Raw genomic sequence first — 50,371 nt, forward strand, 5'->3', positions numbered from 1 at the left:
CATCATGATATTAAAGATATTGTTGCTGATATCAGTGATTCTGATGGTATCTTATTTGGTTCGCCTACAATAGTTAGTGAATTATTAGAACCTATCAGAGATGTGCTATCAAAATTAAACCCAGTTATACACGGTGGTAAAGTAGCAGCGGCTTTCGGATCCTATGGATGGAGTGGAGAAGCTGTTCCAAGAATAGAAACAAGATTAGAAGAACTTAAGATGAAAACTTATGGACCAGGATTAAAAATAAACTTCAAACCTTCAGAAGAAGACTTACAAAAGGCTTTTGAATTTGGAGTTGGTTTTGGAGAAACGGTCCTAGAAAAAAAAAAATCTGAATACATCCCCAACGATAAACCAACACTAGAAAAAATTGAAGACCCATCAGGTGAATTAAAGCTTTGGAAATGCGTTATATGCGGTGAAATATTCGAAAGTGAACTACCTCTTGAAATTTGTCCGGTGTGTGGTGCTGGAAGTGACCAGTTTGTAGAAGTTGAAAGAGAAACTGCTACATCTGTTGAAGAAAATAATGATAAATATGTTATTATAGGTAATGGTGCAGCTGGCTTCTACGCAGCTAAGTCAATAAGAGAAAACAATAAAAAAGGTGAGATTACAATTGTATCTAAAGAGGATGTAAGATCTTATTTTAGACCTCAATTATCAGATTTAATTACTAAGGATATTCCTGAAGACAAGTTCTATATAGCTCCTGAAAAGTGGTATGAAGAAAATTCTATAAAGCAACTACTTGGAGTTACAGTTACAGATATAATATCAAATGATAAAGTTATCAAGTTGGATAATGGCGAAGCTTTAAGTTATGACAAGCTAATACTTGCTAATGGAAGTTACAACTTTATTCCACCTACAGCACTTATATCGCCAAATGGAGAAAAACTATCTGAGTTAAATTCATTTAACTATTCTAAAATTAATGGAGTGTATACAATTAAGGATGTTAATGACACTTATGAAGTTAAGAATGCTTTAAAAGACTCTAAAAAGGTAATAGTTATCGGCGGTGGTTTATTAGGCTTAGAAGCAGCTTATGAAATAGCTAGAAAAGATACTAAGGTTACTGTAGTAGAATTTTTACCAAGATTGCTTCCTAGACAGTTGGATGAAGATGGTTCTAAGTTATTTAAAAATATAATTGATAAATCTGAAGTGGATGTTATTTTAGGTGAGTGTTGCAAAGAAATTATAGTTGAAAATAATACTGTGACTGGAATTAAGCTAGCAAGCGGAAAAATCATGAATTGTGACTTGCTCTTATTCTCAGTAGGTATAAGACCACATAGTGAATTAGCGAAGCTCGCAGGAGTAGATATCAACAGAGGTATCTTAGTTAATGATAATATGGAAACAAATATACCTTCGATTTATGCTTGTGGTGACGTTGCAGAACTTAATGGTATAGTATATGGCACTTGGCCCGCTGCCATCGAAATGGGCAAAGTAGCTGGAACTAATGCAGTTTCTAACTGTAAATCATTCAATAAATTTGTTTCATCAGTTATGTTTAATGCTTTAGGAGCTCATATCTTCTCTGCTGGTTCAATAGATTTTGCAGATGAATCACTTGAAGAAGTTGCTAACAATGTTCCTGAAGATCAATATAGTAAATTATTTTTTAAAGATGATAAACTTGTCGCTGGTATACTTATCGGTGGACTAGGAAAAGCAACTAAAATCCTAAGTGGAATAAGCAAAGGATTATCAAAAGCTGAAGCTTTATCCTCAGGTTTAATTTCTTAAATATAGTTGAACCACTTCATAATTGCTTTATTTGTGAAAATAGAAAGGTAAAGATTTTTTTAATCTTTACCTTTCTAACTTTTAATTGTTATCTTCATTTACTAGTTCATCATCGCTGTCTATATTTTTACGATGCCCAACAAATCTAAAGTCTTCAGCCACTACTTCTGCTATGTATTTTTTATTTCCATCTTTATCTTCATAGCTTCCTGTTCTTAGTCTTCCACTTAGACTTATTATACTTCCTTTTTTCATATATTTACAAACAACTTCAGCTTTCCTTCCCCAAAGGGTAACAGGAATTAAATCAGATTTTCTTTCCCCGTCTGAAGATTTAAAGTTTCTTTCTACAGCAATGATAAATTTAGTATATATTTTCTCGCTGTCTTCAACTATTCTTAGTTCAGGGTCTCTTATTAATCTTCCTAATAAAACAATTTTATTCATATTTTAACCTCCTGAAAATTCATATTGTAAATTCTAACCATTCAGGAGATTTTTATACACATTTAATTAATCACTTAAAATAATTCTTTTTTACCTTTATTGCTCTGCAAGAACTGCATTTATTTCTCCACCTAATAATAATATTAATGAAGTTATAAACAACCAGGTCATAAGTATAAACATCGCTCCAAGACTACCGTAAAATCTTGAATAATTATTAAAATTATTAACATAGTAGGAGAATAAATATGATACTAATAGCCACCCAACAGTACTCACCACTGCTCCCGGAAGAACTTCAGACCATCCTAGTTTTCTATTAGGAGTAAAATGATATAATGATGCAAATACTAATATCATCATAGATATTAAGAACATGAATCTGACCATATCCCACATAAATTTTATGGTTTCATCGAATGGAAATCTAGCCATCAAAAATTGACCAATCAAATCTCCAAATACCATAAGAAATAATGTTATAACTATCATTAGTGCAAACACTATTGTGCATAAAATAGCTATAGAGGTAACCTTAAAATAGGATCTACTCTCCTTTACCTCATATGCCTTATTTAAACCCTTTATAACTCCACTAAACCCAGAAGAAGATGTCCATAATGCAAGCAACAAACTTATCCATAACAAGTTTTTCTGCTGAACTTCAACTACTTCTATTACAGTAGATTTTATTAGATTAAACGCACTTACTGGTAAAACTAAACTCAAGCTTGATAAAATTTGCTCGCTTTTTAAGCTGCTCATCCCTACAATTGTCATTATAAACATCAAGAATGGAAAAAATGAAAGTATTAAGTTATATGCTAGCTGAGAAGCTAATGCAAAGATATCATCATTCATTACTTTTTTAATAAGTGTTTTTAAAATATCAGTCAAACAACCTTTTTTCACTAAACAATCTTTATTCATTAGACCACCTTTATTAATGCTCGTAATAATAATATATTGTGCTAATGTCTATTATTATTACCTATAAATTTTAAATTATATATGGCAATTTATATAACATACTATGAATCATCTTATAGTATTAAACATTACAAAGCCGAAAATTTAAGCAGCACCTTTATATAATAAAAAAGATACTGCCTTCTTTTAGATACTCTGTGCTTTCTTAAAAAATTTACTTATAAAAGCTTTTAGAACTTTATCTTTTGTTATATATAGAAGCACTAAATAATAAAGTACATTAACTGTTACTGCAATAAAAAATACAGGAACAACTCTATTTGTTATCATCCTTATACCTAAAGTTATAGGAATAAACATCAAAGAGTATATGAGATATTTAAGCTTCTCTAATTTAAATAAATTCAACTTTACCTTAAGAACAAATATTGAATACGTTAGTTCCATACTAATTAATAAGAAATTAGCTAATGCCGTTGTATAAATAGCGGTAACTGCTGAAAATATGCCAAGTTTAATTAGAGTTATATTAAATATTAAATTCATTATACCTGCTGCTAATATGAATAACACAAGTCTTCTTTCTCTTCTTTTTACATAAAGTATTTGATTAGTAAATACAGACTCAAATGCTGAAGTTATCATGAACAAAGCAAACCCTTGTAATACAGGAATAGTATCAACATACTTTGCTCCACCATAAATAAGCACAATTTCCCTTGCTACAACAAATATGCCCACTGCAGCTGGAAAGATAAACGCAAATAGATTTTCACAAACCTTATTTAAGAGATTATGATAGCCTTCTTGATCATCTTTTGCAATAATATTTGCCAATCTCGGTATTGTTACATACACAACTGATAATATTAAAGTATTCACCATAGATGTTATATATGAAGATAAGGTATAGTATGCTACAGATTTATCATTAACATAATTTCCAAGCATAACTCTATCTAGCTGTATATAGAGCATATTAGCATTTCCCATTATTAAAGACATTAATAGATATTTTATATGTATATTTAGCTTTATTCCTTTAAAGTCAAATCCTATTTTTCTCTTTATATAAATAAAACTTACAAAATAATTTAAAAGAGTATATGCATTTATTATTAACGTATATATAATATAATCTTTTTCCGTTCTAACAAAAGCAAAAAGGCAAATAAGATATAAGATCCTGACTATTATTGTTTTTATAGCTATGAAATCATAATTCTCTAAAGCTTCATTTGCCCATTCAATATAAAATACATTTGCAAATATATTTATAGAATACAACATTAATACAGGATACTTTATAGTTCCTCCATACTCCATATTAGTAAATATAATAAATATGCTTAAAACTATTATATTTGCTATAACTCCTATAACGAATAAACTAGTAAATACCGTCTTAAGCTTATTTTTATCATTTCTTATTCTGCTCATTTCTCTTAGGCCATATTGATAAATTCCAAAGGTCGCAAAAATATAGAAATAATTATATATAGCATCTGCGTGATTGATCATTCCCATATGATCATCACCTATTACTCTATAAGCATAAGGTCCGATTATTAATGGCACAATTATATTAAAAGTACTTAATAACACTTTAAAAATTACATTTCTTGTTATAGATTTATTCTTTTCCATTAGCTTAACCTTCCGTAATTAAAAGTAAAAATTTATTCTATACAACAAGTAATTATATTTTATTGTTATACTATTGTCCATTAATAAAGTGTTACATTTATGAATAAATTAATACTTATAGCACTATGTTGAAATCTCTGTACCAACATCATGCCCTTGTAATTTAAAATTTTTCTATTTTATTTATGCAATAGTAAGTAGTATAATTTACTTGTTATGTAACTATTTATTTGTACATGTTCAAAAATCATCAAAGCATGCTATTTTCAGAACTATTACGGGTTCTAGTGATACAAGTAAAAATATAACTTTATTAGATTTAGAGAGGATGAATTGTATGATAAATACTATAGAAAATCAATTTTTAAAAATAAGCAGCACAACTCATGGTGGCGAACTTCACAGCATATTATCAAAAATAGATGGTACAGAATTTCTTTGGAATGGTGATGAGACTTTTTGGAAATATCACGCTCCAATTCTGTTCCCTATTGTAGGAAAAGTAAATAACAATGAGTACTCAGTAGACGGAATTAAATATACACTGCCTCAACATGGGCTTGCTAGAGTAAAGGACTTTGAACTAATAGAAAAAAACGGAAATTCATTTACATATGAATTAAAATATTCTGAAGAAACTTTAAATGTATTTCCTTTCAAATTTTCACTTAAAATCATATATTCTTTATTTGAGAACACTTTAAATATTAATTATGTGGTAACAAATGTTGATTCTAAAGATATGTTCTTCTCAATAGGTGCGCATCCTGCTTTTATGTGTCCTTTATTAGACAATGAAACAATGGATGACTATTATTTTGAATTTAGTGAAAATGAAACATCTTCTTTAATGCCACTAAATACTAATGGATTTTTTAAGAGAGAACAAGTCCCATTTTTAGAAAACGAGAAAATCATTCCTTTATCCAAAGAATTATTTAAGAATGACGCATTGGTTCTAAAAAACTTAAATTCTGAAATAATTTCCTTAAAGTCTAAAAATCATTCTAAATCACTAGATTTTAATTTTTCAGAATTTCCTTATCTAGGACTTTGGTCAAAGCCAACAGGTGCACCTTTTGTTTGTATTGAACCATGGCTTGGACACTCTGACTTTGAAGACTTTACAGGAGATTTTTCACAAAAAGAAGGAATTTTAATGCTTGAAGAAAATGAAACCTTCTCTTGCAAGTATTCAATAAAATTTAATGTTTAATATATAATAATAAATGGGTACACCACTATAAAAAGGTGTACCCATTTATCATTTAACTTCCGTATTCCAAAATTTTTGTAGCTGAGCTTTTAATGAATTTTTATCATTTATAACATAATATTTACTTACCCATTCCCTTGGCATCAAAGTCATATATTTATTTGTAGCAAACCTATCATCAATAAGTAAGACTGCGCCTATATCGTCTTCTGTTCTAATAACTCTTCCCGCAGCTTGAAGAACCTTATTCATACCAGGATAAGTATAAGAATAATCATAACCTGTGTCATTATCATCGAAAAAGTTTCTTATTAATTCTCTTTCAGTGCACAATTGAGGAAGTCCAACACCAATAATTACTGCACCAATAAGCCTGTCATTTGTTAAATCTATTCCTTCGGAAAATATCCCGCCTATTACACAAAAAGCTATCATAGTGTTTTGAGGATTGTTGCTAAATCTATTAAGAAACTCTTCTCTTTCATCTTCATTCATTTCCCCACTCTGTAGTAGAGTATATAAATTTGGATATGCTTTTGTAAATTCTTCATAAACATTAATCATAAATGAGTATGATGGTAAAAACACCATATAATTACCTACTTTTGAACTTGTAAAATTATATATATAATCAACTATAGCTTTTATATTCTTTTCTCTATGCTTATATCTTGTAGACAGTTTAACTATATTTAGACTCATGTTTTCTCTATCAAAGGGTGAGGCTAGTCTAAGCTTATAACTGTGTTCATTACCTCCTAGTATATCAATAAAGTAATTTAATGGTGTCAATGTGGCCGAAAAAATTATTCTGCTACTTGCCCTCTCCATTGAATTTATCATTTTATTTCTAGGATAAATGCAAAATAACTTTAATATAACTCTTTTATTTGAGCAATCTACATAGCTTATATAACCATCATCATAACTTTCTCCTATATTTATAAAAGAATTTAATTGAAAGTACAATTCCAATATGTTCTCGTAACCTTCAGTACCTCTACTCTTAATTAGATACTCATCACATTCTTTTAGAAAATTTCTTATTAATTGATATATTTCTTTAGGATTTTCATCTAGCACCAAATGATCTTCCTGTATTTCTTCCGTTCTTCTTCTCAGTTCAATCATAAAAGTATTTAATGCGTTAAGACTTTTATGCATTCCAGGCAATTTACCCTTGGCTATTTTCTTGCACTCCATTACTTTACTTTTGTCTATCTCAGCTGAAAACATTTCTCTTGCACGTTCTACTAGATTATGTGCCTCATCAATTAAAAAAATATATTTTTCACTTATATCTTCAAAAAATCTTCTTAAATACACCTTAGGATCAAAAGCATAATTATAATCACAAATTATAGCATCACACCAAAATGTTAAATCTAAAGAGAATTCAAAAGGGCATAACTGGTGTTTCATTGCATATTGTTCGATTGCATTCCTTGTTAGGGAATCTTCCTTTGCTATTATATCTAACGTAGCCTCATTTACTTTATCATAGTAGTTCTCCGCATACTTGCAGTCTTCTGGATTACATGCTGCTCCTTTGTTAAAACATATTTTATCTTTTGCAGTAATTGTGATTGATTTGCAACTTAAACCCTTTTCTCTTAATCTTTGAAATCCCTCTTCTGCAACTGTACGAGTTATCGTTTTAGCAGTAAGATAAAAAATTCTATCTCCATGCCCTTCCGCTAATGCTTTTACTGCTGGAAATATAGTTGATATTGTTTTCCCTATACCTGTAGGAGCCTGAACAAACAGGGTATCTTCCTGTTTTATTGTGTTATATGCAGCAACCGCAAGTTCTCTTTGACCTTTTCTATAGGTACTGAAAGGAAAAGTAACTTCATAAATGGAATTGTTTCTTTTCTCCTTCCATTCAATCTCCCTCTCTGCCCATAGACAATATCTTTCTACTACACTCATAACAAAACTTTGAAGCTCATATTCACTAAAACTTTTTCTTATGGATTTAACTTCATTTGTACTCAATTGATAATAGCTAAGTTGAATATCAATTTTATCAAGCTTTTTGTCAATCAAATAGAAATACGCATAAAATTTAGCCTGTGCCCAATGAAGTGGATTATAATCTTCGTCTATAATAGTTAAATTGCTATTAGTGCTTTTTATTTCTTCAATAATGCTAGTATCGCCATCCTTAATTATCCCATCAGCTCTTCCTTCAATAATGATATCGAATTTATCAAATTGAAACTTATGTTTCATATAGACTTCTTTTTGATAATCTGAAAGTTCCTTTTCATTTTGCTTTTGAAGTTTCTGATGAGCTTTAATACCTTCTTGAGCCCTGGACTTACTCATAAATCTATTATCTATACTTCCTGTTCTAAGTATAAATTCTACTATATTCCTAACTGATATTTTAATATCCTTTTTTTCCATATATTCATCCTTTTTCTCAACGATGCAACTTTAGTGGTATAATAAAAACACGATAAGTTAATTATAGAATAACAAATGTGTATGTCAAAGGGAGATTTTTCAACATGAATTTAAGTCTTTTAAAAAGATATGTCCCTGTTCTATTTGTAGTTATATGCGGTCTTTTTGTTGGGGTATATCTATCTTTCATATATGATAATCAAAATGCAAGTGCTACAATAATTAAAGTTAGGTCTTTTTCACTAAAACAACACTCTCCATTTAACTCCAAAGTCTCATATAATGGATTAGTGCACGTGGTTGATTATGATACTTCTATTGTAATTGATCTTAGATATGCTACTGATAATAACTTCACTAAAAAAAAGGTTTATCCAAAAGATATATGCCTTCTACAAAAAGGTACTCTTGATAAGCTCATTGCGGCAAATAATGAGTTTAAGACTCTTGGATATAGAATAAAAATATGGGACGCATACCGCCCACCAGAAGTACAACAGTATTTTTGGAGCATAGTTCATGATACCCGCTTTATTGCAAGTCCTTATGCAAATTGGTCTAGACACAATAGGGGAGCTGCGGTTGATATCACATTGGTTGATGAAAATGGAAAAGAAATAGAAATGCCTACTGGTTTTGATGAGTTTAGCACCAATGCGTATAGAAACAGTACTTCGATGAGCGTGACTGCTAGAAATAATATGAATTTACTTACTTCCATCATGGAGAAACACGGTTTTAATCCAATACAAACTGAATGGTGGCACTACGATGATAAAGATGCAGATAATTATCCAGTTGTAAATTTATCTTTAAGTGATATACAATAATAAAAAATTCGCTAAAGCAATCTTCTTTAGCGAATTTTTTTGCGCATCTGCCTTTTCTGAACGTAGTGAAGAAATTCTGGCAGGCGACATAATTTTTATTTTTTACTGTTTACCCTAAATGGCTGTTCTAAGCTCTTGAAATTACTAGGTTTAGCTAGCAAAATTTTTATACTTTCTTTAACAGTAAAAAATTTATTCAGCATGATATTCATTTACTAATTTTTGAACTAACTTTTTAATTACACTTGCCTGCGCTATAAGGGACATCACCATAAAGAATATTCTTATTCTTTCTTCATCAGATGAAGCGAGTTTCAAGTTTTTCACGAAATCTTCTATCTTCTCTTCATTTAACAACGGTGCTTTCAAAAAGTCATTGAAAGTATCTGTTTGAACCTCAGAAAATACTTTATAAGCATCTTCCCATGATATTATGTCATCAGTTCTATCATTTATCTCATTAAACGCTAGTCTAAATACTTTCTTTATTTCCTCTGTTGTTAGTAATGGCCTCATATAGCTTAGAAGCATCAATTGAGCAAGGTGTAATTTTGTATAGCCTCTCTTTTTTCCATCCTCTGGTTTCGTTATTACTTCACTTTTTATATAGTTTTGAACAATATTGTTTGTGTATTTATCATCTATAAACTTATCATTTAAATAATCAATAACTTGCGATAAAAATAAATCATATTTCGGTAACTCATCATAAGAAACCATACTGTTCTTTGACATTTCTTCTGCTAATTCTATTACATAGCTTAAATCGAAACTCTTGTCGTCCATAATAACACCTCTAAATATAATCAATTTACTTTATCTTTTAATAATATTATATAGTACATATAAACCTATTACAAGTTAATTCCACCTATTTATTTTGCCTATTTGGGATACTTCACTCTATCAACTTTTGACAAAATATATTAATAAAATCTCTTCCATATATATTAACATAGCTACAACAAATTACTACAATAAAAACTACTTGAGATTTAGGATTAAATTGTTTCATCTTTAGTAAAATATTTAATTATTGTATTTTTCCACACTAATCCACAGTTATTCACAGGTTATAAACAGTATATGTTGATAACTTAACACAACATATTGTGTCTGTATTCAAAATGTAATTTTTTTTGCACATTATCCACAATTCACATGTGGATAACCTGTTTATTACATGTGGAAATACTGCTAAAATAATTTATTCTTCAACAAATTATTTCATTTTAATGCCTTTAAAATATTACATTATTTTTACAGCTCAATTATTTTTTGCATTTATTAATTATTTGCCTTGCTAATAACTTGTTAATTTTATAATATTATTGGCTTATTTTCCATATAAATATAAACAATTTTTATTTTTTTTACATATACTATTGATATAGCAATATAAATATCTATCACAAATAGATTAATTTCGACAATACTAATCTACTATTCCAACAAATTACTTTTTTTATTTACCAAATTTAATTTTTAATAAATGCTCATTTTTTTCAATAATTTGCTATTAATTTCTTTAAAAATATTAATTTAATTATTTATTATTGAAGATATAGTAAATTTATTGAGGAATTATGTATTTTTAATGAAAATTAGCAGTATTGACTTTTCAAAAAAATGGTAGTATATTATGGATATAAGTTTACTAAATAAAACTTTTGTAAAAAACTTAAAAATATTATCAATTAATATTGACTTTATATTACATTTTTGCTAGTATTATAATATAATTTGTCGAAAGATGTAGGATATGAGGAGGAAACAAAAAATGAAATCAACAGGTGTAGTTAGAAGAGTAGATGAGTTAGGAAGAATAGTTATTCCTATAGAATTAAGAAGAACTTTAGACATAGCAGAAAAAGATGCTCTAGAAATATATGTAGATGGTGAACAAATAATTTTAAAGAAATATGAACCAGCTTGTATATTCTGCGGAGACGCAAGAGATGTTATAAACTACAGAGGAAAGAATATCTGTAAGAGCTGCTTAGTAGAACTTAAAAACGATAACAAATAATTATATAGTTTTAATTTTTACTTTAAATAAGCGCTTCAACTCCCCTTGAAGCGCTTATTTTCTTTGTTTCATATGAAAACATATAATTTAAAACCCATGTGATTTAACTATCTTATTTGATTTATTAACATTTTACTGTACAAAAAAACTTAAAAATTCTCACGCTACATATTGGTAGAATACTTATAAACCTCTGATTTAGGAAGTTTTCGTTCCTTTGCCACCATTTTGATCGCTTCTTTCTTTTCCATACCATTACTTATATTTCTCAAGATATGTTCTTCAATGCTTAAATCTTCCCATGTTGCTTTCTTTTCATTTTCAATATCTTCTTTAGATTTACCTTCTAAAACCAATACAAATTCACCCTTAGGCTGTTTATTTGAAAAGTATGAAATGGCTTCGCTAATAGTAACTCGCACAATTTCTTCATGAAGTTTAGTTAGTTCTCTACATATAGCTATTCTTCTATTACCAAACACTTCTTTCAAAAAGTCTAATGTATTTAAAAGTCTATGAGGTGCTTCATAGAATATTATAGTTTCACTTCTATCCTTAAGAGTATTAACTACTTCCATCCTATCCTTGTTCTCTCTAGGTAAAAATCCTCTAAACATAAACTTAGTAGTATCAAAACCCGAATAAACCAATGCAGTAGTAGTTGCAGTAGCTCCAGGCAACACTTCAAATTGTATGTTTTCTTCAATGCACCTTTTCACTAGTATTTCACCAGGGTCTGATATCCCAGGCGTACCAGCATCTGATACAATAGCAACAGATCTTCCCGAATTAATTATACCTATTATATCTTCGCTTTTACCATACTCATTATGTTTATGGTAACTTATTAGAGTTTTTTTAATCTCATAATGATTAAGAAGTTTTAAAGTTTGCCTAGTATCTTCTGCCGCTATTATATCCACTGTTTTAAGAACTTCTAAAGCTCTCAAGGTTATATCCTTTAAATTCCCTATTGGTGTAGGAACTAAATAAAGCTTTGTCATACTTATTACCTTCTTCCATAGATTTTTTCTATTTCATCACTGTACTGTCCATTGTCATTATATACATAAAGAGGGGCTTCCCATTTCATAAACTTTCCACCATCTCTCTGACCTTCTACTAGAACTATATTTGGTTCCCTTGTTGTATTAGGATGAACCATCCTCACTCTTTTAGGCTCAATTCTATACTTTCTCATCAAACAAAATATATCAGCAAGACGTTCCGGTCTATGTACCATGTAAAGTCGACCATTATCCTTAAGGAGAACTCTCGCTGCACTTATTACATCCTCTAAGGTACATAATATTTCATGCCTTGCAATAGCCGTTTTATCACTTGGATTAATTATTCCTGAACTAGCTAATTTATAAGGTGGATTTACAGTAACCACATCTGCTTTTTTTATGCTTTTCAAAAGTTGTAAGTTTGTTAAATCTCCACATATAAAATCCATCTTGTCTTCAAGTTCATTTATCTTAATACTTCTGTTTGCCATCTCTACCATTTCTTCTTGAATCTCAAGTCCAGTTATACTTGAAGCCTTAGTTTTTCCAGCCAATATAAATGGTACTATTCCTGTACCTGTGCACATGTCTATAACTCTGCTATTATTTTTTACATTAGCAAAATTGGCTAATAGAACTGCATCTACGCCAAACCTAAAACCATCTTTTTTTTGTATTAAGTGTATTCCACCTAACTGCAAATCATCAATACTTTCATCTTTATTTATAATCTTCTTTATTTCATCTCTATTTATATCTAACATTTTGTTCCTCTCTCTTTTTGATTTGATAGATATATATATCTACAATATATCATTGCCATCTAATACATTTATATATTATACCTAACAATAACAAATATTTAAACAAATCATTTTATCATAATTCATTCACATAGTAGATATATTTTGCATATCTATATATTGGCAAAAATAAAAAAGTCACTGAAGCGACCTTCTTCAGTGAGTTTTTTAACGCATCTACCTTTCCGAATACATGTGAGGAAAATTTGGAAGGCGACATAAATTTTATTTTTTTACTGTTTACCCTAAATAACTGTTCTAAGCTCTTGAAATCGCTAGGTTTAGCTAGCAAAAAATTTTATACTTTCCTTAACAGTAAAAAATCCAATGAAGTCTTATTGACCTCATTGGATAAACAATTTACTAACTATGCTCTCATTTTTAAATAATTATTGCACTCTTCTTGATGCAACATAACCATAGATAGGTCCTACTTTTACATCTTCACCAGTTCTAGGTGCATGAATCATTTGACCACCACCTACATATATACCAACATGTTCTGGTCTTGATGAAGTTCCTCTTGTAAATACCAAATCACCTGGTTGTAAATCTGCGTAAGACACTGCAGAACCAACATTTATTTGATCATATGTTGTTCTTGGAAGGCTAACTCCAAACTTTCTAAATACATAACTAGTGAAACCTGAACAGTCAAAAGAACTCGGTCCAGTAGCCCCCCATGCATAAGGAGTACCTAAGTACTTATAAGCTTCTGATAAAACTGAAGAAGATGAAGCCGGTACAGCTCCTCCTCTACTGTATACTGGAGTTGTAACTGTAGTTCTACTCTTTACTGTAGCTTTAGCCTGTTCGATATAATTTACTATCTCACTATCTAAGTCAGAACTTACTACAGTTTTTCTCACTTGTCTTAACATATCTATAGCAGAATTCAAGTCTGAAGTTGAACTTGAAGCATTTTGTATTATAGATACTGGATATTGTATAAGCACGCCCTCAGATTGTTTTAAATCTTGAGCAACTTTCTTTTGTTGTTCCTGTAAATCTGCAACCATTTTAAGCTGATCACTCTTCTTAGCATTTAATTCATCTAACTGCTTTTGAGTACTTTCATTTAATTTGGCTAATTGATCATTTTTTGTTTTTAAATCATTTACCTTATCATCAAGCTTTTGCTTTTGATCCTTTAAGTCGCTTATGATTTGTTTATCTAAACTCATAAGCTTTCCAACAGCTTCCATTTTGCTGACGAAATCACTAAAATCTCTTGAACTTAGAATTACTGCTAAATAACTTTCCTGTCCTCCAGTTTTGTATATAGCTCTCATTCTTTCTCCAAAGACTTCTTCTTTGGCATCAAGATCTGCTCTAGCCTTATCAATCTCATCTTCAGTGTTTTTAATTTGCTTTTCTGCGCTCTTAATTTCATTTTTATTTTTATCAATCTGTATTACTAACGGTTGGATTTGGTCATCTAATGCATCTATCTTATCAGTCAAATCACTAATCTTATTTTTCACATCGGAGTATTTGTCTCTACTATCTTGTATTTGTTGCTTTTGACTATCAGTAAGTGGCTCCGCATGTGCCTGTACACCAATCCCAAATACCAAACTGAATACGATTAACGTTGATATTGCTCTCTTATTCATGCGTATTCTCAGTTTACACATATTATCAGAAATACTATAACACATGAAAACTGCTCCCCCCCTATCATTGTTTTATACTAAAATTATAACATTAAACACTTTTCGATAACAATATAAATATTTACCAATTTGTTACCTTTTATGTTTTGTTAACAATTTGTTAATCCTTTTAATTCCTAAAACTGCTATATAACTGGGCAAATTGTATATCCAGACTAAAATTATAATTTTTAGTTAACACTTATAATATAGTTGTTTATAAGGGTATTTTTTATACATACCTTTTACTGGATAAAACACCAATCAATATTTACGTATAATTTGGCAACATAATTGGAACTTTAAAAACATTAGAGAATTTTTTTCATTATAATCCACTTTATATAAATTAATGCTATTTATTTGGTAATAGACATATTTGATTCACTTTATATACCTGATGATTATTAAATTCTTGAAATAGTTAGTCCAATAGTATTAAAATAGTGTTATGCGTAAAATCAAATAACATTAGTGCAAATGCATTAAGGAGGAATTTATTTTGTATAGATTTAAGGAAGTAAACCCTTCTCAGATAAATGAGTTTAATTCCATTAATAAAAAAGGGCATATATTTCAAACATCATATTGGGCTAGTATAAAAAAAGAATGGTCTCCAAAATTTATTGGAGGTTTTGACGAAGATGATAACTTAGTTTTATGTGCTACTATGCTTCTAAGAAAAGCACCATATGTAAATGCTTATATGGGCTACATGCCTAGAAGCTTTACCTGTGATTATAAAAATAAAAATCTTTTAATTGAATTTACTGATTTCATAAGAAGTTATGCAAAAGATAACAAGATATCTTTCATAACAGTAGATCCTGATATACACTTATCTGAAAACGAAAATCTTTTAATTGAAGGCGAAGAAACAAAAAACTTTTTAAAGAGTTTAGGTTTTAATAACACTGATTCAAAAAACTTTGAGGCAATTCAGCCAAACTTTGTTTTTAGACTTAACCTACCTCAATTAGAGAATAAAGACCAGGAAAAGAAAGATGTCTTTAAAACTTTTTCAAATAAGACTAGATACAATATTAAAGTATCTGAGGATAGAGGTTTAACCGTAGAAGTTTATGATAAGAACAATATCTCTGATGAAGTATTGTCAAGATTTCATGAGATAATGGTTACCACCGGAAAAAGGGACAACTTTATAGTACGTAAAAAAGATTATTTTAAAGATATGATTGATAATCTATCACCTTATTGTAGATTATATATGATTAAATATAGCTATGAAAAGGACTTTTCTACTGTCAACGCAAAGCTACAGAAACAAGAGCAAGTACGTGAAAAGGCACTAGTTAAGATTGATGAATTGAGATTAAAACTCTCAGAAGAGAAGGATGAAGATAAATCTGCCAGAATTCAAAAGAAGATAGATGACCAAGATGGAAAACTAAAAGAATCCGAAAGACAAATAGAAGGATTCAAAACTCGACTTAAAGATATTGAACCATTCAAAGGCCAAGAAATATATCTTTCAGGATCTATATATCTTTACTATGGCGGCAAGGCTTGGTACCTTTATGGTGCTTCAGAAAACATTTTAAGAGATACTATGCCAAACTTTGCTATGCAATGGGCTATGATAACAGATAGTATTGATTTAAATTGCTATCTATACGACTTTAGAGGAGTTTCTGGAGATCTTAATCCAGAGAACCCATTATACGGTTTATACAAGTTTAAGAAAGGTTTCAATGGAGACTTTGTAGAGTTTATAGGTGAATTTGATCTTGTTATTAACAGCTTCATTTATAATCTATATAAAAAAGCATTCCCTAAATTTAAAGAAATAAGAAATAAAATAATGAATAAGAATCAGTAATAACTTAACTATAACTAAAAAACAGCCTTCTTAGTAATTTTAATATTCTAAGAAAGCTGTTTTTTTAGTTAGGCGATGTTAAAGCACCGTGTTGAAATTAAGTGGTTATACATCCGATGCTTTAAAACCACTTAATTTTAATAATACTCTTAAACATAGCCTTTAATTATTAAATCTCACTGTTATATTAACAATTTCGCTTCTGCTTCCTAACCTAATCGGTGGCCCCCAAGTGCCATAGCCTGATGAAACTATTGCATTTAAGTCCTTTTTCTTTAGATACCCATAATCAACCTCAAATATTCTACTGGTTATTAAGTTGTTAGGAAAAAATTGCCCCTTATGTGTATGACCTGATACTTGTATATCTATATTATTTTTCTCTGCCTCTTCTAGAGCTGAAGGGGTATGATCAATTAATAAAACAGGTTTTCTCTTATCAACATTTTGTAATATGTCTTCTATGCTCTTTCTCTTTTTTTCAGTTCTATTTATAGAAATATCGTCTCTTCCAACTACATAAAACTGATTATTAATTTCCTTAGCTTCATCCCTTAGCACTTGAACTCCATATTTACCTAACTCTTTAGTTATAGTTTCTCCCTCGCCTCTCATGATATCGTGATTACCAAGTGCAGCATACGTTCCATACTTTGAATTAATTTTCTTAAATTCAGCTGCCATATTGCCATTTATAAAGGGTTTAATTTCAGTATCAACTATGTCTCCTGCAAACAATACGATGTCTGGATTTAGCCGGTTAATCTCCTCTACCATCGTACTTGCTCTCTTACCATCTATAAGATTACCTAGATGTATATCAGAAACCATAACAACATTTAATTTATCCATTCCTTGCATGCTTTTATTGACTTCCAATTCATATTTTTTTACATATGAATGACTACCATTCCATGTTCCATATATCATCACAAATGATATAAATAGAACTATTATTAAAGTTGTAGCAAAAAGCAAATTATTACTTCCCCTCATGCTTGGTATAAATGAGTATCGTCTATTAACGAATGCAATTATATCAACAACAGGTAATATAATTATTAAATAAAAGAATATTCCTATCCAATATACTCCTATTAAATTGAAGATATCAAAAATCTTTCCTGACACGTAATTACCTAAAAGCATAGTGACAATATAAGCTACTGCTACAACCCAAAAAATGCTCCAAAATATAATACTATTTACAGGCATCTTTACTGCTATTCCTTTATATATTCTAGTACCAATATAATAATTACTTAAAGCATATATGCCAAAGAATGCTATAATTAATAATACTATCTTATAGTTCAAGTGAACTACCTCCAATCATAACGTTTAAAGTTTTCTCTATGTTTGACTTCAACTTATATATTCATGTATTACTTTAACATGTTCAAAATTAAAAATAAGAGTTACCTTATCAGGCAACTCTAGCTAATTCCGTACTATTTTATGAATTTCTTACTCATCTTTGCTTGTATAATCGAAGAAGAAAGCATTATCAGCAAAAATACACCAATCCAAACCTTAGTCAAAGACGGGAAGAAATAGTCTAATCCTCCAATTACAACTCCAATTATACCTAGTATTAAATTGAACTTACCATTAAATGCAATGTACCCATTTATATCCTTTGCATTGCTTCTTTCAACATTCTTTCTCAATCCTTTACTAAAAAGTACGAGTACTCCAAAAATTATGTACACTATACTTGCTATTTCTATTATTATAGTTGTAAGCTTCATTAATAATCCCTCCATCTAATATAATTCCAATAATTATATATTATACAACATAAAATATTAAATTTATATCCTATATTTTTCATTTTGTATATTGACACAAATGTAAAAGTGCTTTATAATTAACAATGTGTCACGGGGTGTAGCGCAGATGGGAGCGCGCGTGGTTTGGGACCATGAGGTCGCAGGTTCGATCCCTGTCACCCCGACCAAAAAGGAATTGTATATATACAATTCCTTTTTATTTTACCCTTGTATTTATAATATTTAATATATCATCAATAACTTCACCATACTGCTTAACTTTTTCTGTTAAATCACTATTTTCCTTTAGCAATCTTTTATTTTCATTATTTTTAGCCTCTAAAATTTTATCAAGACTTCCAATAATTGAAGAAAACTCTTGATATCTTGTTCTTAAACTATCTATTTCTTCTGAAAAGTTATTTAATTTTTCCTTAACATTCTTTATTGTTTCTTCGTCTTCTGAAGTATTTTCTACTTTTGGTTCTTCATAAATCTTATTATCTTCAAAACTATCAACAACAGTAGTTCCTTCCATTGCAAACATCAATTGTAGTATCTTTAATCCATAATCTTGGGACGCAGCCCAATTGCCTGAAAGCTCTTCTACATATTTAACCTTTCCAGTTAAATATGAAAAATGTCTAGTATCCGTAGTGTTATCACTTGGATAACCTTCTGCACCTGCATATAGTGCCAAATGATCTAGCTGTGCTATCACTCCGTCCTTCCAACTAGCAAACTTAACAAAAGAGTCAGCTGTATCATCTCTACCAGTTGTACTTTTTAATCCAGCCGGATTCTTATAGCTTTCATCTATACTACCTTCAAATTTTCCAAATCCAGTTTCTAACGCAGCTTGTGCATAGGCTATTGTAGGGTTTATATTTCCATGATATGAATATAAAGACCAATATAAATCCGCTAAAGATATAAACAAGTCTGTTGCTTGATTATTTTTTGCCCACTGCTTAGCTTGATCTTTCAAACATGATGTCTTTGATATTAAAGGTGTAAGTTTATTATCATTAGTATCACTTGAATTAGTGCTCTCTTTATATGGCTTACCGATATAATTAAGAAATCCTTTAGCTATAGAAAGTGCAACTTTATCCTTAAAACTATCTTCTCTTAACAATGCTTCTTCACTAGAATTACTTATAAAACATGTCTCAACCAATATTGCAGGCATATTAGTTTCTCTTAGCACAGCAAAATTTGCAAACTTAACGCCTCTACTACTTAAATTAATTACACTTAAGACACTATCCAATACCCTTTTTGCTAATAATTCTCCTTCTCCACCTTTTACCAATGCATATACTTCTGTTCCATTGGCAGACTGAACATCCGCACTATTTATGTGTATGCTTATAAAGTACTTACAATTAGCATCATTAGCTAACTTCGCTCTCTCTGAAAGCCCCAAATAAGCATCATCATCTCTGGTTTGTTCCACTGTAACACCTTGTTCTTTTAATATTTGTCCACATTTTTTAGCGATATAAAGGTTACATTCTTTTTCCTGCAACCCTGTTGGTCCTATAGCGCCTGGATCTCTCCCTCCATGTCCAGCATCCAATACTAAATCTATCATATATAAATTCATCTCCATATAATATTCAACTATTATATGTATATTTAAATAACTGTATATTATTAATTATTTTTTATTTTTTCTCTCTAAATTTTCATAAAAATTTTCTTCTTTTGATGCAGCTTTACATAAAGATATACAAAAAAGGACGACTACGACTGAAAAAGCTATTGCTAACATATAAAACACAAATATCACCTTTTCTCTAAATAGTTTTTAGACTTAAATTTCATATTATGGCTATAATTAGTATGTGTAATACAACTTATTTTATTCACATAAATTTATTATTTTTTTACAATATATGCTTACATTCAATGAATTAATTAACATTATAAAGAAAATAATATTAGTATATTTGTCATAAATATAATCATATTTATTATATTTACCATTTAATAATTAGGAGGAGTTCCATGAAAAAAGAATATGAAGCTTTGTTCAAGAAAATTGTTAAGGCATATTATGAAGATGACTTTGACAAAGTGGTGAACGAGATAATTAGTGATCCTAACTTTGATAAGGAAGAAGCAAAATCTATTATAGCCACATTATGTGGCGTGGATGTTGATAAAGATGATAATTACCTTTATAACCTAAAAAAAGCGATAACTGATTATAAGGTAAAAGAAAGAATAGTAGAAAAAGTGGGCAGTTGCTCAGATCATTGTAAGGATAAAGCTTCAGGCCTTACAAAATGCCAATTAGCTTGCCCATTCAATGCCATCGTTGAAGACAAAAACTTTGGTAACACTTATATAGATGATACACTTTGTGTTGATTGTGGACTATGTATTGATGCTTGCGATAGCGGTAATTTCATTGATAGAATAGAATTTATTCCAATCATGGAATTATTAAAAAACAACAAAAAGGTAATAGCTGCAGTAGCACCAGCTATTTCTGGCCAGTTTGGTGATGAAGTAACCTTAGATCAACTCCGTTCTGCATTTATCAAACTCGGCTTTTCAGATATGGTTGAAGTTGCATTTGCTGCTGATATGTTGACTATAAAAGAAGCAGTTGAATTTGATAAGCACGTTAGCAAAGATGGTGGATTACTGATAACTTCTTGCTGCTGTCCTATGTGGGTTGGAATGTTAAAGAAAGTTTATAGCGATTTAGTAAAAGATGTCTCTCCTTCAGTCTCTCCTATGATTGCCGCCGGAAGATTGATTAAGACATTAAATCCTGATGCTAAGGTAGTGTTTATAGGTCCTTGCATAGCTAAAAAAGCTGAGGCTAAAGATAAGGATATTGATGCTGCAATCGACTATGTACTAACCTTTGAAGAACTAAAGGGTATTTTCGATTCTTTAGCTATTAAGCCTGAGGAGTTACATGGTGTTCCTTCCATTGAGTACGCTTCGAGAGGTGGTAGGCTTTATGCTAGAACTGGTGGGGTATCAATAGCTGTTTCTGAGGCAATTGAAGAACTTTTCCCAGAGAAACACTCTATTTTCAAAGCAGTTCAAGCAAACGGAGTGAAAGAGTGTAAGGCAATCCTTGAAAAAGCTCAAGCAGGTGAAATTGATGCAAACTTTATAGAAGGTATGGGCTGCATAGGCGGTTGTGTAGGTGGACCAAAAGCTCTAATCCCAAGAGAAAACGGAAGAGACTTTGCTAATAAGGTCGCTTATGATTCTCCAATAAAAGTTGCTACGCATAGTGATGTAATGACTCAGGTATTAAAAGAACTTGGGATAAACTCATTAAAGGATTTTCAAGATAAAGAAAAAATAGAAATATTCGAGAGAACATTCTAAAAGCTATAAAAACAAAATTATATTTCAAAAACCACTATCAAATTATTTTATTACTAATATTATGATAGTGGTTTTTGTTTTACCTTATAGATGTATATCATCGTAACGCCATCTGTATTTTTTAAACTTCACATTTCAAGTGAGAATTTGAAAAATAATCGTATCATTGAAATATTACATCTTTAGATAAGCTCCTTCATTTTGATTAATTGATAATTCCCACTATAATTTGCACATTTTTTACGAATCACAATACGTTTTTAATATTTTTATGTTAATGTTATTATTAAATATCTTTTAAGGAGTGCTTTTGCTATGATTGAGAAACTTTTTCAGCAAGACCAACTTATTTTAATCAAAGTAAATAAATCATTTAGATGCGGCTTTTTCAATTTTCTGATGCCTAAGCTAACCTATTTAGGATCAGTACAATTTTGTATTTTGTTATCTATATTTGCTATTATTAATATAGATTCGTCTCAGAACTTATTAATATCGCTTTTGTGTAGCGCTATAATATGCCATATAGTGAAAATTTCTGTCTGTAGAGTAAGGCCATTTTTAGTTATTAAGGATTTATATACTAACAAGATAGGAATAGATAGATATTCATTTCCATCAGGTCATACTACTGCCGCCTTTTCCATTGCAACATCTTTTTGCTTTCTATTACCTCATTTCTCAGTTTTATATATTTTTCTAGCAGTAATTGTAGGATTCTCACGATTGTATCTTGGCGTACATTATATTACCGATGTATTTATAGGAATGCTCATAGGAACTGTAATTACTTTTTTACTGAATGTCTATATGTAAATTTTACATTGCTATATTTATTAATTTGCACTAAAATTATTATACAAGCTTCTAGTAAACTACTAATCTTAAATGTAATTTCAAATAGATTGTTTTCTATAATTATATTTAAGCATTTAATATAGTGAAAATTGTACAACCTAGACTATCAACTTGCCTACTCTAATAGTTTTATTTGTGGAATTAATGAATTTTAATGAGGTGATTTTTAATAATGTTTAAAGATATAAAAGCAGCAATATTTGATTTAGATGGTACTCTAATAGATTCTATGTGGATATGGGAAAAAATCGATACTGATTATTTAATAAATAAAGGTTATTCAAAACCTGAAAATCTTAAAGACGAAATAGGTCACCTTAGCTTTGAGCAAACAGCAATATATTTTAAAAATAAATTTAATATTCACGATACAGTGGAAGATATTATGAAGGAATGGCACTCTATGGCTGTGGCTCATTATACCACAGATGTAAAGTTAAAGCCTGGTGCAAAGGATTTTTTAATAAAGCTTAAATCTCTAAACATTAAAATAGGACTGGCTACTTCTAACTCTCACGAACTACTCAAAGCTTCATTAGAAGCTAATGGTATATATGAGTTATTTGACGCAATCACAACAACTGGAGAAGTATCAAGAGGTAAAAACTTTCCTGATGTATATCTTCTAGCAGCGGAAAAATTAGATGCAAAACCTAATGAATGTATGGTCTTCGAAGATATTCTTTTAGCAGTAAAAGGAGCTAAGTCTGCAGGTATGCATGTTGTTGGTGTGTATGATGAAGCAGAAAGCCACAACACTGACGATATAAAACATCACGCCGATCAATATATAATCAATTATAAGGATATATTGAAGTTAGCTTAGCCTATATATAATTATATTTCTGTTCTTTATGCCAATATAAAGTAAGTTATTTAAAATAAAAAAAATCGCTGAAGCAAATTTCTTCAGCGATTTTTTGCGCATATGTCTTTTAAAATGAATATAAGAAATCTTATAATAAACACTAAATCATGTTAAGTATCTTTTTTAAATAATTTGATATTTTATTATTTGAGTCATAAATAAGGGTAATTAATCCCCATGATATAAATATATATTGAAATGGGAATATTTGAAGTTGAGTTCTTAAAAACCATCCACCATACTGCATCTTATATATAGTTATAAATCCAATAAACATTGTCAAGGTAGTTATGACGAAACTTACATCTCTTTTAATTGCTTTTATTAACCCCAAACACATTATTGGAAAAGAAAGTACTAAAAATAAAGTTTCAGGATACAGAACTCTCAATATAATAGATTTAGTTGATGTATATAAAGTAGTTCCACTGTTTATTAAAAAGTCTAAGTTAACTAAGCTCAAAATCACACCTGAGAAGAACTTTAATATACCTTGTGAAAATATATATGCCTTTAGCACACTAAATATATTGAAAGCATATAATTTGGACGCGATTGCAACTAGTCCTATTAATAATATTAATAAGGAAATAAGTATTATTAGTATATTTATTTTCCTGCTTATCAGGAATTTTATGATTACATATAATGCAATTAGCATTAATGTTAATAATAATGCATAACGCCTTAAATACCATAAACAAATTATTAACAGAACACATCCAATTATATGTAGCAATTTATTTTTCGCCTTACTTATAGATATTACCTCATAAAATATTAAAAATATGTTTATTGAAATAAATATATCCCTTAAGGCAAATGAAGAGAAGACTGCAAATGTAGGCATAACAGCCATCATTAATGCACTTAACTTTGCGATATGTTCATTTTCTGTAATATTATAAACAAATTTAAACAATAATAAAACAAAAGTCACGCTTGCTAGTATGTTTATTATTTTAATGCTTATTAGTATGTCTCCATGATTTATAAACTTAACAATTCCCATAAACAAGTTATAACCATATTGATCTATACCTGTTATAGTTTTTAAGTCTGGCCAACTAAAATTCACTAATGCTTGGTATATGTAATCACTAGTTGAATAGTAGAATATTTCATCTGTCTGTGTATATGATAATACGGTTCTATATTTATAATAATTATATATAAGCATAGCAGCTGCAACAACTACCCTCACAATTAAAGCTAGAATTGTTATCCTTATAAAGGTATTTTTATATTTATAATCTCTTTTTATTATATTCATTAAAATCAGGACAAATATACCAGTAAACACCAGTGCAACATACAAATTAAATATCGTAGCTATTGTAAATAGCACTATACTTGAAACTCCAAATATATTTTCATAATTACCTTGAGGCTTTACAAATTTGTACAATAGCATTATTAGAAATGAATATAAAATTGCTTGAAAAATATTTATAATCATCGAATTGAGCTTAATATTGCTATATGTTATTTTACTTTGCTCTAAAGGAGATATGTGAAAAATAATATTATTGCTTTTCAACATGCTTGCATAGTCATCATAAACTCTATTAATAGTTTTATCATCTACCCCATTAACAGAATTAAATCTTATTCTATACTTCGCATTAATCCCTTCCTGAGCCAATACATTAACTTTAAAATCCCCTTTATATTTTTCACTAAAGGTTTTATTAAGGGTATTTAGTTTCTTTAAAAATGCTTTATCAACGCTATCAGAAACATTATGGTCCTTATCTACTGTATATAACTTAAAAAGCTTATATTGTTCAACATCAGTTTTTTTTATAGTTCCTACTATAATTGATATTATGCAGATAACTATAATACAAAAAATCAACTTGTATTTATGATTAACTTTACTAAACATCATTTTCCCCTTTAAGATTATCAATATCATTCTTCAAATCATGAAATATGTTTTTCTCCATATCACTATTGAAAATTGACTTTTTAATTAGTATACAAAGATTATTTTTAACTTCACTGCTACCTTTAAAAATCATATTCACATCATAATCTGACATGTTCTCTATTTCCGATTCAAATAAAATTCCTATAATTGTCTTGTCTTCTTTCAATATCTTTCCTAGTGAATCATAAACATAAGGTTTATTATTATCTTGTGTATTAAACAATTTGCTTGTATTTGGGGTAAATACCAATATGTTATCACTGAAATGCTCCTTATTAGCATTTAAAAACTTCTCTATATCATCGAAATTAAGTTTTATCCCCATGCCCTTTTGAGCTACAGAATACAAGTTCTCTTCTCTAAGGTTATATATATCATAATTTGCTTTCTCTTCTTCAGTTAACGCAGAAGAATATTTTAATTTTATATCTGAATTATCTTTCCAATTCGTACTATTTGTTATGGATATATTATATTTATTTAAAACATTTTGCAGTGCTAAATTCATTTGTGGTCTACTTAAGTCAGAAAATACAATGGCTTTTTTAGTTTCTTCGCCTCTAATGGGTGATATATTTATAATAACGGCAACTAAAAAAACTACAGTAAAAAATATTACAATATTTTTGTTCTTTCTCATATACTTCTCCTGCCTAAAACTACCTCGTAGTAATATTCCAATTTATCAATATAATCATTAATATTATATTTATTTTTTAAACACTCATATGCATTATTTGCTATTTCAGTTCTCACATCTTCATTTTCATATATATAAATCATACTTTTTACTAATTCTGTTTCTGATCTTTCTTGTAACATTATGCCGTTCTTTTTATTTTCTATCAGTTTCGCGAGTCCTGCAACTGGTGTTGAAATAACCGGTTTCTTCATTGCCATTGACTCAAGAACTGCTATAGGCAAGCCTTCTCTAACCGACGGCAACACAAAGCAATCAAAAATATTCATATATTCATATATATTTTTTTGATATCCAGCAAAAATCACCTTATCTCTAATTTGTAATTGATCCACAAGTTTTTCAAGTTTTTCTCTTTCTTCACCATCTCCAACAATCAATAAGCAAGCTTTTTGATTATTCTTAGCTACTTCATAGAAACTTTGTATCAATAAATCGGCTCCCTTTACTGCTATAAGTCTTCCTAGAAAACCAAAAACAAATTTATCTTCACTTATCCCTAGTTGCTTTTTCAATTGATTTCTGTCTCCAACTTTAACTTTCTCAAATTCATTAAAATTAAAAGCATTATCTAAATATACGATTTTATTTTTATTTGCATTATTATTATTATCTTCATAATATTCTTTGACTAATTCTGAGCATGCAATAGATAAGTTGTATTTGTCTCTAAAAAAGCCATCAATACTCTTCATTAATTTATTGTTTTTCATCCACTGATAAGTTACATGTATATGTGATATCACTGGAACCTTATATTTTTTTGCTGCTATATACGACGCTATGGATGGCTTTACATCATGTCCATGAACTAAATCTATGTTATATTCTTTTATAAGCTTACCTAATTTATTAATTTCTAATGGATTAAGCTTATTTATATTTATTATAAAACTCTTGATTCCCTTTTCTTCATAATACCTTTTTAGCTCCTCACCTGAACAAACTGCATAACATTCATATTTGTCATTAAGATTTGTACTAATGTCAGCAATAACCTTTTCTGCTCCACTTAATCTTCCAGTAGCTACGACATGAAGAATTTTTATTTTATCCATAGTACCCTCCTGCATCCTTATATAATATAAATAAATTATTCTGTTATGAATTCGAATTTGTATCTTAAAATCATTTAAATATTAGTGCCTTTTTGTACCTATTCCAAATCTACTTAAGATAGTAAAAATAGTCTCATCTTTTATAACATATAAAATTAAAGCATATAATCCACCATTTATTAGCATAGCTACTATAGCAATGAAAAGCAACTTACTAATATATAATTTAATCAGCATAGTTATAGGAATGAATATAAGAGATATAATTAAATATCTTATTTTATCTAAACCCAACAAATTAAAATTCACTTTCATTTTAAATTTAATAAAACTATATTCTAAAATCACTAATACTATATTTGATATTAACGTGGTTATAACTGCAGTTTCTGGTCTTAAAATACCTAGTTTTAAGATTATTACCTTTAAAATTATATTGATTAATCCACAAATAAGTAGGAAAAATACTAAATACTTCTCTTTACGCTTCACATAAATTATCTGGTTAGTTAAAATTGATTCTATCCCCATTGAAATTAAAAATATACTAAATGCTCTTAATACTGGTACAGAAGGTAAAAACTCACTCTTTGCATAAAGCACTATTATTTCTTTTGCCAAAGAAAATAATCCAATGGCCGCTGGGAACATAAATGCAAAATAAAATTTTGATACTTTATTTAGAAGATTTAAATAATTTTCTTCACTTTCTTCAGAAATATTGGATAGTCTAGGTATAGTAACATATACTACAGATAGTAGCATTGGATTTATTAGCGTTATTATAAGTTGACATATATTATAAAACCCGACTGCACTTTCTCCATTATATATTCCCAACATTATTTTATCAAATTGTGTATAAAGCATATATGCATTTGATATTAGCAAAACAAAAATTAGAGGCTTTATATGTTTAACTATTGATAAGCCTGAAAAATCAAATCTGATTTTTCTTTTTATATAAATAAAGCTAGTTACATTATTTAAAATAAATGTAATTGTAGTTAACGAAACATAAACATAGAAATCACTTTTGCTTTTAACTAAAGCAAATAACAAAATTATATTTATTATTCTTATAATTATGGTCTTCACTGTAATAAAATCATAATTTTCTAAGGCTTCATTTACCCATTCTATGTATAGCGAATCTTGAATCATCGTTATGCTAAAAATTAATAGAACAAAAAATTGTGGTCTTCCATTAAAATTTAATAAAACATAACTTAAGTATATAATAAATACTGTTACATGTGTTATTAATCCAAATAAGAAAAGGCTTGTAAATGTCTTATTGAGTTTTTCTTTATCATCTCTTATCTTGCTTAATTCTCTTAATGCATAATTATATATACCAAATGAAGCAAATATCATGAAGTAATTATATATACTTTCTGAATAAGCGATTCTCCCCATTAATTCTGGACCAAACACTCTTATTGGATAAGCCCCTATTATTATTGGCACTATTATATTGAATATTCTAAGTAATATGCTGTAAATAGTATTTTTTGCTATAGATTTACTCATTGAACTTCTCTCCAAGATTTTATTATTAATTTAATTTTCACTCACAAAAAAACACGAAAGCTTGAGAATACCTTTTTAATTCAATTGTTAAATGTATATATATAGATTCTTTACAATAAATAAAAAGATATACAAAATGTATATCTTTCTTAATTAATATATCAATAATATGCTTCAATATCAATAACTACACTGTTATTAATCCTTAAAACTTAGTTTTCATGTCTATAGTTGCGAATTCATCCATAGGGAAATTTATCGGCATCCCAGTTAGTCTAGACTTATAGGCTGCTAGAATTATTGACATAGCTTTTCTTCCTTCTATTCCATTTACATAGGGTTCTCTATTTTCCTTAACTGCTTCAATTACATCCTTAAATAAAGGCGTATGACCAAATCCATATACTGTATCTGGATCTTTTTCAAGTTCTTTAGATGTATTTTCCTCATCTTCTATTTCCTCGAATCTCCATACATCCACTTTATTAACTGCAAGACCTCCAATTGAAACGGTTCCTTTTTCTCCAAAAATATCTAGTGTTTCTTTAAGATTTTTTGGATATACACACGCACTGCCCTCTATTATCCCTATAGCTCCATTTTTAAATCTTACTAAAACTGCTCCAAAATCTTCACCCTCTATATCCCTCATGAAGGTATCACATTGAGAGTAAACTGATTCAACTTCTCCACCAAGCATCCACTGCAGCAGGTCTATATTATGTATACATTGATTCATAAGGGTCCCACCATCTAGTTCCCACGTACCTCTCCAAGGTGCTTGCTTATAATAATCCATATTTCTATTCCAAAGTATTCTAGCTGTCCCATTAAGTATTCTACCAAATTTATTTTGTTCTACTGCACTTCTTAATTTCTGTATAGAAGAATTAAATCTATTTTGATGACTCACACATAATTTAACATTATTTTTGCTAGCGCATTCTATCATTCTATCTGCATCTTTTATAGATAATGCTATGGGTTTTTCACATATTATATTCAATCCCTTATTCATACAATCTATAGATATATCTGCATGATATCCACTTTCTGTAGCCACAGTGACAATATGAATTTCTTCGTTAGCTATCATAGCTTTGTAATCAGTGTAAACCTTAGGAAGTTCATCCTCTGGGCAAAGCTTCTTATACTCATTTGCCTTATTAATTGCATTTTCAAGTACTATATCACATACAGCAACTAATTGTCCTTCTTTTCTATTATTAGCTATCGCTTCTACATGTTTATATGAAATTCTACCGCATCCTATTATCGCAAACTTATATCTACTCATTATATTATTCTCCCCTGTTAATATATTTCTTTAAAATATCCTTACCATTACTACCGTAACATTTCTTATCATGCAAATAAATCATAATTTGTTCATACACACTATTCCATCTACTTACCTGAGGATTGAATCTATCCAAAGAAGAGTTGTGCCAAAGAAAAGTAAATATCCCACTATAAGCTTCTACTTGATTAATTAAAAACTTTACCTTTTCTGTTGCCTCATCTAATCCATAACCACTATACCTGCTATCCATTATTGAAGTTTCCATAACTATTAATGGTATTTCCCATATATCTAAAACTCTGTTTTCCAGTATATCAAACGGCTTATATGGATGGCATATGCCACATCTAAATCCTTCCGAATCTGCAAAACTTAGTGTACAGTCATACAAAAAGCCCAATTTTTCTTGTATCCTCCAAGTAAATGGAGCACTAAATCTTAGAAAATGTTGTCTTATCCCATATTCTTCAGATTTAACAATACTATCAAGATTTATTTTTTCTTCTTTCATCTTTAAGTAATCATTATAACTATTAAAACTTCCGTGATACCCACATTCAAATCCATCTCTTTCAAGATCAGCAATTAAATCTATCACTCTCTTATCATTGTATATATATTTATTATCAAAGTTCGTCTCTCCACCGGTCATAAAATAGAAGGTTGATGTAAACCCAAGCCTTTTTTCCATATCAGCGATATATTCAAATGTCCAATAAGGATCTTCTTTATAATCAGACTTACTCTGAACATAATTTGCTAGATTTTTTAAAGCTAAAGCAATCTCTTTATTTCTTACTAAAAGTTTAACTGAATCTTTTAATGCTCGTCCTAAATTCGTATGTTTTTGTATCCAATCTACATCATGCGTAAAACAGGCTGCAAAGCTATTATCTCCCCAATGATGTTTTCTAACAAGCGAATTATCAAGTTTTTTTAATAGTACCCATATGAGTTCTATTTGTTCATTTACTATAGGTCTATTTAAAAAATTATTTTTATATGCTACCGATTCTTTTGCTGAAAATCGATTATATATCTCATCATCACTTTTGTAATTTAACACAACCTCTTCATATCTCGATAGCATAAAGAATATATCTGATACAATATCAATATTAGAAGTAATCTTATTAATTTCTTCTTTTATAAATAACTCAGCATCATCACTAAAAATTGATATTATATCTTTTTTATTTTTTATATTATAATCTAGGTTATATTTTCTTACACTTTGAGGTACCGAGTCAGCTTCGAGATATCTTTGTGAAAATAATTTATTTGAATTTTCAATTATAACTTTCTTATCAAGTTTATCTATAAAGTTTGAATATTTTTCACTGTCTTTATAAACTATATTTACATTACAAAAATCAATTTCAGCACTTAAATTAATCTCATTTTCAGTATAAAAATAAACATCTATTCCAAGAACCTCTGATACAGTAGTAAAAACATATTCTATCTGTTCTTTAAACTTCTTATTTTCAATAAAAATTCCAACCATAATCACTTACCTCTAAGTTTATTGTATAGTTTGTTCAAGGCATCACTGTTGCTATATATATCTTTAATTATTATTTTTATAAGGCTTTTTTTCGCCATATATTTACTTATATTAAAATATGCTTTTTGTTCAGCCCCAAAAGACCTAAAAAATCTTTCTATATCTTCTATCATACTACCCTCGAAATCAAACTTTTTAGTGACTTTGGAGCAGTATTTTATGGCCTCCCATATAAGAAGAGTATTAGATTCAGAATATCTAAAGTTAGGATCATTAGCTCCCATTAAATAATAAGCCGAATTTTCATCCCATACTACAAAAACAGCAGAATGAACATTTCCTTCATCATCTTCTGCAAAAAGAATTTTAACACATCCATTAGCAGAACATGCTTCATAGATTTTTTTAACAACTTCTAAACTATAAGGAATCTTAATACTCTGCCTGTTAAACGTCATAGTATTAAGCTTATAAAAATCTTCGATATTCATATCCTCTTTTATATTAACGATCTTCTCAGACTTTCTTATTTGATTTCTAGTTTTTGAATCTATATTATTGAATATATTATCTATATCATATAAATTCTCGATTACGTAGGTATATCGCGTAGTCTGAGTGAAACCTTTCCAATAAAAAGGCAACCAATTTGTTACTCCATAATGAAAATTTTGATTATATTGTTCTAGCTTCAATTCGCTCAACTTATCGATGATACTATTCATTATATCTTTTTCATATGCCAGTTTCTTTGCATACTTCTGGTTGCTTGGATAGGCAATCCAAACACCATTTTTTTGAGTTAATACAGGCTGTACAATTGATTTTTTGCCTTTGCTTTCTCTAGCATAATAAGGTAAAGCTCCAACTATCTTTCCACCTTTATCTACTAGTATCACATCCCAATTCGACTCACCACATACCGCGTCCATCCACCAATCTTTAGAGAATATAGGAATAGTTTTTTCTATCTTGCAAAGTTCTCTGTATCTCTCTTTATCAGTCATTATATTCCCTCCTATATCAGATCAATAGCTTTCATTGCATTTTTTATATTTTCTATATTTCCTTGTTTATAAAATTTTTGTGAAACCTTAATAACATCATCTCTATTAACTACATTGATATCATTTATAGCCTTTACAAGCTCACAAGGTTCATCTACATATCTTGTATATTCAGCTTCTGTAAGTAAATCTCTAAGATTATCCTCACTAAGATTATCAATATTAACTAATATATTAGGTGTACCAAAAGATAGAGCTTCTATAGCACAGGTGGAATATACTGTAAGATGTAAATCACAATATCCCACTGAGTGGTAAAAATCTATACTTTCTTCTATGATAACATTTTTAGGAAAATTATACTTACTGAAATCTTTATTAAAGTATCTAGGTATAAACATATATAATATTTCATTATCACTGTCTGCAGCAGTCTTAATAAAATCTATTAATTTTTCTTCTATAGTTATTTGCGAGGTAACCACCACTATTTTTCTATACTCTTTCCTAAGCTTCGAAAAATATCTTATAAACTTATCATTTTCTTTACTGTCTCTTATAACATCTTCGATATAATAGTTTCCTATGGAATAAATGTTTTTGCTTTCAATATAATTATTGCTTATTATATTTTTAACATAATCTCCAAACACAAATATATAATCACTAAAAACATCTTTTCCTATTGATTTAAAAATATTATAAGCATAATGATTGCTATTTATAATACCATGTTGGAATTCAACTACCCTTATGTTGTGCTTGTGAGCGCTAAAAATAAGAGCTTGATGCATTAAATTATAATAACAGTTCACAAAAATCGCCCTGCATTTATTTGCTTTTAAAAAATCATCAAAAACTTCCACATACTTAAAAAAGTTATTAATTATATCAACATAATTAACTTTAACTCCATAATTTCTCTCTATCTCATCAAGTATATGGCAATTATCTATTTTCACCTCTACCTTTTTAGCAACTTTCTTTATATCAAATAGGCTGGTACTAATATAATTTTTATGATAATATTCGCTATTATCTTTATGCTTTGACTCTATACAATTTAAGCATACTAAAGTTTCACTACCAAACTCCTTAATGAATCCATGTGCTATTTTATCTGAAACTTTTGAATCTATAATACGTTCTTCTAATCTATCGGTAAATATTATATAAGGATAATTACTGAAATACTTCTGCACATTCCAAAGGCTATTAGATATTTTATTTAAGGCCCTAGTATATTTACCATCTGCCACATTATTAACACTACTTCCCCCACCATTAATAACTAAGCTTTCATAGGAATTAGCATAATGCCATCTTAAAATCTGCCATACCTTAAGTTCATTGGTAACAATATCTTCAACTTTATAATTTAATTCTACTTCCTTTAAAAAATCCATTGGTTTCATCATTACATCCACCTTACTTAGTTTTTGATACGAAACTCTTTAGTTTTTTTATTAACAAATTCACCTCTTTTTTATATAACACCGAAAGAAAAACAATTACAACTATAGCTATTAATAACTTAATCAAGAAAAAGTATATAAACGAAAAGCTTCCTTCTAAGAAACAAAAAGATGAAACTATCATAAATAAGAAAGTTATTAAGTATAGTTTGACATAATTAAATCCTACCTTTTCTATGAGCGATGATATTATCAATATTAGTACACTTGCCATAAACATTGATATCAAACTAGCAACTGCAGATCCAACAGTCCCATACTTAGGTATCAGTAAATAGTTTAAAACAGAATTAGCAATGGCACTAAATATAGTTCCGATTGAAACAAACTTAGTTCCCTTCTTATTATAAAAGAGTGGATTAACAAAAAAATAGTATAATCCATTAAAAACAAATGCAAAGGTAATTACCGGAACCACCTTCCAGCCATCTCCAAATTCAAACTTCTTGCTTATTAAAATATTTATAACTTCTTGTCCAAAAAGTGATATAAGCATAGCCAAAAGACCATAAGCTACGACAACATATTCAGTGAATTTAACGACAATCTTCTTGCCTTCCTTTCCACTGTTCATCTTATCAAAGAACCAAGGAACATAGGCTTGATTAACAGCGGTGGTAAGTATATTCATAATATTACCAAACTGAAAAGCTATATTGTATGATCCTGCGGCTTCTGTAGACTGCATTTTATTTAAGAACAGTCTATCTATCATCGAAATCATCCATCCTGAAAGTGAATGTGGTATCAATGGTAGTGAGTATCTTAATGATTGTTTCAAATATATCTTATTTATTTTCAATTTAACTTTTGGTATAAAATTTATTAAAGTATATATAAAAAATATTATATCTGTGCTAGCTAAAGCTAATAAAACGCCTTTAGCCCCCATCTTAAAGCCTACTACATAAGTAATTGTTAAAAGAAGGTTTATAGTAAAATAGCTTAAGTTATTTAAGCCATATTGTTTTCCATTTTGTTCTGCTTGTAAAGTACTTTGGAATATATTGTAGATCGGATTAAGAGTTATAGAAATAAGTGCAATTGCAAAATAAGGAAAAAAGCTTATTCCATCTACAAAAGGCGAAATTATGTATCTATGAAATGCAAATATTATAATGCTCATAAATATGCTATTCATTGAAACAAATAAGATATTTGTTCCCCAAAATTCTTTTAATTTTTCCCTGTCATCTTTATAATCAAAATAATATCTTGAAATAGCTCCATTTAACGATAACATATAAAAAACAGTAAGTAGACTGACAACCGCCTGAACTACACCAGTTATTCCATAATCAGTCTTAGTTAAATATGAAGTATAAACAGGTAAAAGAAATAACCCTATACATTTTTGTAATATAGATACGATTGTATATATCCCTGAGTTCGCAAGCATCTTTTTAGTTGACATATATTTCTCCTTTATGTTTTAATAGGATATCTTTAACGATATCCTATTATGTATATAGATGAACCACTTCATAATAGAATTTATATTTTCAAATCTGCCTCTCAGATGCCAGAGGCATTTCGAAAATAGATTTGGGATTGAAGTGGTACATCTTTAAAACTTAACTTTAAAGTAATACAATATTTTCTTTGTTTTCTACATTCTTAGTTGCGTTCTTTGTGTCAAATATAACCTTAGCATTTTTTTGTACATAGTTATAATCCATATTTGTATGCATAGTAGTTATAACTACTATATCTGCAGCTCTTAAAACCGTCTCTGTTAGATCGGATATACCTTGATATTCAACACCTTTGTATTTATAAGAAGCTACATAAGGATCATAAAATGATATATCAGCACCTTCATTTTTGAAGTTTTCTATAACCTTTAAAGCAGGACTTTCTCTGTAATCATCAATATCTTGTTTGTATGCTACTCCAAGAATTAAAACCTTAGAGCCATTTATTGGTTTCTTATATTTATTTAATATCTTTCCTGCTCTCTCTATTACATACTGAGGCATATAATTATTTATTTCACCTGATGTTTCTATAAGCTTAGTATGATAGTCATATTCCCTAGCTTTCCAAGTAAGATAATATGGGTCTAATGGTATACAATGGCCTCCAAGTCCCGGACCCGGATAAAATGCTTGAAATCCATATGGTTTTGTTTTAGCTGCATCAATAACTTCCCATACACTTATCCCCATCTTCTCGCATATAATAGCCATCTCATTAGCTAAACCAATATTAATATTTCTATACGTATTCTCTAGAATCTTTTCCATTTCAGCAACTGCTGGGCTAGATACTTCTAAAATTTCACTTTCAAGCACATTTCTATACATCGCTGCAGCTACTTCTGTACTATCTTTTCCAACACCGCCTACTACCTTAGGCGTATTTTTTGTCTTATACAGTAAGTTACCTGGATCTACTCTTTCTGGAGAAAATGCTAAAAAGAAGTCCTTACCACACTTCAACCCTGACTTACCTTCTAATATCGGCAATAGTAATTCTTCTGTAGTTCCAGGATATGTAGTACTCTCTAATACTACAACCATCCCTTCATGCAGATATTCTGCTACTGCTTCTGTTGATGCTTTTACATAGCTTATATCAGGTTGTTGATACTCATCTAATGGTGTAGGAACACAAATAGCTACAAAATCCACATCTTTTACAAAAGAAAAATCAGTTGTTGCTGTCAATATTCCACCCTTAACAACGTTACTAAGATCAGAATCAACAACATCACCTATATAATTCACTCCATTATTAACAAGCTCCACTTTATTTGCTTGTACATCAAATCCTATTGTTTTATATCCAGCTTTTGCTTTTTCAACAGCTAAAGGCAGACCAACATAGCCTAAACCAATAACACCAACAATAGCCGTTTTTTTATTTATTTTTACAAGTAATTCATCTTTAACGCTCATAAAATTATTCTCCCCTCGCAGATACAGTCCAATCATTTATTACGTAATCTTTCCCACAAGCTTCACATGTACATTGATTAAATTCATCAAAATATATTCTTTCACCGCATTGGCAAACATGTCCTATTATTCGAGCAGGATTTCCAACAACTAAAGCATAATCAGGTATATCTTTAGTAACAACAGTACCAGCTCCAACTAATGCATATCTTCCTATATTGTTGCCACAAACAATTGTGGCATTTGCACCTATGCTGGCACCCTTGGAAATTCTAGTTTCTTTATATTCACTTTTTCTTTCGATAAAACTTCTAGGGTTTATTACATTGGTGAACACACAGGATGGTCCTAAAAACACATCATCTTCACATATAACCCCTGTATAAACTGAAACATTATTTTGTATTTTTACTCCATTACCTAATACTACACCAGGAGATATAACAACATTTTGACCTATATTACATCTTTCTCCTATAATACAATCCTTCATTACATGTGAAAAATGCCATATCTTTGTACCAGCTCCAACCTTGGAAGGCTCATCTAAATATGAAGATTCATGAATAAAATAATCTTCCTTACTCATTTAAATTACCTCCCTGTAAAATCATTGATTACATTTACTATATATTGTTTTTGCTCTAATGTTAATTCGGCATACATTGGTATAGCGAAAGTTCTTTTAGAAAGGTACTCCGTGTTAGGAAAATCTCCTTCTGCATAACCTAATTCTATATAAACTTTTTGTAGATGCAACGGTACTGGATAATACACCCCTGTTGCAATACCACTATCCTTAAGATATTCTAAGATAGCTTCTCTATTATCTGATTGTAGAATATACATGTGATATACATGTCGTCTTCCTTCAGCTTCTGTTGGTTTAATTAGAGATTCATTTTTTATATTTTCATTATAGAATCTTGCATTATCTCTTCTTTTATCATTCCATTTATCAATCTCTTTAAGCTTTACTCTCAAAATAGCAGCCTGCATAGCATCTAGCCTTGAGTTATGCCCTATAAGATAATTGTAATATTTTAGCGGATTATATACTGTATCGTTTACCGCTCCACTTACAACTAATTTTTCATCAGTACCATTTATAAGATTATACGCTTTTTGACCATTCTCTCCACTACCATGAGTCCTTAGTGCTTTAGTCAATATAGCTATATTATCATTATTAGTTACTATCATTCCTCCATCACCAGCACAACCTAAATTTTTGGTTGGAAAGAATGAGAAGCAAGCTACATCACCTAAAACTCCTACCTTTTCACCTTTATACTCTGCTCCTATTGCTTGACAAGCATCCTCTATTACATATAAATTATGCTTTTTTGCAATTTCTAATATCTCATCCATATCAGCCGGCTGTCCAAATATATGAACTGGCATTATTGCTTTTGTATTTTTAGTTATTTTATCTTCAATTTTTTTCACATCAATATTGAAAGTATCTAAGTTAACATCAACAAATACAGGAATAGCTCCTATTGCAGATATACTTTCTGCTGTAGAAAAAAAAGTAAATGGAGTAGTGATTACCTCATCTCCTTCTTTTATTCCCAATGCTTTCATTGCTATCACCAATGCATCCGTTCCGTTACCTACAGATATAGAATGTTTAACTCCTAAATAGTCAGAGAACTCTTTCTCAAATTTATTTACATTCTCTCCCATTATATAATTAGTTGATGATAATACATCAAGTACAACACTATTCAATTGATCTGATATGGTGTCATACTGAGCTTTTAAATCTATCAGTGATATTTCCATCAATATTACTCCTTAATGTGTTACTAGTATCAATACCATTGATACTGCCTATAAAATAGTTTAGTTGTTCTATCTTTTTCAACCATAACAAATCTTCCGTAGCATACAGACTTATGTCTCCGTTTCTTCTACTTTCATTTGTTCGTTTATAAAATTGTTCTATACTTATAAAATCCAAATCTGTATCATCATTTGCAAATTTTAAAACGAAGGGTTTTGAATCAGTAATATCTACATCATCGTAAGCGATTATTACAGGAAGCCCTTTTGCAATGTAATGTCTTACCTTAAGTGGCGCAGCTTCTTTCATATCCTTTGTGTAAAGAGCTAAAGTTCCCACTCCAATGTCAGATATTTCAAACAAGTCATCTAACTTTTGTTTATCGTTTACCACTCCATAGAATTTGATTTGGTCATTTTGCACTCCAAATCTATCTTCTTCCCCCACTATATGAATTACAAACTTATCCTTGTTAGGTGCATTGTTAAAAGATCTTAATAGTCTTTCTGTCCCATGCCACGGAAGACCTGGAGAAATAACAAATATTAAATTAATTTTATTATTAATATCTTTCTTTTCAACAAATCCTAAATCTTCTTTAAGAATTCCGTTACCAAGTATAAATCCAGGCTTATCATTATATCTAGTTTCATTTTTATACAATTCATTAGTTATGCAAACAAAAGCTTTTATAGATTTATAATAACTTCGCTTCAATATAGCCTCTAACATATATCTTTTCTTATTGGTTACTTTGTTTTCTTCAATTACATTAGACTGCACTTCTACGAAAATAGGTGCTATTTCAGAAAGCTTATCGAAGAAATTTAATATAGCGCCCCTATCTCTAAAATATATTATATCTGGCTTTTCATTTTTAGCAGCCTCTATAACCATTTTATTTAGCTTCCTACCAGAACTAATCTTACTTAATATACTGTTGTTACTATCATTTAAAGATATAAACTCTGCATCACTCTTTGGAAAGCCAATAGGCGATGTATGAAATACAATTAATTTCACTTCATGCCCAAGTTTTTCAAAGCATTCTTTTTCATGTAATATCTTTTTATATGCACCGTGCTGACTTTTATCACCATTGGAATTGACCAAATATAAGATTTTCATATTGTCCCCCAACATTAAAGCTATATTGTATTTTTTATAACACTACATACCATTTCAATCTGTTCTTTAGTAAGCCCAACAGAACTTGGAAGATTTATTCCTCTTGCATATAATTCATTAGTTACTGTCAGGTCCCCATGTTTACATTCCTTATATGGAGGCATATCATGAATAGGCATAAAGAATGGTCTTGACTCAATACCATTTTCACTCAATACCTTAATTAATTCATCCCTTGTTAACTTATAATCATCTTCAATTAATGCTGAGTATAGCCAGAAACAGTTTTCTGCCCATTCCTTTTCTACTGGAACAGTTATTCCTTTGACCTCTGCTAATAGCTCATTATAATAAGAAGCACTTTCTCTTTTTCCTTTTATATATTCATCAATTTGCTCTAATTGCGCAACTCCAAAGGCAGCAAGTAGATTAGGCATTCTAAAGTTATATCCTACCTCCGGATGATAAAAAGCCTTATTTTCTAATGTCACCTTAGTCTGATTTGATAAGAATTTAGCTCTGTCTCCTATAGTCTCATCATTAGTTACTAACATTCCACCAGCACCAGTAGTTATAAGCTTATTTCCGTTAAAACTAAAACAACCTATATGTCCTGATGTTCCTACCATTTTGCCCTTATATTTAGATCCTAAAGCCTCTGTCGCATCCTCAATTACATACAAATTATGCTTTTTAGCAATTTGCATAAGACTATCCATATCAACAGGGTGACCATATATGTGTACTGGCAAAATAGCTTTAGTCTTATCTGTTATAAGTTCCTCTACTTTTTCAGTATCCATTACATAAGTGTCTCTGCAAACATCAACAAAGACCGGAGTTGCACCGACATATTTTATAGCGTTTACTGGTGATATAAAAGTCAATGAAGGAACTATAACTTCGTCTCCTGCTCCAACTCCAAGAGCTATTAGTGCCAACTGGATTGCAGCAGTACCATTCATAGTAACAACTGACTTCTTGCTTCCTACATATTCATTAAAGTTTTTTTCGAATAAATCTACATAGCTTCCTACTGACGAAACCCATGAGGTGTCTATACATTCCTTAACATACTGCCATTCATTTCCTCTTATTTCAGGTATACACAATGGTATCATAAAATCCCCTCCTATTTCTTAAACATTGTAAATATCAGGTTTGTAATACTGAAGATTATTCTTCATCCATTCTATTGTTGCTCTTAATCCACTTTCAATATCGTATTGAGGTGCCCAGCCAGTCAACTCTTTTATTTTCTTATTATCTGCCCAAAGTCTATTTACTTCACTTTGCTTAGGTCTTAATCTTTGTTCGTCACAAATTATTTTTACATCTTTTCCTATTATTTTAACAATCAAATCTATTGTATCTTTTATACTTATCTCATAATTAGATCCTGCATTTATTACTTCACCAATTGTATTATCACATTCTGCAACCTTTACAAAAGCTTCTGCAGTATCTTTTACAAAGTTAAAGTCTCTTGTTGGCGATAAATCTCCAAGCTTTATTTCATTATTTCCAGATAATATCTGGCTTATTATTGTTGGAATAACTGCTCTAGCTGATTGTCTTGGTCCATATGTATTAAACGGACGTAGTGTTGCCACAGGAGTATTAAAAGACTTGTAAAAACTTTCAGCCATTTTATCAGCTCCTATTTTAGATGCTGAATATGGAGATTGACCCTGCATAGGATGTTTCTCATCTATAGGTACATATAATGCAGTCCCATAAGTCTCACTAGTTGAAGTATGAACTATCTTTTGAACATCATATTCTCTACAAGCTTCAAGCACATTCGCTGTACCTTCAATGTTGGTTTTTATATAAGCCATAGGTGATTGATAAGAATACGGTATTGCAATCAAAGCTGCTAGATGAAATACTATATCATTACCTTTTATAATTCTTTTCATTCCATCATATTCTCTTATATCGCCTGTAACTACATTAATGCTACTTTTTACATTTGCATCAAACGTATCAATCCAGCCCCAATTATTAAACGAGTTGTATTGTACAAGAGCCGTAACATCAGCACCCAATTCTACAAGCCTCTCAGTTAAGTGACTACCTATAAATCCTTCTGCTCCTGTTACAAGTACCTTTTTCCCTGATATATTCATAACTATTTTTCATTCCTTCCTAATAATACACTCAATTTAAACCTATCTTAGATTATATCAAAAAAACTTTTTTATATCCTCATTCGCTTGATAATAATCATTTAATTTACCAATATCCATCCAATATTCTTCAATAGGATAACTACCCACAGTATAATTTTCCTTAGTTAACACATTTATCAAATCAGTTATATTATAAAACTCATCCTCTGGAATAAACTTTAATACTTGAGGGCTTAAAGCATAAACTCCTCCACTTACCAAAAAATTCACTATTGGTTTTTCTTCAAGTGAGGATACCTCAAGTTTATCTACATTAAGCACTCCATAAGGTATTTGTATCTCATAATTTCTAGCACCAATAGTCATATTAAAATTATTTTTAAGATGAAGTGCCATCATCTTATCAAAATTAAGGTTAGTCAGTATATCTCCATTTATTACAAAAAAAGGCATATTGAGATATTGCTCCGCTAACTTTATAGCTCCACCTGTGCCTAGTCTTTTATCCTCTCTTATGTATGTTATATCTACTCCAAAGTCTTTTCCGTCTCTGAAATAGTTCTCTATTATTTCAGATTTATAATTTACAGATAGTAGAATGTTTCTATAACCTTTAGCTTTAAATTGTTCAATTATTGTTTGTAGAATTGGTTTGTCTCCAACCTTTAACATAGGTTTAGGTATATCATCTGTTAGTGGTCTGAGCCTTGTCCCTAAACCTCCTGCCATAATAAGTACAGGGTTTTTTTTCTCATTAACATATTGAAAATTATCAGGTTCTATAAAATCCACTAATACACCTTTTCTATTAAGAACAGGTATAAATCTTATTTTATATTCTGCCATTATTTCGTTAGAATTTTCTTTTTCATCTTCATATACATACTTAAAATCTTTATTATATAGACTGTCAATAGTAGATCTAAGGTCATCCCCTCTTATTAAAGCTCTTCTTATATCTCCATCCGTCACTGTTCCTAATAATTTTGAATCCTCATCAACTACAAGTGCTATACCTTTTGCATTCTCATCTATAACGTTTAATGTATGTATAATTGAAAAATATGGTTTTACAAAAAATTGTTCTATTCTATTCATATAATCACCTAAATGTATTATTTTTTAATATCTGTATTGTAAAAGCATTTTGCTTACTTTCCCATTTCTTCTTTCCCATTCATCAATGAGAGTTTTATACACTACTGGATCATGTATTCTTTTCCCTATATAAAAATTGCATATATTTTTAGAAAATGCCGCCTTAAATTTGAAAAGTGGGTCCTCAAGCGAATTGCTTAATCCGCCTCCTAAAAACATAAATTTATGTCCCAAAGCTTTTCCTACTTTCATGGCTTCATAAAGCATTATATTGTTAGGACTAAACTTTTGATACTCTTTTAAACTTCCAGCTAAATGATAGTGAAAATACTCTCCAAAAGACATAAAAATAGATGCGGCAATAATAGTATCCTCATACTCTACTCCCAATATTTTGTATTCACTATTCATACTCATGAAATCAAAATAGTTATCATCAAAATAGTAAAAATCGTCTGCCCCTATCCTAGTCATAGTGCTCATATATACATCCTGAAACACTTTCATATCTTTAATTTCTTTAACTATCAAACCATTCTTTTCTGCTTTCCTTATGACATTCCTGTTCTTTGATGATACAGAATCTGTCCATAATTCTTCTATACTCTGTTGTAAATCTACAAAAACAGTTTTCCTATTTTCTAAAACATCTATACCTTTAGAAAATATTCTATGGTTTTCAATTAAAGGATGGAATCTAACAAATTCACATACTATTTTTCTTTCCTTGCAATACGATAAAAAGGCACCTTCTGCCCTTTCCATAAACTTATCATTAACCTGATTAATTATTGGTCCACCGTATCCATACGGCGTTTGTATGTCATAATAATCTTCGTTCAAATCATATCCATCAATCTTATTTATTATATAAGGATAAAAAAAGCTTCTATCTTCCTCTTCATAATAAAAAGCTTCTGCACTTCCACTCTCTACTGTACAGCTTAAGTTAAAGTGCTTGTATGAATAATAAATATCTCTAAGCTCCTCAGGAAATTTCCCTAATACCTCATCCCAAGTTTCTTTATCAGTAATAATTTTAATCATAAAAACCACCCTATTGCTAATCCTTATATTGTTCCATTAAATCTATCAATTCCTTTACAAGCCTATCCATATCAACTTTATCATATCTTTGGTCAATAGGCAAAGTAAGAATCTTATCTGCTATATTATAGCTATCAGTAAAGTCCTCAACCCAATATTCATTTCTTATATCCCAATGAACAGGACAATATATTTTTTTTTCCCTTAACTCTTTGCGTATAACATCTCTATTATCTAAAAGTATAGGTAATCCTACCGGAATTGTTTCATCACAATATTGAAAAAGAGGCTTAACACCATGCTTATCCAATTCATTGATAAGATATAAATAATTCTTCTGTCTTCTATCTTTAATAAATTCTATATCTAATCTATTAACTAAATCCAATGATTGCTTATCAATAAGCTGATATTCTTCTCTTTTATAATAACATTCCTCAGCACTATTGAAAATACTAAGAAATTCTTCCTCTTTTCCTATGCCAAAGCATTGGTATAAGGTTTTGCTCATTCTAGCCTTATACATTAAAGATAGATAATCATCAACTTCTTCCGTTTCTAACATATCGCCGCACCCAACTACTATACTTCCATCTATAGGAACAAATTTTCTTAGACTGTTAAAAACAAAAGTACCAATAAACTTTTTGGATGGCTCTTTCCACAACATTTGTACTGCATCTTCAATTAAAACAATACCATCATTTTTAAACTTCTCTAATTGCTTTAAAGTATCATCATTGTGATAAAAACCAAAATAGTTAATGAAAAATATCGCTTTTACCTTGTTTTTATCAACACACATACTTAGATAATCTAAATCTATTGATAAATCCCCATTTATCTTATAAAAAACTATATTTATATGTTTTTTATTAAACCATTGAAGTATAGACGGGCATAAATAAGCCGGCAATAGCATAACCTCATCTTTTTCAAAGTGTACTTTGTCCAATATAAATTTTATTGCTGATTGCCCACCACTTAATAGCATTCCTTCTGTTTCAGATTTATTTTTATTACTAAACTCATCAAGTTGGAACCAAAACTCTCCACCTATAGGTTTCGTAGCATTATACTCCATAATTTTAACTCCATCTAAGTTTTTTCTTTATTAAATTTTCGCCTAGTTCTATTGTTTTTAGTATTGTAACTATCTCATCACTAGTGTTTCCTTCACCGTATAAACTTCTGGTATCTTCCACAATTTTTGCAAACTCATTACTGAAGCATTGGTTTATAGCCATTAATATATCGACGCTATCATAAGTAGTATCAATTATGTTACTCGCCTTTAACCTTCCTTTTTGCCTATTACCAATATTAACGACAGGCTTCTTCATGAATGGCGCTTCAACTAATGCGCTAGAAGAATTCCCCACAATTGCTCCACATAAATTCATGACACTTAAGTATCTAAGACTTCCAAGATTTTTGTGTAAAAACACCTTATCTGGATACTTATCCTTAAATTCTTCTATAGCCTCGATTATAATATCTCCTCCATTGTCTGCATTAGGATATGTTATAATCATCTTTTTATCTATCTGGCTTAATGCCTCAATTAAATTTGATATTTGTTCATCAACTTGATTTATTTCTAAGGTAACTGGATGATATGTGATTAATATAGTATCTTCATCCACACAAACTCCTAATTGTTTTTCTAATTCTTCTTGACTCATTAATTTGGTTAATTTTATATTTTCTATACCTGGATCACCAACATTAAAGATTCTCCAAGACTCTTCTCCCATAGCTTTTATGTTGTCTGCATAAACCTTCGCACCTGGAAAATGAATATGAGCCATCTTTGTTATTGAATGTCTTATTTGCTCATCCATGGCTCCCTCTGTTATCTCTCCACCTGATATATGAGCTATTGGAATATTCATAGCCATAGCAGCCGCTGCTGCTGAAAAAACTTCATATCTATCTCCCAATATTAACAATAAATCTGGGGCAACTTCATTAAATATATCAGTAAGTTTATCAAGTGCTTTAGCCATCTCTTTTGCAGTTTTTATTTTTGAATCAGTATCTTCCATTAATATATCTACACTTTTGGATATATCAAAACCATCATTGATTATCTCATCTACAGTCTTACCATATTTTTCACTAAGGTGAGTTCCTGTCACTACTAAAGCTAACTCTAATTCTTCATCTTGATCAATTTTAAGCATTATATTTTTCAAGAGCCCATATTCTGCTCTAGTTCCTGTAACCACAGCAATTTTTCTCATTTTTTTCACTCCACTTAAATTTATTTAGTTTTTATAAATCATCTAATGTGATAAGCTGATCTTCTTTAAGCGAATTCTTAAGTTTACGCCCTAAGACAAACTTTATAAACTCTGGCTTTAACCCTGTTCCAGGTCTTTTAAATTCTATCATTTCTTCAGTTAGAATTGTTCCAGCATCCAAGTCTCTAGATGCTACAATACTTCTTCTTGCTGCTTCTATAGTCTTTTCTTCCTTTTTAGTTGGTTTCTTTATACCTGTCCCTAATAACAGCTCTGTAGTTCTTATGGCATTTACAAATCCCTTAAATTCATCTGGAGTCATAGATGCAGCATGATCAGGCCCTTCCATAGCCTTATCTAATGTAAAATGCTTTTCTATAACAACTGAGCCTAAAGCTACCGCTGCTACTGCTGCTTCATTTCCTAATGTGTGATCTGAATATCCTACAGGTATTTTGAAAGCTTCTCTCATAGTTACCATAGCCTTAAGATTCACATCTTCTGCCATAGTAGGGTAATCAGTAGTAGCATGCATTAATGTTACAGCGCTGTTTCCTTGTTCATATATTGTATCTAGTGCTAACTCTACTTCACCCAAAGTACTCATTCCTGTTGATAAAATTATAGGCAAACCCTTTTTTGAAATTTCTTTTAAGAATTTCAAGTTAGTAACCTCTGTTGATCCAATTTTAATTAATGGCACACCAATATTCGCCAAATAATCAAGACTATCTGTTTCATCAGGCGTCGAGATAAACGTTATTTCCTTTTCATCGCAATAATTTTTAAGTTCAGTAAACTGATCATAACTAAGCTCTAATTTCTTTACCATATCAAATTGAGATTCGCTATTCCCAGTATTATCAACTTGGTATTCTGCCTTTTGTGCATACTTTCCTATAATCTTTTCTGTCTTAAAAGTTTGAAACTTCACTGCATCAGCTCCAGCATATTTAGCTGCATCTATAAGTTTTTTTGCAAGTCTTATATCTCCATTGTGATTTACGCCTGCTTCGGCTATTATGTATACTGACATAAATAAATTCACTCCATTCACATACTAATTGGTATTTTATCCGTTAGCCTTCTCAGTTAACAGTAGTTCTGCTAGTTTAAAATCAATTATTGTATCTATATCTATAGACTTATCGCTTTCCATTATATATCCAGTCATATTTTCTGGTTCTAAAGTTTTCTGTTCTAAGAATACTTCTCTATCTACTACGTAAACAGCACCATTTAATCTATACACTGGTGGCAAGTCTTGTCTTCTTGTAATTCTTTTACCTTCTTCTAAAAAATACTCTAGCTTATCATCTTTTAATATATTTGTCCAATAAGGATTACACTCTACTTCACATACAGAAACTGCAGCATCTGATTTCGTACTAATCATTTTTTCAATAGTTCCATCAATATCCTCTGAATCTCTTAATGGTGAAGTACATTGTAATAAACATATTATCTTAGGCCTATACCCTTCAATCCTATATAACTCACTTACCACGTGCAGTATTGCATCATTAGTTGGTGACAAATCAGTAGCCAACTCATTAGGTCTTAAAAAAGGCACCTCTGCTCCGTATTGTTTACTTATATCTGCAATTTCATTATCATCTGTACTAACAACTACTCTATTTATATATTTGCTCTTCTTCGCAGCTTCAATTGTATATGCTATAAGGGGTTTATCTAACAAAGATTTAATATTCTTCTTCGGTACACCCTTAGAGCCTCCCCTTGCTGGAATTATAGCAAGAACCTCCAGATTTTCTTCATTCATAATAACTACCTTCTCCCTTTTAACTCCTATTTAATAATTTTATTATAAACCAATATATTTATCTATAAAATACTTAAATTATGTAGCATATAATTTAAGTATTTTATTTACTTTAACATTAAATTAATCTCCACATTATAACTTATTAATACCTTTATCAAAAAACTGTAATAACTAAATTGAAAAAAAGCTGATTCCTGATAAACACAGAAGTCAGCTTTTAGTTACTTAATTTTTTCTTTTACATGTTCTTACTATATTAGTATATTAGATTTATATCATCTTTAATTTAAATCAAAATTAAATTTATAAGAGGTTACTTTCTTTCAACACCATATTTGGAAGCTAATTCTTGAACAAAATCAAGATACTTTCTCTCTTGTCTTTGTTGAATTAATTCATTTACTACATCCTTTTTTACTTCATCAAAGCTTTTAACAACAGCTGAATTCTTTGAAGCTACCTTTATTAAATGGAACCCAAATTGAGTTTTTACTGGTTCACTTACTTCACCTACAGGTAAATTAAATGCTGCTTCTTCAAACTCTGGAACCATCATTCCCTTTGAGAATGCTCCTAGATCTCCACCTTGTTCACTTGAAGGACAAGTTGAATATTCTGATGCTGATTGTTCAAAAGATTTCTTTCCAGAAAGTATATCTTCTCTTATTTCCTTCAATTTATCTTCAGAATCTAAAAGTATATGCTTAGCGGAAACAGTTTCTGGTTCCATATAAGCTTCTTTATTCTCTTCATAATACTTAAGCGCTTCTTCGTCAGTCACAGTTATTTCTGAAAGCACTTTGTTAATTATTATCTGAGTCAATATATCCTTCTTAACTTTTTCTATTTGGCTTAAAAATTCTTGTGACTTATCAAATTCATTATCTACGCCAAACTTATATAATAGTTCAAAGCTTATAACTTGCTCAAGTAATTGTTTTTTGCCCATTTCACTTGCAAAAACCCCTCTTCTATTTTCAGGGTATCTTTCTATAACATCCATTAGATCTCTTTCAGTTATTTCATTTCCGCCAACTATAGCTAATATATTCTTATCCATAAATAATCTCCTTTTCTGAATAAAAGTTTAATCTTTATAATCATATCACAAATAGATTAATATTCATATTTTTTATTATTAGGGATCTTTAACATATAAATTTCCTCTATATAAATCTACATTTTACTTTAAATGCTATTAAAAGCTTTTAAAATCACACATTTTTTTATATTTTCTTTTGCAATAAAGAATAATAAATAAATCCATGAGCTCAATACTAACTACTGATTTTATGTAGAATTACTATATTATGCAATTATGTTGTTGATATATAATAACTATTATTATATAATAATTAAAAACACTATTTGGAGGTGCTAGATACCAATGGAATTAAATACATTAGCCCAAGATTTTTCTATCGCAGGTTCCGATGGAAATATTCATAAATTAAGTGATTATAGAGGTAAGAAGGTAATATTATATTTTTATCCTAAAGATAATACACCTGGTTGTACAAATCAGGCTTGTGATTTTAGAGATAATTATCAGCAAATTTCAGACTATAATGCTATAGTTTTAGGGATCTCTAGAGATTCCTTGACTTCTCATGATAAATTCATAACTAAATTAGGATTACCTTTTATATTATTAAGTGATGAAAGTGAAGAAGTATGTAACATGTATGATGTTATAAAAGAAAAGAATATGTATGGCAAGAAGTCACTGGGAATTGAAAGAAGCACATTTATAATTAACGAAAATGGACTCCTAATAAAGGAATTTAGAAAAGTTAAGGTTAAAGATCATATAAGCGAAGTACTAGAAATCTTAAAAAATATGTAAACTACACGCCTATGCTTGTGTATATAATTAAAGGCTAAGAATTAAATCAATTCTTAGCCTTTAATTTACTATAATAAAAAATCATTTATAATATCTTCTTATACAATAAAGAAAGCATAGTACTAAGTACTATGCTTTTGGTGGCCAGACCAGGAATCGAACCAGGGACACGAGGATTTTCAGTCCTCTGCTCTACCGACTGAGCTATCTAGCCACATTTACCTAGCGACCACTTACTCTCCCACACAGTCGCCCATGCAGTACCATCAGCCGTCTAAGTCTTAACCGTCGTGTTCGGAATGGGTACGGGTGTAACCCTTAGACGCATCATCACTAGATATTGAAAGATTATTCTTTCAAAATTGCACTTAAGTTTACTTTGTAATAATTTGTATTGGTCAAGCCCTCGACCTATTAGTATCGGTCAGCTGAACAT

42 protein-coding genes, 2 tRNA genes and 1 rRNA gene (1 of these 45 cut by a window edge) are annotated in these 50,371 nt (G+C 29.8%); 10 read left to right on the forward strand and 35 right to left on the reverse strand.

From position 1 onward, the window contains the following. Positions 1–1,764: the 3' portion of an FAD-dependent oxidoreductase gene (locus J3477_RS21020; RefSeq protein WP_206872107.1), read on the forward strand. It extends 888 nt beyond the left edge of the window; the window shows 1,764 of its 2,652 coding nt (coding positions 889–2,652); its start codon lies beyond the left edge, outside the window; the stop codon is at positions 1,762–1,764. Positions 1,765–1,845: 81 nt separating this feature from the next. Here the strand turns inward: J3477_RS21020 and J3477_RS21025 are convergent, their stop codons facing one another. The 3 genes from J3477_RS21025 to J3477_RS21035 all read right to left on the reverse strand — a co-directional run bounded on the left by J3477_RS21025 (position 1,846) and on the right by J3477_RS21035 (position 4,788). Next, positions 1,846–2,211, reverse strand: a complete 366-nt coding sequence (locus tag J3477_RS21025) for a single-stranded DNA-binding protein (protein ID WP_206872109.1) — start codon at positions 2,209–2,211, stop codon at positions 1,846–1,848. A gap of 96 nt (positions 2,212–2,307) precedes the next feature. Next, entirely contained in the window at positions 2,308–3,141 is an 834-nt protein-coding gene (locus tag J3477_RS21030) for a YihY/virulence factor BrkB family protein (protein ID WP_206872111.1), read from the reverse strand. Positions 3,142–3,327: 186 nt separating this feature from the next. Continuing rightward, on the reverse strand, positions 3,328–4,788 hold the full coding sequence (locus J3477_RS21035) for an oligosaccharide flippase family protein (protein ID WP_206872112.1): 1,461 nt from the start codon (positions 4,786–4,788) through the stop codon (positions 3,328–3,330). Positions 4,789–5,125: 337 nt separating this feature from the next. Here J3477_RS21035 and J3477_RS21040 point away from each other — a divergent pair, with 337 nt between their 5' ends. Then, the gene (locus tag J3477_RS21040) at positions 5,126–6,004 is read left to right on the forward strand and encodes an aldose 1-epimerase family protein (RefSeq protein ID WP_206872114.1); all 879 of its coding nucleotides are present in this window, start codon (positions 5,126–5,128) and stop codon (positions 6,002–6,004) included. Positions 6,005–6,052: 48 nt separating this feature from the next. On the opposite strand, the gene J3477_RS21045 is transcribed toward J3477_RS21040, so the two are convergent. Continuing rightward, on the reverse strand, positions 6,053–8,416 hold the full coding sequence (locus J3477_RS21045) for an ATP-dependent DNA helicase (protein ID WP_206872117.1): 2,364 nt from the start codon (positions 8,414–8,416) through the stop codon (positions 6,053–6,055). 104 nt (positions 8,417–8,520) lie between these two features. On the opposite strand from J3477_RS21045, the gene J3477_RS21050 reads away from it, so the two are divergent. Further along, positions 8,521–9,246 carry a M15 family metallopeptidase gene (locus J3477_RS21050; protein WP_206872138.1) on the forward strand — a complete coding sequence of 242 codons (726 nt, stop codon included), beginning with the start codon at positions 8,521–8,523 and terminating at the stop codon, positions 9,244–9,246. Between the two features lie 192 nt (positions 9,247–9,438). Here J3477_RS21050 and J3477_RS21055 read toward each other — a convergent pair whose 3' ends face one another. Further along, a complete protein-coding gene (locus J3477_RS21055) occupies positions 9,439–10,032 on the reverse strand; it encodes a DUF1836 domain-containing protein (protein WP_206872140.1) in 594 nt (197 codons plus the stop codon). A 994-nt stretch (positions 10,033–11,026) separates the two neighbouring features. On the opposite strand from J3477_RS21055, the gene J3477_RS21060 reads away from it, so the two are divergent. Further along, positions 11,027–11,275, forward strand: coding sequence for an AbrB/MazE/SpoVT family DNA-binding domain-containing protein (locus J3477_RS21060; RefSeq protein ID WP_206872142.1), 249 nt, complete (start codon positions 11,027–11,029; stop codon positions 11,273–11,275). Between the two features lie 164 nt (positions 11,276–11,439). On the opposite strand, the gene rsmI is transcribed toward J3477_RS21060, so the two are convergent. The 3 genes from rsmI to J3477_RS21075 form a co-directional block, all read right to left on the reverse strand. Continuing rightward, positions 11,440–12,285: a 16S rRNA (cytidine(1402)-2'-O)-methyltransferase gene (gene rsmI, locus J3477_RS21065; protein ID WP_206872199.1), complete on the reverse strand. Its 846-nt coding sequence runs from the start codon at positions 12,283–12,285 to the stop codon at positions 11,440–11,442. Beyond that, positions 12,285–13,049 (reverse strand): tRNA1(Val) (adenine(37)-N6)-methyltransferase, encoded by a 765-nt coding sequence (locus J3477_RS21070; RefSeq protein WP_206872145.1) that lies wholly within the window; start codon positions 13,047–13,049, stop codon positions 12,285–12,287. The genes rsmI and J3477_RS21070 overlap by 1 nt, the downstream gene beginning before the upstream one ends. 428 nt (positions 13,050–13,477) lie before the next feature. Further along, positions 13,478–14,704 carry a C40 family peptidase gene (locus J3477_RS21075; protein ID WP_206872146.1) on the reverse strand — a complete coding sequence of 409 codons (1,227 nt, stop codon included), beginning with the start codon at positions 14,702–14,704 and terminating at the stop codon, positions 13,478–13,480. Between the two features lie 541 nt (positions 14,705–15,245). On the opposite strand from J3477_RS21075, the gene J3477_RS21080 reads away from it, so the two are divergent. Continuing rightward, positions 15,246–16,583, forward strand: a complete 1,338-nt coding sequence (locus J3477_RS21080; protein ID WP_206872148.1) for a lipid II:glycine glycyltransferase FemX — start codon at positions 15,246–15,248, stop codon at positions 16,581–16,583. Between the two features lie 162 nt (positions 16,584–16,745). Here the strand turns inward: J3477_RS21080 and J3477_RS21085 are convergent, their stop codons facing one another. Both J3477_RS21085 and J3477_RS21090 read right to left on the reverse strand, forming a co-directional pair. After that, positions 16,746–17,900, reverse strand: coding sequence for a metallophosphoesterase (locus tag J3477_RS21085; protein ID WP_206872150.1), 1,155 nt, complete (start codon positions 17,898–17,900; stop codon positions 16,746–16,748). Between the two features lie 134 nt (positions 17,901–18,034). Continuing rightward, positions 18,035–18,334: a hypothetical protein gene (locus J3477_RS21090; protein ID WP_206872152.1), complete on the reverse strand. Its 300-nt coding sequence runs from the start codon at positions 18,332–18,334 to the stop codon at positions 18,035–18,037. A gap of 133 nt (positions 18,335–18,467) precedes the next feature. Between J3477_RS21090 and J3477_RS21095 the strand changes: the two genes are divergently transcribed. Next, positions 18,468–18,543 (forward strand) — tRNA-Pro (locus J3477_RS21095). A 29-nt stretch (positions 18,544–18,572) separates the two neighbouring features. Here J3477_RS21095 and J3477_RS21100 read toward each other — a convergent pair. Then, a complete protein-coding gene (locus J3477_RS21100; protein ID WP_206872155.1) occupies positions 18,573–19,952 on the reverse strand; it encodes an N-acetylmuramoyl-L-alanine amidase in 1,380 nt (459 codons plus the stop codon). Positions 19,953–20,368: 416 nt separating this feature from the next. On the opposite strand from J3477_RS21100, the gene J3477_RS21105 reads away from it, so the two are divergent. The 3 genes from J3477_RS21105 to J3477_RS21115 all read left to right on the forward strand — a co-directional run bounded on the left by J3477_RS21105 (position 20,369) and on the right by J3477_RS21115 (position 23,402). Beyond that, complete coding sequence (locus J3477_RS21105; RefSeq protein WP_206872156.1) at positions 20,369–21,718, forward strand: [Fe-Fe] hydrogenase large subunit C-terminal domain-containing protein; 1,350 nt, start codon at positions 20,369–20,371, stop codon at positions 21,716–21,718. Between the two features lie 315 nt (positions 21,719–22,033). Continuing rightward, positions 22,034–22,534, forward strand: a complete 501-nt coding sequence (locus tag J3477_RS21110; protein ID WP_206872159.1) for a phosphatase PAP2 family protein — start codon at positions 22,034–22,036, stop codon at positions 22,532–22,534. Between the two features lie 214 nt (positions 22,535–22,748). Beyond that, positions 22,749–23,402, forward strand: a complete 654-nt coding sequence (locus J3477_RS21115; protein WP_206872162.1) for an HAD family hydrolase — start codon at positions 22,749–22,751, stop codon at positions 23,400–23,402. 142 nt (positions 23,403–23,544) lie between these two features. Here J3477_RS21115 and J3477_RS21120 read toward each other — a convergent pair whose 3' ends face one another. From J3477_RS21120 to J3477_RS21225, 22 genes are all read right to left on the reverse strand, one after another. Then, positions 23,545–25,332: a hypothetical protein gene (locus J3477_RS21120; RefSeq protein WP_206872163.1), complete on the reverse strand. Its 1,788-nt coding sequence runs from the start codon at positions 25,330–25,332 to the stop codon at positions 23,545–23,547. Further along, positions 25,325–26,017: a hypothetical protein gene (locus tag J3477_RS21125; protein WP_206872164.1), complete on the reverse strand. Its 693-nt coding sequence runs from the start codon at positions 26,015–26,017 to the stop codon at positions 25,325–25,327. Before J3477_RS21125 ends, J3477_RS21120 begins: the two co-directional genes overlap by 8 nt. After that, entirely contained in the window at positions 26,014–27,135 is a 1,122-nt protein-coding gene (locus J3477_RS21130) for a glycosyltransferase (protein ID WP_206872165.1), read from the reverse strand. The genes J3477_RS21125 and J3477_RS21130 overlap by 4 nt, the downstream gene beginning before the upstream one ends. 81 nt (positions 27,136–27,216) lie before the next feature. Next, on the reverse strand, positions 27,217–28,668 hold the full coding sequence (locus J3477_RS21135) for an oligosaccharide flippase family protein (protein WP_206872166.1): 1,452 nt from the start codon (positions 28,666–28,668) through the stop codon (positions 27,217–27,219). Positions 28,669–28,873: 205 nt separating this feature from the next. After that, on the reverse strand, positions 28,874–29,965 hold the full coding sequence (locus J3477_RS21140; protein WP_206872167.1) for a Gfo/Idh/MocA family protein: 1,092 nt from the start codon (positions 29,963–29,965) through the stop codon (positions 28,874–28,876). Between the two features lie 4 nt (positions 29,966–29,969). Beyond that, positions 29,970–31,478, reverse strand: a complete 1,509-nt coding sequence (locus tag J3477_RS21145; protein WP_206872168.1) for a polysaccharide deacetylase family protein — start codon at positions 31,476–31,478, stop codon at positions 29,970–29,972. Between the two features lie 2 nt (positions 31,479–31,480). Beyond that, the gene (locus tag J3477_RS21150; protein ID WP_206872169.1) at positions 31,481–32,485 is read right to left on the reverse strand and encodes a GNAT family N-acetyltransferase; all 1,005 of its coding nucleotides are present in this window, start codon (positions 32,483–32,485) and stop codon (positions 31,481–31,483) included. Positions 32,486–32,496: 11 nt separating this feature from the next. Next, the gene (locus J3477_RS21155; RefSeq protein ID WP_206872170.1) at positions 32,497–33,903 is read right to left on the reverse strand and encodes a glycosyltransferase; all 1,407 of its coding nucleotides are present in this window, start codon (positions 33,901–33,903) and stop codon (positions 32,497–32,499) included. Between the two features lie 10 nt (positions 33,904–33,913). Beyond that, complete coding sequence (locus tag J3477_RS21160; protein WP_206872171.1) at positions 33,914–35,374, reverse strand: lipopolysaccharide biosynthesis protein; 1,461 nt, start codon at positions 35,372–35,374, stop codon at positions 33,914–33,916. A 166-nt stretch (positions 35,375–35,540) separates the two neighbouring features. After that, positions 35,541–36,860 carry a nucleotide sugar dehydrogenase gene (locus J3477_RS21165; RefSeq protein ID WP_206872172.1) on the reverse strand — a complete coding sequence of 440 codons (1,320 nt, stop codon included), beginning with the start codon at positions 36,858–36,860 and terminating at the stop codon, positions 35,541–35,543. Between the two features lie 4 nt (positions 36,861–36,864). Next, entirely contained in the window at positions 36,865–37,449 is a 585-nt protein-coding gene (locus J3477_RS21170; protein WP_206872173.1) for an acyltransferase, read from the reverse strand. 5 nt (positions 37,450–37,454) lie between these two features. Continuing rightward, positions 37,455–38,648, reverse strand: a complete 1,194-nt coding sequence (locus tag J3477_RS21175; RefSeq protein WP_206872174.1) for a DegT/DnrJ/EryC1/StrS family aminotransferase — start codon at positions 38,646–38,648, stop codon at positions 37,455–37,457. Beyond that, entirely contained in the window at positions 38,611–39,777 is a 1,167-nt protein-coding gene (locus J3477_RS21180; RefSeq protein WP_206872175.1) for a glycosyltransferase family protein, read from the reverse strand. The genes J3477_RS21175 and J3477_RS21180 overlap by 38 nt, the downstream gene beginning before the upstream one ends. A 20-nt stretch (positions 39,778–39,797) precedes the next feature. Beyond that, entirely contained in the window at positions 39,798–40,898 is a 1,101-nt protein-coding gene (locus J3477_RS21185) for a LegC family aminotransferase (RefSeq protein ID WP_206872176.1), read from the reverse strand. Positions 40,899–40,916: 18 nt separating this feature from the next. After that, on the reverse strand, positions 40,917–41,909 hold the full coding sequence (locus J3477_RS21190; protein ID WP_206872177.1) for an NAD-dependent 4,6-dehydratase LegB: 993 nt from the start codon (positions 41,907–41,909) through the stop codon (positions 40,917–40,919). Positions 41,910–41,966: 57 nt separating this feature from the next. Beyond that, the gene (locus J3477_RS21195; RefSeq protein ID WP_206872178.1) at positions 41,967–43,010 is read right to left on the reverse strand and encodes a nucleotidyltransferase family protein; all 1,044 of its coding nucleotides are present in this window, start codon (positions 43,008–43,010) and stop codon (positions 41,967–41,969) included. A gap of 24 nt (positions 43,011–43,034) precedes the next feature. Then, a complete protein-coding gene (locus tag J3477_RS21200; protein ID WP_206872179.1) occupies positions 43,035–44,057 on the reverse strand; it encodes a lipid II:glycine glycyltransferase FemX in 1,023 nt (340 codons plus the stop codon). A 16-nt stretch (positions 44,058–44,073) separates the two neighbouring features. Next, positions 44,074–45,141, reverse strand: a complete 1,068-nt coding sequence (locus J3477_RS21205; protein ID WP_206872181.1) for a DegT/DnrJ/EryC1/StrS family aminotransferase — start codon at positions 45,139–45,141, stop codon at positions 44,074–44,076. A gap of 4 nt (positions 45,142–45,145) precedes the next feature. After that, the gene (gene neuC, locus J3477_RS21210) at positions 45,146–46,303 is read right to left on the reverse strand and encodes a UDP-N-acetylglucosamine 2-epimerase (protein ID WP_206872183.1); all 1,158 of its coding nucleotides are present in this window, start codon (positions 46,301–46,303) and stop codon (positions 45,146–45,148) included. Positions 46,304–46,334: 31 nt separating this feature from the next. Continuing rightward, complete coding sequence (gene neuB / locus J3477_RS21215) at positions 46,335–47,339, reverse strand: N-acetylneuraminate synthase (RefSeq protein WP_206872185.1); 1,005 nt, start codon at positions 47,337–47,339, stop codon at positions 46,335–46,337. 36 nt (positions 47,340–47,375) lie between these two features. Next, entirely contained in the window at positions 47,376–48,086 is a 711-nt protein-coding gene (locus tag J3477_RS21220; protein ID WP_206872187.1) for an acylneuraminate cytidylyltransferase family protein, read from the reverse strand. Positions 48,087–48,402: 316 nt separating this feature from the next. After that, positions 48,403–49,149: a peptidylprolyl isomerase gene (locus tag J3477_RS21225; protein ID WP_206872189.1), complete on the reverse strand. Its 747-nt coding sequence runs from the start codon at positions 49,147–49,149 to the stop codon at positions 48,403–48,405. 327 nt (positions 49,150–49,476) lie between these two features. Here J3477_RS21225 and J3477_RS21230 point away from each other — a divergent pair, with 327 nt between their 5' ends. Continuing rightward, positions 49,477–49,935, forward strand: a complete 459-nt coding sequence (locus J3477_RS21230) for a peroxiredoxin (protein ID WP_206872191.1) — start codon at positions 49,477–49,479, stop codon at positions 49,933–49,935. Positions 49,936–50,073: 138 nt separating this feature from the next. On the opposite strand, the gene J3477_RS21235 is transcribed toward J3477_RS21230, so the two are convergent. After that, a tRNA-Phe gene (locus tag J3477_RS21235) sits at positions 50,074–50,149 on the reverse strand. Between the two features lie 6 nt (positions 50,150–50,155). After that, positions 50,156–50,273 (reverse strand): 5S ribosomal RNA (gene rrf / locus J3477_RS21240). Between the last annotated feature and the right edge of the window lie 98 nt (positions 50,274–50,371).

The sequence above is a fragment of the Clostridium zeae genome, from assembly GCF_017312485.1.
In the GTDB taxonomy this organism is placed as follows: domain Bacteria; phylum Bacillota; class Clostridia; order Clostridiales; family Clostridiaceae; genus Clostridium_AR; species Clostridium_AR zeae.

Coding starts and splice junctions, on each gene's coding strand:
- neuC (WP_206872183.1), bottom strand. CDS start 46,303: ATGAGAAAAATTGCTGTGGTTACAGGAACTAGAGCAGAATATGGGCTC.
- J3477_RS21180 (WP_206872175.1), bottom strand. CDS start 39,777: ATGAAAATCTTATATTTGGTCAATTCCAATGGTGATAAAAGTCAGCAC.
- J3477_RS21205 (WP_206872181.1), bottom strand. CDS start 45,141: ATGGAGTATAATGCTACGAAACCTATAGGTGGAGAGTTTTGGTTCCAA.
- J3477_RS21155 (WP_206872170.1), bottom strand. CDS start 33,903: ATGATGAAACCAATGGATTTTTTAAAGGAAGTAGAATTAAATTATAAA.
- J3477_RS21175 (WP_206872174.1), bottom strand. CDS start 38,648: ATGGAAATATCACTGATAGATTTAAAAGCTCAGTATGACACCATATCA.
- J3477_RS21190 (WP_206872177.1), bottom strand. CDS start 41,909: ATGAATATATCAGGGAAAAAGGTACTTGTAACAGGAGCAGAAGGATTT.
- J3477_RS21195 (WP_206872178.1), bottom strand. CDS start 43,010: ATGAATAGAATAGAACAATTTTTTGTAAAACCATATTTTTCAATTATA.
- J3477_RS21185 (WP_206872176.1), bottom strand. CDS start 40,898: ATGATACCATTGTGTATACCTGAAATAAGAGGAAATGAATGGCAGTAT.
- J3477_RS21170 (WP_206872173.1), bottom strand. CDS start 37,449: ATGAGTAAGGAAGATTATTTTATTCATGAATCTTCATATTTAGATGAG.
- J3477_RS21060 (WP_206872142.1), top strand. CDS start 11,027: ATGAAATCAACAGGTGTAGTTAGAAGAGTAGATGAGTTAGGAAGAATA.
- J3477_RS21070 (WP_206872145.1), bottom strand. CDS start 13,049: ATGTTAGATATAAATAGAGATGAAATAAAGAAGATTATAAATAAAGAT.
- J3477_RS21055 (WP_206872140.1), bottom strand. CDS start 10,032: ATGGACGACAAGAGTTTCGATTTAAGCTATGTAATAGAATTAGCAGAA.
- J3477_RS21035 (WP_206872112.1), bottom strand. CDS start 4,788: ATGGAAAAGAATAAATCTATAACAAGAAATGTAATTTTTAAAGTGTTA.
- J3477_RS21090 (WP_206872152.1), bottom strand. CDS start 18,334: ATGAAGCTTACAACTATAATAATAGAAATAGCAAGTATAGTGTACATA.
- J3477_RS21025 (WP_206872109.1), bottom strand. CDS start 2,211: ATGAATAAAATTGTTTTATTAGGAAGATTAATAAGAGACCCTGAACTA.
- J3477_RS21125 (WP_206872164.1), bottom strand. CDS start 26,017: ATGAGAAAGAACAAAAATATTGTAATATTTTTTACTGTAGTTTTTTTA.
- J3477_RS21115 (WP_206872162.1), top strand. CDS start 22,749: ATGTTTAAAGATATAAAAGCAGCAATATTTGATTTAGATGGTACTCTA.
- J3477_RS21160 (WP_206872171.1), bottom strand. CDS start 35,374: ATGTCAACTAAAAAGATGCTTGCGAACTCAGGGATATATACAATCGTA.
- J3477_RS21165 (WP_206872172.1), bottom strand. CDS start 36,860: ATGAGCGTTAAAGATGAATTACTTGTAAAAATAAATAAAAAAACGGCT.
- J3477_RS21050 (WP_206872138.1), top strand. CDS start 8,521: ATGAATTTAAGTCTTTTAAAAAGATATGTCCCTGTTCTATTTGTAGTT.
- J3477_RS21145 (WP_206872168.1), bottom strand. CDS start 31,478: ATGGTTGGAATTTTTATTGAAAATAAGAAGTTTAAAGAACAGATAGAA.
- neuB (WP_206872185.1), bottom strand. CDS start 47,339: ATGTCAGTATACATAATAGCCGAAGCAGGCGTAAATCACAATGGAGAT.
- J3477_RS21100 (WP_206872155.1), bottom strand. CDS start 19,952: ATGATAGATTTAGTATTGGATGCTGGACATGGAGGGAGAGATCCAGGC.
- J3477_RS21110 (WP_206872159.1), top strand. CDS start 22,034: ATGATTGAGAAACTTTTTCAGCAAGACCAACTTATTTTAATCAAAGTA.
- J3477_RS21220 (WP_206872187.1), bottom strand. CDS start 48,086: ATGAATGAAGAAAATCTGGAGGTTCTTGCTATAATTCCAGCAAGGGGA.
- J3477_RS21105 (WP_206872156.1), top strand. CDS start 20,369: ATGAAAAAAGAATATGAAGCTTTGTTCAAGAAAATTGTTAAGGCATAT.
- J3477_RS21130 (WP_206872165.1), bottom strand. CDS start 27,135: ATGGATAAAATAAAAATTCTTCATGTCGTAGCTACTGGAAGATTAAGT.
- J3477_RS21150 (WP_206872169.1), bottom strand. CDS start 32,485: ATGACTGATAAAGAGAGATACAGAGAACTTTGCAAGATAGAAAAAACT.
- J3477_RS21135 (WP_206872166.1), bottom strand. CDS start 28,668: ATGAGTAAATCTATAGCAAAAAATACTATTTACAGCATATTACTTAGA.
- J3477_RS21140 (WP_206872167.1), bottom strand. CDS start 29,965: ATGAGTAGATATAAGTTTGCGATAATAGGATGCGGTAGAATTTCATAT.
- J3477_RS21225 (WP_206872189.1), bottom strand. CDS start 49,149: ATGGATAAGAATATATTAGCTATAGTTGGCGGAAATGAAATAACTGAA.
- J3477_RS21200 (WP_206872179.1), bottom strand. CDS start 44,057: ATGATTAAAATTATTACTGATAAAGAAACTTGGGATGAGGTATTAGGG.
- J3477_RS21030 (WP_206872111.1), bottom strand. CDS start 3,141: ATGAATAAAGATTGTTTAGTGAAAAAAGGTTGTTTGACTGATATTTTA.
- J3477_RS21120 (WP_206872163.1), bottom strand. CDS start 25,332: ATGTTTAGTAAAGTTAATCATAAATACAAGTTGATTTTTTGTATTATA.
- J3477_RS21075 (WP_206872146.1), bottom strand. CDS start 14,704: ATGAATAAGAGAGCAATATCAACGTTAATCGTATTCAGTTTGGTATTT.
- J3477_RS21045 (WP_206872117.1), bottom strand. CDS start 8,416: ATGGAAAAAAAGGATATTAAAATATCAGTTAGGAATATAGTAGAATTT.
- J3477_RS21040 (WP_206872114.1), top strand. CDS start 5,126: ATGATAAATACTATAGAAAATCAATTTTTAAAAATAAGCAGCACAACT.
- J3477_RS21230 (WP_206872191.1), top strand. CDS start 49,477: ATGGAATTAAATACATTAGCCCAAGATTTTTCTATCGCAGGTTCCGAT.